Source organism: Streptomyces sp. NPDC048197 (assembly GCF_043202395.1).
In the GTDB taxonomy this organism is placed as follows: Bacteria; Actinomycetota; Actinomycetes; order Streptomycetales; family Streptomycetaceae; genus Streptomyces; species Streptomyces siderophoricus.
In genome coordinates this window covers 1-54,843 of record NZ_JBIDAJ010000038.1, presented here as the reverse complement: position 1 = coordinate 54,843, position 54,843 = coordinate 1, and the positions used below count along the sequence as shown (strand labels likewise).

At 72.2% G+C, this 54,843-nt stretch carries 57 protein-coding genes and 1 riboswitch (1 of these 58 only partly in view); of the genes, 36 read left to right on the top strand and 21 right to left on the bottom strand.

The window, feature by feature from the left end; genetic code table 11:
• The 4 genes from ACGF4C_RS33290 to ACGF4C_RS33275 all read right to left on the bottom strand — a co-directional run.
• Positions 1-529 carry the 5' portion of a GNAT family N-acetyltransferase gene (locus ACGF4C_RS33290; protein WP_393571405.1) on the bottom strand. It extends 125 nt beyond the left edge of the window, so 529 of the gene's 654 nt are visible here — the first part of the coding sequence; the start codon lies at positions 527-529; the stop codon falls past the left edge of the window.
• Between the two features lie 57 nt (positions 530-586).
• Positions 587-1,060 (bottom strand): C40 family peptidase, encoded by a 474-nt coding sequence (locus ACGF4C_RS33285; RefSeq protein WP_030414612.1) that lies wholly within the window; start codon positions 1,058-1,060, stop codon positions 587-589.
• A gap of 4 nt (positions 1,061-1,064) precedes the next feature.
• Positions 1,065-1,238: riboswitch (cyclic di-AMP (ydaO/yuaA leader) on the bottom strand.
• Between the two features lie 307 nt (positions 1,239-1,545).
• Complete coding sequence (locus ACGF4C_RS33280; RefSeq protein WP_393571402.1) at positions 1,546-1,854, bottom strand: hypothetical protein; 309 nt, start codon at positions 1,852-1,854, stop codon at positions 1,546-1,548.
• A gap of 5 nt (positions 1,855-1,859) precedes the next feature.
• A complete protein-coding gene (locus ACGF4C_RS33275) occupies positions 1,860-2,495 on the bottom strand; it encodes an ATP-dependent Clp protease proteolytic subunit (protein ID WP_393571400.1) in 636 nt (211 codons plus the stop codon).
• A gap of 59 nt (positions 2,496-2,554) precedes the next feature.
• Here ACGF4C_RS33275 and ACGF4C_RS33270 point away from each other — a divergent pair, with 59 nt between their 5' ends.
• Positions 2,555-2,869, top strand: coding sequence for a type II toxin-antitoxin system Phd/YefM family antitoxin (locus tag ACGF4C_RS33270; protein WP_393571398.1), 315 nt, complete (start codon positions 2,555-2,557; stop codon positions 2,867-2,869).
• 38 nt (positions 2,870-2,907) lie between these two features.
• On the opposite strand, the gene ACGF4C_RS33265 is transcribed toward ACGF4C_RS33270, so the two are convergent.
• Positions 2,908-3,852, bottom strand: coding sequence for a M28 family metallopeptidase (locus tag ACGF4C_RS33265; RefSeq protein WP_351539791.1), 945 nt, complete (start codon positions 3,850-3,852; stop codon positions 2,908-2,910).
• A 426-nt stretch (positions 3,853-4,278) separates the two neighbouring features.
• Here ACGF4C_RS33265 and ACGF4C_RS33260 point away from each other — a divergent pair, with 426 nt between their 5' ends.
• From ACGF4C_RS33260 to ACGF4C_RS33235, 6 genes are all read left to right on the top strand, one after another.
• On the top strand, positions 4,279-4,581 hold the full coding sequence (locus ACGF4C_RS33260) for an urease subunit gamma (protein ID WP_362145338.1): 303 nt from the start codon (positions 4,279-4,281) through the stop codon (positions 4,579-4,581).
• A gap of 17 nt (positions 4,582-4,598) precedes the next feature.
• Positions 4,599-4,910, top strand: a complete 312-nt coding sequence (locus ACGF4C_RS33255) for an urease subunit beta (RefSeq protein WP_393571395.1) — start codon at positions 4,599-4,601, stop codon at positions 4,908-4,910.
• Entirely contained in the window at positions 4,903-6,624 is a 1,722-nt protein-coding gene (locus tag ACGF4C_RS33250) for an urease subunit alpha (RefSeq protein WP_393571393.1), read from the top strand. The genes ACGF4C_RS33255 and ACGF4C_RS33250 overlap by 8 nt, the downstream gene beginning before the upstream one ends.
• Positions 6,625-6,665: 41 nt before the next feature.
• Positions 6,666-7,340 (top strand): urease accessory protein UreF, encoded by a 675-nt coding sequence (locus ACGF4C_RS33245; RefSeq protein ID WP_393571391.1) that lies wholly within the window; start codon positions 6,666-6,668, stop codon positions 7,338-7,340.
• Positions 7,341-7,406: 66 nt separating this feature from the next.
• Entirely contained in the window at positions 7,407-8,099 is a 693-nt protein-coding gene (gene ureG / locus ACGF4C_RS33240; RefSeq protein WP_393571435.1) for an urease accessory protein UreG, read from the top strand.
• Positions 8,096-8,953 (top strand): urease accessory protein UreD, encoded by an 858-nt coding sequence (locus ACGF4C_RS33235; protein ID WP_393571389.1) that lies wholly within the window; start codon positions 8,096-8,098, stop codon positions 8,951-8,953. The genes ureG and ACGF4C_RS33235 overlap by 4 nt, the downstream gene beginning before the upstream one ends.
• A gap of 3 nt (positions 8,954-8,956) precedes the next feature.
• Here the strand turns inward: ACGF4C_RS33235 and ACGF4C_RS33230 are convergent, their stop codons facing one another.
• From ACGF4C_RS33230 to ACGF4C_RS33215, 4 genes are all read right to left on the bottom strand, one after another.
• Positions 8,957-9,331, bottom strand: a complete 375-nt coding sequence (locus ACGF4C_RS33230) for a hypothetical protein (RefSeq protein ID WP_362145322.1) — start codon at positions 9,329-9,331, stop codon at positions 8,957-8,959.
• Between the two features lie 75 nt (positions 9,332-9,406).
• The gene (locus tag ACGF4C_RS33225; protein WP_393571386.1) at positions 9,407-9,787 is read right to left on the bottom strand and encodes a roadblock/LC7 domain-containing protein; all 381 of its coding nucleotides are present in this window, start codon (positions 9,785-9,787) and stop codon (positions 9,407-9,409) included.
• A 70-nt stretch (positions 9,788-9,857) separates the two neighbouring features.
• On the bottom strand, positions 9,858-10,700 hold the full coding sequence (locus ACGF4C_RS33220) for a hypothetical protein (RefSeq protein ID WP_393571384.1): 843 nt from the start codon (positions 10,698-10,700) through the stop codon (positions 9,858-9,860).
• Between the two features lie 45 nt (positions 10,701-10,745).
• Positions 10,746-11,129 (bottom strand): hypothetical protein, encoded by a 384-nt coding sequence (locus ACGF4C_RS33215; RefSeq protein WP_030414626.1) that lies wholly within the window; start codon positions 11,127-11,129, stop codon positions 10,746-10,748.
• 569 nt (positions 11,130-11,698) lie between these two features.
• Between ACGF4C_RS33215 and ACGF4C_RS33210 the strand changes: the two genes are divergently transcribed.
• A complete protein-coding gene (locus tag ACGF4C_RS33210; protein WP_393571382.1) occupies positions 11,699-13,339 on the top strand; it encodes an alpha/beta hydrolase in 1,641 nt (546 codons plus the stop codon).
• Positions 13,340-13,462: 123 nt separating this feature from the next.
• Here the strand turns inward: ACGF4C_RS33210 and ACGF4C_RS33205 are convergent, their stop codons facing one another.
• Both ACGF4C_RS33205 and ACGF4C_RS33200 read right to left on the bottom strand, forming a co-directional pair.
• Positions 13,463-14,290, bottom strand: coding sequence for a TIGR02452 family protein (locus ACGF4C_RS33205; protein ID WP_393571380.1), 828 nt, complete (start codon positions 14,288-14,290; stop codon positions 13,463-13,465).
• 93 nt (positions 14,291-14,383) lie between these two features.
• Positions 14,384-15,118, bottom strand: coding sequence for a lysophospholipid acyltransferase family protein (locus ACGF4C_RS33200; RefSeq protein ID WP_393571378.1), 735 nt, complete (start codon positions 15,116-15,118; stop codon positions 14,384-14,386).
• A 221-nt stretch (positions 15,119-15,339) separates the two neighbouring features.
• Here ACGF4C_RS33200 and ACGF4C_RS33195 point away from each other — a divergent pair, with 221 nt between their 5' ends.
• Together ACGF4C_RS33195 and ACGF4C_RS33190 are read left to right on the top strand one after the other, a co-directional pair.
• The gene (locus tag ACGF4C_RS33195) at positions 15,340-15,993 is read left to right on the top strand and encodes a hypothetical protein (RefSeq protein ID WP_393571376.1); all 654 of its coding nucleotides are present in this window, start codon (positions 15,340-15,342) and stop codon (positions 15,991-15,993) included.
• A 270-nt stretch (positions 15,994-16,263) separates the two neighbouring features.
• Complete coding sequence (locus ACGF4C_RS33190; RefSeq protein WP_393571374.1) at positions 16,264-16,698, top strand: SSI family serine proteinase inhibitor; 435 nt, start codon at positions 16,264-16,266, stop codon at positions 16,696-16,698.
• 6 nt (positions 16,699-16,704) lie between these two features.
• Here the strand turns inward: ACGF4C_RS33190 and ACGF4C_RS33185 are convergent, their stop codons facing one another.
• The 5 genes from ACGF4C_RS33185 to ACGF4C_RS33165 form a co-directional block, all read right to left on the bottom strand.
• The gene (locus tag ACGF4C_RS33185; RefSeq protein WP_030414632.1) at positions 16,705-16,863 is read right to left on the bottom strand and encodes a hypothetical protein; all 159 of its coding nucleotides are present in this window, start codon (positions 16,861-16,863) and stop codon (positions 16,705-16,707) included.
• Between the two features lie 115 nt (positions 16,864-16,978).
• Positions 16,979-17,938: a cytochrome c oxidase assembly protein gene (locus ACGF4C_RS33180; RefSeq protein ID WP_030414633.1), complete on the bottom strand. Its 960-nt coding sequence runs from the start codon at positions 17,936-17,938 to the stop codon at positions 16,979-16,981.
• Between the two features lie 138 nt (positions 17,939-18,076).
• A complete protein-coding gene (locus ACGF4C_RS33175) occupies positions 18,077-19,102 on the bottom strand; it encodes a 6-phosphofructokinase (RefSeq protein ID WP_030414634.1) in 1,026 nt (341 codons plus the stop codon).
• 162 nt (positions 19,103-19,264) lie between these two features.
• Positions 19,265-19,993, bottom strand: coding sequence for a type 1 glutamine amidotransferase (locus ACGF4C_RS33170; protein WP_030414635.1), 729 nt, complete (start codon positions 19,991-19,993; stop codon positions 19,265-19,267).
• A 37-nt stretch (positions 19,994-20,030) separates the two neighbouring features.
• Positions 20,031-21,269 carry a MurT ligase domain-containing protein gene (locus ACGF4C_RS33165; protein ID WP_030414636.1) on the bottom strand — a complete coding sequence of 413 codons (1,239 nt, stop codon included), beginning with the start codon at positions 21,267-21,269 and terminating at the stop codon, positions 20,031-20,033.
• Between the two features lie 182 nt (positions 21,270-21,451).
• On the opposite strand from ACGF4C_RS33165, the gene def reads away from it, so the two are divergent.
• Complete coding sequence (gene def, locus ACGF4C_RS33160; RefSeq protein WP_393571370.1) at positions 21,452-22,012, top strand: peptide deformylase; 561 nt, start codon at positions 21,452-21,454, stop codon at positions 22,010-22,012.
• 56 nt (positions 22,013-22,068) lie between these two features.
• On the opposite strand, the gene ACGF4C_RS33155 is transcribed toward def, so the two are convergent.
• Positions 22,069-22,716 carry a TetR family transcriptional regulator gene (locus tag ACGF4C_RS33155; protein WP_201811071.1) on the bottom strand — a complete coding sequence of 216 codons (648 nt, stop codon included), beginning with the start codon at positions 22,714-22,716 and terminating at the stop codon, positions 22,069-22,071.
• Positions 22,717-22,875: 159 nt separating this feature from the next.
• Here ACGF4C_RS33155 and ACGF4C_RS33150 point away from each other — a divergent pair, with 159 nt between their 5' ends.
• The 5 genes from ACGF4C_RS33150 to ACGF4C_RS33130 all read left to right on the top strand — a co-directional run bounded on the left by ACGF4C_RS33150 (position 22,876) and on the right by ACGF4C_RS33130 (position 28,882).
• A complete protein-coding gene (locus ACGF4C_RS33150) occupies positions 22,876-24,102 on the top strand; it encodes an acyl-CoA dehydrogenase family protein (protein ID WP_393571367.1) in 1,227 nt (408 codons plus the stop codon).
• Positions 24,103-24,250: 148 nt separating this feature from the next.
• Positions 24,251-24,859, top strand: coding sequence for a hypothetical protein (locus ACGF4C_RS33145; protein ID WP_393571365.1), 609 nt, complete (start codon positions 24,251-24,253; stop codon positions 24,857-24,859).
• Positions 24,860-25,113: 254 nt separating this feature from the next.
• The gene (gene gcl / locus ACGF4C_RS33140; protein WP_393571363.1) at positions 25,114-26,895 is read left to right on the top strand and encodes a glyoxylate carboligase; all 1,782 of its coding nucleotides are present in this window, start codon (positions 25,114-25,116) and stop codon (positions 26,893-26,895) included.
• Between the two features lie 155 nt (positions 26,896-27,050).
• On the top strand, positions 27,051-27,896 hold the full coding sequence (locus ACGF4C_RS33135) for a TIM barrel protein (protein WP_393571361.1): 846 nt from the start codon (positions 27,051-27,053) through the stop codon (positions 27,894-27,896).
• Positions 27,897-27,961: 65 nt separating this feature from the next.
• Entirely contained in the window at positions 27,962-28,882 is a 921-nt protein-coding gene (locus ACGF4C_RS33130) for a 2-hydroxy-3-oxopropionate reductase (RefSeq protein WP_393571359.1), read from the top strand.
• A 130-nt stretch (positions 28,883-29,012) separates the two neighbouring features.
• Here ACGF4C_RS33130 and ACGF4C_RS33125 read toward each other — a convergent pair whose 3' ends face one another.
• A complete protein-coding gene (locus tag ACGF4C_RS33125; RefSeq protein WP_393571357.1) occupies positions 29,013-30,212 on the bottom strand; it encodes a cytochrome P450 in 1,200 nt (399 codons plus the stop codon).
• A 154-nt stretch (positions 30,213-30,366) separates the two neighbouring features.
• On the opposite strand from ACGF4C_RS33125, the gene ACGF4C_RS33120 reads away from it, so the two are divergent.
• On the top strand, positions 30,367-30,594 hold the full coding sequence (locus ACGF4C_RS33120) for a hypothetical protein (protein WP_393571355.1): 228 nt from the start codon (positions 30,367-30,369) through the stop codon (positions 30,592-30,594).
• Positions 30,595-30,694: 100 nt separating this feature from the next.
• On the top strand, positions 30,695-31,216 hold the full coding sequence (locus ACGF4C_RS33115; protein WP_388964152.1) for a methylated-DNA--[protein]-cysteine S-methyltransferase: 522 nt from the start codon (positions 30,695-30,697) through the stop codon (positions 31,214-31,216).
• A 21-nt stretch (positions 31,217-31,237) separates the two neighbouring features.
• On the opposite strand, the gene ACGF4C_RS33110 is transcribed toward ACGF4C_RS33115, so the two are convergent.
• Together ACGF4C_RS33110 and ACGF4C_RS33105 are read right to left on the bottom strand one after the other, a co-directional pair.
• Positions 31,238-32,002: an SDR family oxidoreductase gene (locus ACGF4C_RS33110; protein WP_393571353.1), complete on the bottom strand. Its 765-nt coding sequence runs from the start codon at positions 32,000-32,002 to the stop codon at positions 31,238-31,240.
• Positions 32,003-32,121: 119 nt separating this feature from the next.
• Positions 32,122-33,105: a ScbA/BarX family gamma-butyrolactone biosynthesis protein gene (locus ACGF4C_RS33105; RefSeq protein WP_393571351.1), complete on the bottom strand. Its 984-nt coding sequence runs from the start codon at positions 33,103-33,105 to the stop codon at positions 32,122-32,124.
• Between the two features lie 174 nt (positions 33,106-33,279).
• Between ACGF4C_RS33105 and ACGF4C_RS33100 the strand changes: the two genes are divergently transcribed.
• Both ACGF4C_RS33100 and ACGF4C_RS33095 read left to right on the top strand, forming a co-directional pair.
• A complete protein-coding gene (locus tag ACGF4C_RS33100; protein WP_393571349.1) occupies positions 33,280-33,966 on the top strand; it encodes a ScbR family autoregulator-binding transcription factor in 687 nt (228 codons plus the stop codon).
• Positions 33,967-34,364: 398 nt separating this feature from the next.
• On the top strand, positions 34,365-36,914 hold the full coding sequence (locus ACGF4C_RS33095; RefSeq protein ID WP_393571347.1) for an MFS transporter: 2,550 nt from the start codon (positions 34,365-34,367) through the stop codon (positions 36,912-36,914).
• Between the two features lie 49 nt (positions 36,915-36,963).
• Here ACGF4C_RS33095 and ACGF4C_RS33090 read toward each other — a convergent pair whose 3' ends face one another.
• Positions 36,964-37,653: a FadR/GntR family transcriptional regulator gene (locus tag ACGF4C_RS33090; protein WP_393571345.1), complete on the bottom strand. Its 690-nt coding sequence runs from the start codon at positions 37,651-37,653 to the stop codon at positions 36,964-36,966.
• 427 nt (positions 37,654-38,080) lie between these two features.
• On the opposite strand from ACGF4C_RS33090, the gene ACGF4C_RS33085 reads away from it, so the two are divergent.
• The 16 genes from ACGF4C_RS33085 (at position 38,081) to hypE (ending at position 54,563) form a co-directional block, all read left to right on the top strand.
• On the top strand, positions 38,081-39,796 hold the full coding sequence (locus ACGF4C_RS33085; protein WP_393571432.1) for a 2-isopropylmalate synthase: 1,716 nt from the start codon (positions 38,081-38,083) through the stop codon (positions 39,794-39,796).
• 376 nt (positions 39,797-40,172) lie between these two features.
• Complete coding sequence (locus ACGF4C_RS33080; protein WP_393571343.1) at positions 40,173-40,901, top strand: DUF4232 domain-containing protein; 729 nt, start codon at positions 40,173-40,175, stop codon at positions 40,899-40,901.
• 181 nt (positions 40,902-41,082) lie between these two features.
• The gene (locus ACGF4C_RS33075) at positions 41,083-42,171 is read left to right on the top strand and encodes a hydrogenase expression protein HypE (protein ID WP_030416750.1); all 1,089 of its coding nucleotides are present in this window, start codon (positions 41,083-41,085) and stop codon (positions 42,169-42,171) included.
• Positions 42,172-42,279: 108 nt separating this feature from the next.
• On the top strand, positions 42,280-44,064 hold the full coding sequence (locus ACGF4C_RS33070) for a nickel-dependent hydrogenase large subunit (protein ID WP_393571341.1): 1,785 nt from the start codon (positions 42,280-42,282) through the stop codon (positions 44,062-44,064).
• Positions 44,061-44,645: a hypothetical protein gene (locus ACGF4C_RS33065; protein WP_393571339.1), complete on the top strand. Its 585-nt coding sequence runs from the start codon at positions 44,061-44,063 to the stop codon at positions 44,643-44,645. Before ACGF4C_RS33070 ends, ACGF4C_RS33065 begins: the two co-directional genes overlap by 4 nt.
• Positions 44,642-45,310 (top strand): DUF5947 family protein, encoded by a 669-nt coding sequence (locus ACGF4C_RS33060; RefSeq protein WP_393571337.1) that lies wholly within the window; start codon positions 44,642-44,644, stop codon positions 45,308-45,310. The genes ACGF4C_RS33065 and ACGF4C_RS33060 overlap by 4 nt, the downstream gene beginning before the upstream one ends.
• A complete protein-coding gene (locus tag ACGF4C_RS33055) occupies positions 45,307-46,023 on the top strand; it encodes a DUF6084 family protein (RefSeq protein WP_362148334.1) in 717 nt (238 codons plus the stop codon). The genes ACGF4C_RS33060 and ACGF4C_RS33055 overlap by 4 nt, the downstream gene beginning before the upstream one ends.
• On the top strand, positions 46,020-47,438 hold the full coding sequence (locus ACGF4C_RS33050; RefSeq protein ID WP_393571335.1) for a hypothetical protein: 1,419 nt from the start codon (positions 46,020-46,022) through the stop codon (positions 47,436-47,438). The genes ACGF4C_RS33055 and ACGF4C_RS33050 overlap by 4 nt, the downstream gene beginning before the upstream one ends.
• A complete protein-coding gene (locus ACGF4C_RS33045; protein ID WP_393571333.1) occupies positions 47,435-48,070 on the top strand; it encodes a hydrogenase maturation protease in 636 nt (211 codons plus the stop codon). Before ACGF4C_RS33050 ends, ACGF4C_RS33045 begins: the two co-directional genes overlap by 4 nt.
• Positions 48,064-48,168 (top strand): DUF6893 family small protein, encoded by a 105-nt coding sequence (locus ACGF4C_RS33040; protein ID WP_393571331.1) that lies wholly within the window; start codon positions 48,064-48,066, stop codon positions 48,166-48,168. Before ACGF4C_RS33045 ends, ACGF4C_RS33040 begins: the two co-directional genes overlap by 7 nt.
• 168 nt (positions 48,169-48,336) lie before the next feature.
• Entirely contained in the window at positions 48,337-48,717 is a 381-nt protein-coding gene (locus ACGF4C_RS33035) for a hydrogenase maturation nickel metallochaperone HypA (protein ID WP_393571329.1), read from the top strand.
• A gap of 3 nt (positions 48,718-48,720) precedes the next feature.
• The gene (gene hypB, locus ACGF4C_RS33030) at positions 48,721-49,494 is read left to right on the top strand and encodes a hydrogenase nickel incorporation protein HypB (RefSeq protein ID WP_393571327.1); all 774 of its coding nucleotides are present in this window, start codon (positions 48,721-48,723) and stop codon (positions 49,492-49,494) included.
• The gene (hypF, locus tag ACGF4C_RS33025; RefSeq protein WP_393571325.1) at positions 49,491-51,938 is read left to right on the top strand and encodes a carbamoyltransferase HypF; all 2,448 of its coding nucleotides are present in this window, start codon (positions 49,491-49,493) and stop codon (positions 51,936-51,938) included. Before hypB ends, hypF begins: the two co-directional genes overlap by 4 nt.
• Positions 51,939-51,986: 48 nt before the next feature.
• Positions 51,987-52,310 carry a HypC/HybG/HupF family hydrogenase formation chaperone gene (locus ACGF4C_RS33020; protein ID WP_201811825.1) on the top strand — a complete coding sequence of 108 codons (324 nt, stop codon included), beginning with the start codon at positions 51,987-51,989 and terminating at the stop codon, positions 52,308-52,310.
• Positions 52,307-53,431, top strand: a complete 1,125-nt coding sequence (gene hypD / locus ACGF4C_RS33015) for a hydrogenase formation protein HypD (RefSeq protein ID WP_393571322.1) — start codon at positions 52,307-52,309, stop codon at positions 53,429-53,431. Before ACGF4C_RS33020 ends, hypD begins: the two co-directional genes overlap by 4 nt.
• A gap of 142 nt (positions 53,432-53,573) precedes the next feature.
• Entirely contained in the window at positions 53,574-54,563 is a 990-nt protein-coding gene (hypE, locus tag ACGF4C_RS33010) for a hydrogenase expression/formation protein HypE (RefSeq protein WP_393571430.1), read from the top strand.
• The last annotated feature ends 280 nt before the right edge of the window (positions 54,564-54,843 follow it).

The following is a 54,843-nucleotide window of genomic DNA, read 5'->3' as shown; positions in this document are numbered from 1 at the left end:
CCGGTATGAGATGGCGGGCGGCGTGCGCCAGCCGGCGGCCGAGGCCGCGGCCCTGGCCGGCGCCCTCGACCTCCACCGCCAGCTCATGGCGGCCGGCCACGCCCCGGCCGATGACCAGCGTCCCGCCGTCCCCGGTCGTCCAGACCCGCACCTCGTCGAGGTGGCGCAGCGCCCGCACGATCCGCGGATGGCTGCGGTCCGTGGTCTCCACCAGCGCCAGCGCCAGCGGCGGCGGGCCGGGCAGTGCCTCGGCGACCGTGGCCAGGTCGATGTTGTTGGCCTCGCGGCCGGTCCGCTCACCCAGCGCGGTGAGGAACGGCGGGCTGAGCGGTCCGGCGAGGTCGCCGGGGGCTATCCGGTCGTGCACCCAGGACGGCTCCACGTCCGCGAACACCACGGCATGGCAGGTGAACGACACCACGCCCACGTCCCGCGGGGACGGCGGGGGCAGCACCGTCACCGAACCGTCCGCGGGCGGGAAGCAGCCCCGCGCCGCGGCCGAAAGCACCTTGCTCAGTTCCGAGGTCACCCCGTCAAGTTACCGGGGGCCACTGACACTTCACCGGGCGTCCGGCGTCGCCGCAGCTCAGCGCACCCTGCCGTACGAGACCGCGCGGCTCCAGATCCTCTCCAGCCGCACCACGCTGCCGGCCTTGGGCGCATGCCACATCCGGCCGTGCCCGGCGTAGATGCCGACGTGGTAGATGCCGCTGCCCGAGTGGAAGAAGACCAGGTCCCCGCGTTTCCGGGCGGCGGCCGGGATGTGCCGGGTCTGGCCGTACTGCTGCGCGGCGGTCCGCGGCAGCTCCCGGCCGGCGCGCTTGAACGAGTACACGGTCAGGCCCGAACAGTCGAAGCGGTACGGCCCCATGGCCCCGTACTGGTAGGGCGACCCCCGCTTGGAGGCCGCGATCCGCAGCGCATGTGCGGAGACGGTCGCGGCCTCGGCGTCGGCGGTGGTTCCCGGGGCGAGCGTGGTCCCGCCGAGCGTGGCCAGTGCCAGTGCGGACACGGCGCCGGCGCGGGCCAGCAGATGCGGCGTATGCGTGCGCACGGTCATGCGCAAACCCTTCGTCAGCCGCCTGCGAAGGAAGACCTGTCGGGTTCGGGCAGGCGAAGATGCCCGGCCGCTTCCACGGCTTCACCCCAAGGAGTCCGTCGGGCCGTGCGGGCCCCGGACCCCGTACTGCTCGGGTCCTCCGCTCCCGCCGATCCACACGCATCGACCGGACATCCGGCACGGCGGCGGGATTAGGCGCCCGGCCGGACCGCCCCGTCGCTGTGGCGGGGTCTTGTCGTCGAAGGGATCCTCACGCACCCGCCACCCGAATTCCGAGTTGAAAATGCCGAATGTGACATGCGCCACAGTTGCGCCGAATGGTGGGATTTGCCCCGTTACGTGCTTGAGAGTCGTCTCTGGCACCCCCCGGACCTGGGGCGAAACATCGGTAACCGCAGTAATTCCGGTGCCCCGCGCAATTCGTCGCCCCCTTACCGCACGCGCGGACGCTACGCCGTCCGGGCAGCGCGGGCGCGCGTGTCGGCTCAGGGTTCCCGGGCCGGCGGCACCGTCACGTATCCGGCCCGGCGTTCCCCGTCCAGCACCCGCAGGGCCCGGGCCAGCGTCTCGCCGTGCCGCTCGTGCTCGCCCCGGTTGTGCATCAGCGTCAGCGCGTCCCGTAGTTCGGCGGACTTGCTCACCAGTGCCTGAGCGGCGCGCAGGGCTTGGTAGGTGCCGCCGCCGCGGGCCGGGTTGATCCGGCCCAGCAGGTCGAGCGCCTCCAGGTAACAGTCGATCAGCTGCCCCTCGGCGCGGGTCAGGGCGGGCAGCGGCGGGGTCTCCGGCAGCCACATCCGGCTCACCGCCCGGCGCGCTGGTCGGCCGACTGCTTGCGGTTGCGGGTGAGCCCGTCGATCAGGCCGTACGCCTGCGCGGAGGGGGCGTCGAAGATCTTGTCGCGCTCGATGTCCGCGGCGATCCGCTCGCGGGGCTGACCGGTGTGCAGCGCCAGCATCTCCTCCAGCATGGCGCGGCTGCGCAGCAGCTCCTGCGCCTGGATGTAGAGGTCGCTGGCCTGGCCCTCGAACGGTTCGCTCACCGACGGCTGGTGGATCAGCACCCGGGCGCCCGGGAGCGCCAGCCGCTTGCCGGGGGCGCCGGCGGCCAGCAGTACCGCGGCGGAGGACGCGGCCTGCCCCAGGCAGACGGTCTCCACGTCGCACGACACGAAGCGCATCGTGTCGTAGATCGCGGTCATCGCGGTGACCGAGCCGCCGGGGGAGTTGATGTAGAGCGAGATGTCCCGCTCGGGCGCGGCGTGTTCGAGGTGGATCAGCTGCGCCATGACGTCGTTGGCGGCGGTGTCGTCGATCGGGGTCCCCAGGAAGATGATCCGCTCGCTCAGCAGCTTGGAGTACGGGTCCATCGTCACCGTCCCCTGCGTGGTGCGCTCGGTGAACTCCGGAAGGACGTAGCGGGCGGTCGGTCGCAGCATGGTCGGCCCCTTTCCTCTGTAGAAAATGTACAGGATGTACATCCCGTTAGAATGGGAGCATGGCCTACGAAATTCCGGTGACGCAAGCCCGGGCGGAGCTGGCGGATCTGATCAACCGCGTCGTCTACGGCGGTGAGCGGGTGGTCGTCACCCGCCACGGCAAGCCGCTCGTGGCCCTGGTTTCCGCCGCTGACCTGCAGCTTCTCGAAGAGCTGGGGAAGCGCGAGCAGGGCACGGAGGACGAGCAGGTGATCAGCACGGTCTCCACCGTCCGGCCCCTGTCGTCCGCTCCGGGCGAACGGCGGCGCTTCGGCATCGCCGCGGAACACCGCGACCCGGCCGCCGGGGACCGGCGACCGGGTCGCGAGAGATGACGGTCAGCGCGGGCTGACCGGGTAAGGAGGCGGAGGGCTCAGGAGCTGAGCTGCCAGATCGCGGCGGCGATGGCGTCCGTGTTGGTGTCCAGCGCCTTCTCGTCGATGTTCTTCGAGGTGTCGCAGGACTGGTGGTAGCAGGCGTCGAAGGCCTTGCCCGCCTCGCCGCCCCAGTTCTTCGCCTGCTCCTCGGTCTTCTTGTAGTCCGCGCCCGAGAAGAGCCCGCCGACCGCGACGCCGGCGTCCTTGAAGGAGGCGTGGTCCGAGCGCCCGTCGCCCTCGGTCTCCTTCTCGGTGGCGATGTTCTTCGCGGCGAACCAGTCCTTGAAGACCTTCTCCAGGCGCGCGTCGTCGTCGTAGACGAAGTAGCCCGGGTTCGGCGACCCGATCATGTCGAAGTTCAGGTACGCGTCGATCTTCTTCGTGTCGGCGCCGAGCTTCTGGACGTAGGACTGCGAGCCGACCATGCCGTCCTCCTCGTCGCCGAACCAGGCGAACCGGAGGTGCTTGGCGGGCTTGAGGCCGGACTTGGAGACCGCGAGCGCGACTTCGAGGATGCCGGCCGAGCCGGAACCGTTGTCGTTGATGCCGGGACCGGCGTCGACCGAGTCCACGTGGGCGCCGGCCATGACGGTCTTGCTCTCGTCGCCGCCCGGCCAGTCGGCGACGAGGTTGTAGCCGGTGGCGCCGTTGTTGTCGAACTCCTGGACCTGGGTCTTGAACCCGGCCTGGTCCAGCTTGCCCTTGAGGAAGTCGATGGACGCCTTGTGGCCGGGCTTGCCGTGGGCGCGGTTGCCGCCGTTGGCGTCGGCGATGGACTGCAGCTGGTCCAGGTCGGCCTTGACGGCCTTGACGTCGATGTCCGGGGCGGCGGCCGGTGCGGGGTCGGCGTGGGCGCCGGCCGCGGTGAAGAGGGTGGCGGCCAGGGCGGTGACGCATCCGGTGGCCAGCGCGGCCCGGCGTATTCGTGCAGAACGGGTCACAGTGAAGGCTCCGATACAGGTGTGGGGGGATGGTGCGGAGCGTTTTGACGCGCACATGAGAATTGCGATCACTTGAGAGATCGTCAAGAGCGCATATCGGACAGGGGTGTTCGCAGAGCGGAGCGCGCCCGGTATGCCGTGATTGCGGCGATCGGTGATCCGAGGGTTTCGTCTGTACCGGTGAGCGGTGGCCCGTCGGCGTAAGGAATGCGCCAGCTTTGTGCTGCGATACCTCCGCGTCATTCGTCGTAACGCCGACGAAATCCGGCCGAACTAGCCTGCCCCGATGGGGCTGTGGATGGCCAAGTGCTGGAAGTCGGTTTGCTCCCCCTTTAATTACTGCGTGATACATCTACCGATACGGGTGTGCCCACGCCTGTGACCTGGGCAAATGTGTCCGGGCCGGAAGACAGTGAGGTGGAAGGTATGCAACTGACCCCGCATGAACAAGAACGCTTGATGATTCATGTGGCGGCAGACGTGGCCGAAAAGCGCCGTGCCCGAGGGCTGAGGCTCAACCACCCCGAGTCGATCGCGCTGCTGACCGTGCACATCCTCGAAGGCGCCCGGGACGGCCGTACCGTCGCCGAGCTGATGTCCTCCGGCCGCAAGGTCCTCACCCGTGACGAGGTGATGGAGGGCGTGCCCGAGATGATCCACGACGTTCAGGTCGAGGCCACCTTCCCCGACGGCACCAAGCTCGTCACCGTCCACGAACCCATCAACTGACCGCGGGGGCACAGACGATGATCCCGGGACAGATCCTCCACGGCGACGAGCCGGTACGCCTCAACGAAGGCCTCCCCCGCACGCGCATGACCGTCCTCAACGCCGCCGACCGCCCCGTCCAGGTCGGCTCCCACTACCACTTCGCCGAGGCCAACCCCGGCCTCGACTTCGACCGCGCGGCCGCGCACGGCAAGCGGCTGAACGTGCCGGCCGGCTCCGCCGTGCGCTTCGAGCCCGGCATCCCCACCGAGGTCGAGCTGGTCCCCCTCGCGGGCAAGCGGATCGTCCCGGGGCTGCGCGGCGAGACCGGAGGCATTCTCGATGGCTGAGCTGACCCGTCAGGCGTACGCCGATCTCTTCGGCCCGACCGTCGGCGACCGGATCCGGCTCGCCGACACCGACCTGGTCATCGAGATCACCGAGGACCGCTCCGGCGGACCCGGCCGGGCCGGCGACGAGGCGGTCTTCGGCGGCGGCAAGGTCATCCGCGAGTCGATGGGCCAGTCCCGCACCACCCGCGCCGAGGGCGCCCCGGACACCGTGATCACCGGCGCCGTGGTCCTCGACCACTGGGGCGTCGTCAAGGCCGACGTCGGCATCCGCGACGGCCGGATCACCGCCCTCGGCAAGGCCGGCAACCCCGACACCATGGACGGCGTCCACCCCGACCTGGTCATCGGCCCCGAGACCGAGATCATCGCCGGCAACGGCAAGATCCTCACCGCCGGCGGCATCGACACCCACGTCCACTTCATCTGCCCCCAGCAGGCGGACGAGGCGCTCGCCTCCGGCGTGACCACGCTCATCGGCGGCGGCACCGGACCGGCCGAGGGCAGCAAGGCCACCACCATCACCCCCGGCGCCTGGCACATCGCCCGGCTGCTGGAGTCGATGGACTCCTTCCCGGTCAACGTCGGACTGCTCGGCAAGGGCAACACCACCTCCCTCACCTCGATGCGCGACCAGCTGCGCGCCGGCATCCTCGGCTTCAAGATCCACGAGGACTGGGGCGCCACCCCCGCCGCCATCGACGCCTGTCTGACCGTCTGCGAGGAGAGCGGCGCCCAGCTCGCGATCCACACGGACACCCTGAACGAGGCCGGCTTCCTCGGCGACACCCTCGCCGCCATCGCCGGCCGCTCCCTCCACGCGTTCCACGTCGAGGGCGCCGGCGGCGGCCACGCCCCCGACATGATCGCCATGGTCTCCGAGCCGAACGTGCTGCCCGCGTCCACCAACCCCACGCGGCCGCACACCGTCAACACCGTCGAGGAACACCTCGACATGCTGATGGTCTGCCACCACCTGAACCCGGCCGTCCCCGAGGACCTGGCGTTCGCCGAGTCCCGGATCCGGCCCTCCACCATCGCCGCCGAGGACATCCTGCACGACCTCGGCGCCATCTCGATCATGTCCTCCGACGCCCAGGCCATGGGCCGGATCGGCGAGGTCGTGATGCGCACCTGGCAGACCGCGCACGTGATGAAGCGGCGCCGCGGCGCCCTGGCCGGCGACGGCGACGCGGACAACCACCGGGCCCGCCGCTACGTCGCGAAGTACACCATCAACGCCGCCCTCGCCCAGGGCATCGACCACCTCGTCGGCTCCGTCGAGGACGGCAAGCTCGCCGACCTCGTCCTGTGGGACCCGGCGTTCTTCGGCGTCAAGCCCCAACTGGTCATCAAGGGCGGGCAGATCGCGTACGCGCAGATGGGCGACGCCAACGCCTCCATCCCCACCCCGCAGCCGGTCCTGCCCCGCCCGATGTTCGGCGCCACCGGCAAGGCCCCCGGCAGCAACTCGGTCAACTTCGTCTCCCCGCAGGCCCTGGAGGACGACCTCCCCGGGCGCCTGCCGCTGGCCAAGGCGTACCAGGCGATCCGCTCCACCCGCGGCGTCACCAAGGCGGACATGCGCAACAACGACGCCCTGCCGCGGGTCCACGTCGACCCCGACACCTTCACGGTCACCATCGACGGCGAGGTGGTCGAACCCCACCCGGCCGCCGAACTCCCCATGGCTCAGCGGTACTTCCTCTTCTGACCGGCCATGAGGAAGATCCCGATGAACACCACGGACCACCGATGAGCCGCGCCGCGCTGCTCGTCCTCGCCGACGGCCGGTTCCCCGCCGGAGGGCACGCCCACTCGGGCGGCGCCGAACCGGCCGTCGCCGCGGGGCAGATCAAGGACGCCGCCACCCTGGAGAGCTTCTGCCGGGGCCGGCTGCACACCGCTGGACTGGTCGCCGCCGCGCTCGCCGCGGCGGCCGCGGCCGGCTGCGACCCGCTGCTCCTGGACGACGCCGCCGACGCCCGCACGCCCGTACCGGCGCTCCGGCAGGTGGCCCGGCGGCTCGGCCGGCAGATGATGCGGGCCGCCCGCGCCACCTGGCCGGACCCCGCACTCGACGCGCTGGCCGCGGCCCGGCCGCGCGGCGCCCACCAGCCCGTCGTCCTGGGCCTGGCCGCCCGGTCCGCCGGACTGTCGCCGCAGGACGCCGCGTACGCCGTGGCCTACGAGAGCCTCAGCGGCCCGGCCACCGCCGCCGTCCGGCTGCTCAGCCTGGACCCGTTCGACGCCACCGCGGTGCTCGCCCGCCTGGCCGCCGACGTCGACCGGATCGCCGAGCGGGGCGCCGCGGCCGGGGAACGGGTCGCCGTCGAAGGAGCCGACGCGCTGCCCGCCGCGTCCGCGCCGCTGCTCGACATCACCGCGGAAGCGCACGCCGCCTGGCCGGTCCGCCTCTTCGCCTCCTGACCCCGTCCGGCCCCGGCCGGCACCTCCGCGCCGCCCCCGGCGGCCGTACGAACCACCGGAGTGACCATGCACCTCGACCACCACGAGACCTTCCCCGAACGCCACACCTACGGCGCCGCACCCGTACGGGCGGACGGACGCCGCCGGGCGCTGCGCATCGGGCTGGGCGGCCCGGTCGGCACCGGCAAGACCGCCACCGTCGCCGCGCTCTGCCGCGCCCTGCGCGACGAGCTGTCCCTCGCCGTGGTCACCAACGACATCTACACCCGCGAGGACGCCGAGTTCCTGCTCCGCGAGGCCGTGCTGCCGGCCGAGCGGATCTCCGCGGTGGAGACCGGCGCCTGCCCGCACACCGCGATCCGCGACGACATCTCCGCCAACCTGGAGGCCGTCGAGGACCTCGAAGACACGGTCGGCCCGCTCGACCTCATCCTGGTCGAGTCCGGCGGCGACAACCTCACCGCCACCTTCTCCAAGGGCCTGGTCGACTTCCAGATCTTCGTCATCGACGTCGCGGGCGGCGACGACATCCCGCGCAAGGGCGGCCCCGGCGTCACCACCGCCGACCTGCTCGTCATCAACAAGACCGACCTCGCCCCGTACGTCGGCGTCGACCTGGCGGGCATGGCCCGGGACGCCAAGGCCCAGCGCGGTGAACTCCCGGTCGCCTTCACGGCGTTGAAGACGGAGAACGGCGTGCGGCCGGTGTCGGACTGGGTCCGGGCCCGGCTGGCGGACTGGACCGCGGGCCCGGCATGACGCTCGCCCTCCCGCCGCGGACCGCGCCGGCGACCGCCGCACCGTCCCCGGCCGGCCTGCGCGCCACCGCCCGGATCGTCGCCCGCGCCGCTGCCGACGGCACCACCCGGCTGCCCGTCCTGGACGGCGACGGACCGTTCGCGCTGCGCCGGCTCCGCGCGCACGGCGGCCCGGCCCGGGTGTGCGTCGTCGGCGCCATGAGCGCCCCGCTCGGCGGTGACCGGCTGGCCATCGAGGTCACCGCCGAGGCCGGCAGCGCCCTGCACCTCACGGCCGCCGCGGCCACCGTCGCCCTGCCCGGCCGGACCGGTCGGCCCGCCCACTATGACGTACGCCTCACGGTGGGCGAGGGCGCCCGGCTGGACTGGCTGCCCGAGCCGCTGATCTCGGCCGCCGGCAGCGACCTGCGGATGACCACGACCGTCGAACTGGCCGCCACCGCCCGGCTCGTGCTCCGCGAGGAACAGGTCCTGGGCCGCAGCGGTGAGCCGACCGGCGCCCTGCGCAGCCGGCTCACCGTCCGGCGCGCCGGACGCACCCTGCTCGACCAGGAGACCGCCTACGGCCCAGGCGCCCCCGGCTGGGACACCTCGGCCGTCCTGGGCGGTCATCGGGCCGTCGGGCAACTCCTGGTCGTGGCACCGGAGTTCGAGGACGCACCGGCCGAGGTGCGGCTGCTCGGCGCGACCGGTGACCCGCCGCCCCGCGGCCGGCCGGCCGGTGACCAACGGCCCGACGCCCAGGGCGTCCTGGCGCCGCTGGCCGGCCCCGGCGCGCTGGCCACGGCCGTCGCCCCGGACGGGCTGCGGCTGCGCCGCCTCCTGGACGAGGCCGCGCGCGGGCTCGGCGGCTGAGGGTCACACCTCCAGTTCGGCCTCCAGACGGGCCAGGCGGTGGCGTGCCAGCGCCAGATTGGCGCGCTTGCGGTCCAGCACCAGATAGAGGAAGAGACCGCTGCCGCTCTTGCCGGTGACCGGCCGGATGATGTGGTACTGCGCGGTCAGCGTGATGAGCATGTCCTCGATGGTGCCCTGGAGTTCGAGCATCTCCATCGTGCGCATCTTGGCGCGGACGACATCGGTGTTGCCGGCCGCGGCGATGTTGAGGTCCAGGGCCTGGTGGTCGCCGAGCGTGGCCAGCGCCATGCCGCTGGTGTAGTCGACCAGCGCGACGCCTATCGCGCCTTCGATGGTCGACATCGCGTCGGAGAGGGCGGATTCCATCTGAGCCATGAGGGGTGGTGACCTTTCGAATGGGTGGAGGTGTTGCGGTGTGCGGGGGATCAGGGGGGCGGGCGGCGGGCCCGCCTACCGGCGAGGGGGCGCGTCGACGAGCGCCCCGATGCGCTCGGCCGCCCGCCTGGCCTGCAGGTGCAGCCGGCCCACATTGGTGTCCGGGCCGGTCACGGCGGTGAGCACGGCACGGCGGCCGGCCGAGTAGGCGGCGATGTAGCCGTCCGTACCGCGGGTCAGGGACTCCTCGAAAGCGCCCTGCCCGGTCGCCTCGGTGAGCCGCTTGGCGACCCCGATGGCAGCCGCGGTCAGCGCGGCCAGCCCGTCCGGTTCGATGTCCGGCAGATCGTGCGCGATGACCATGCCGTCCGCGCTCGCGACCATGCCGCCCTGGAAATGCCGCACCTGACCGCGCAGCGTCAGCAGTTCGTCCCGTATCCGGGGTTCTATCGTCATCAGTCTCCTTTTCGCGGCCCGCCTTCCGAGGGCGCGCCTCATGCCGTGCACGGTCTTCGTGGGCAAGGGGTCACAGGTTTTCCTCCAGCGCCGTACGCAGTCGGACAAGGAGGGCAACGTCCGGGTCCCGGGTGTCGAGGAGTTCCGGCACCGGTGGTTGCCAGGCGGGGGCGCGGCATCCGCCGGCGCCGGGTGGCGGATGCCCGGCCGGTGCGGCGCCCGGCCGGCGGCGGGGGAGTGCGCCGGGCGGCATCCGGACCAGCCCGGCCGCGGCCAGCCGGCGGACGTCCAGCAGCGTCAGGAACGCGGACTGGCCCAGCGCGCGGGCGAGTTCGCAGGGGGTGTGCCGGCCGTCGGCATGCGCGAGCAGCCGTCGCTGCCGCGGTGTCGTACCGGCCGGGGCGCCGGGGCCGGCCGGCACCACGGGCCGGCTGTCGACCGCCGCCCACGGGCGCAGCCGATCCAGCAGCGCCCGGCGGCGGGCCGTCGCCCGCTGGAGGTCGCCGGCGCTGATCGGGCGTACGACCCCCAGCCAGTGCCCGGTCCCGGGCGTGAAGGACGTGGTCTCCGGCGGCAGCGGCAGCGCGAAGAACGCCGCGTCGAGCAGGGCGGCGAGATGGCAGATCTCCAGCTCGCCCTGGGTCAGCCAGCCCTCGCTGACCAGGAACCGGCCGCCCTGCCGCGCCGGCCCCGCGGTCTCGACCGCGTACCGCCAGCCCTGCGGCGGAACCTTCCCCGCCGCGCTGAGCCGCACCTCGATCCCGGGCGCCGCGGCCCCCTCGACCCAGGTGACCGCACCGTCGCGCAGGTAGACGCAGCCGTGCGGGCCCCGCAGCGCGCCGGTGACGCGTTCGGCGGCACACCGGTCGAGCAGCCCGGCCGGGCCGGGCGGGGGAGACGGGGGCAGGCCCATGGCTGGTTTCCCTCACCGTTCGTGCGAACTGGCAGCGCCGGGACGTCAGGACGCGACCAGTCCCGCCGCCAGCTCGCGCAGCCGTATCCGGGCCACGGCGAGATTCGCCTGCGCGCGGTCCAGCCAGAGGTACAGATAGGTCTGGCTGTCGAAGGCGGTGTGCACGAAACGGATCAGGTGGTAGCTGCCGGCGGCGGTGATGATCAGGTCCTCCAGGGCGGGGGCGGTGGCGCCGGCGGTGTCGAAGGTGGCGTTGCGCGCCACCGCCTGGACGACCTCGGCGGTGTCCGCGGCGGCCGCGTCGTGGTCCCCGTTCGGCGCCTGGCCGGCCGTCCCGAGCGTCAGCCCGCTGGTCCAGTCGATCAGTCCGGCCCCCAGCACCCCCGGGATTCCCATCGCCTGGGCCAACACCTGATCGATACCCGGCACTTCGGATCTCCTTCGCGAGGCTTGGACGACGGCTCGGACGACGGCTGGGACGACGGGACGGCGCTCCGGACGGGGCGGAAACGCCGAAGCCCTCCCGGGTGGCGCTGCGTGGGAGAGCCTTCACGGAAGGTTACTGAAGGTGTGCGCGTGGCACATGCCTCGTGGGCAGGTTCAAGGCAATTGACGCGTTCTCGCCCCTCGAAGCCGGTGCGGCGGCCGGCACGGCGGCCGCCCGGGGCCCCTACGGCACCCTTGGCACCGGCACCTGGCGCCTCATCAAATATCCGCCCACCAGGGCGAGTTGGCGCTCGCGGGCAGACCCGCGCGCCGGAAGCAACACCGCCCGCCCAGCCCTTCCGCCTCTTGGCCGGAAAGACAGGGTTCCGTCGTGCCGTCCGGCCGGCACCACTCCCGCCGACCCCCGGTCCGCCAACGGCCGGAAACCTACAGCTTGGTAAAGAATTGCGGGGCAAACCTGTTCAGGAGGGGCACGCAGACGACAGGATCCCCCCGTAGGCCTGTGATCAACGCCGCCACAAGTGGCGCACCATGCAGGGGGAACACACCACGTGAAGAAATCAGCAGTGCTCGGCGCCGCCGGCACCCTGGTGACCGGGGCTCTCCTCGCCACCGCGATAGCCACACCCGCCAGCGCGGGAGAACACCACAAGAAGGGCTCGGCCGAAGCCCGCGGAGTCCAGATCGCCGCCGCGCGTGCGGCCAAGAAGGGCATCGACTGGCAGGACTGCCCGGCCGACTGGGGCCTGAAGTCGCCCGTCCAGTGCGGTTTCGTCACCGTCCCGGTCGACTACGCCCGGCCCGACGGCCGCACCATCAAGATCGCCGTCGACCGTGCGGTCAGCACCGGCGGCAAGGAGGAGCGCCAGGGCTCCCTCCTCTACAACCCCGGTGGACCGGGCGGTTCGGGCATGCGCTTCCCGACCCGCATCACCACCAAGAACCCGCTGTGGGCCAAGACCGCCAAGGCGTACGACTTCGTCGGCTTCGACCCGCGCGGTGTCGGCCACTCCGCCCCGATCTCCTGCATCGACCCGCAGGAGTTCGTCAAGGCCCCGAAGGCCGACCCGGTGCCGGACAACGAGGCGGACAAGCGCGCCCAGCGCAAGCTCGCCAAGGAGTACGCGGACGGCTGCAAGGAGCGCAGCGGCGCCCTGCTGCCGCACATGACCACCGCGAACACCGCCCGCGACATCGACGTGATCCGCGCCGCGCTGCACGAGAAGAAGCTCAACTACCTGGGCGTCTCGTACGGCACGTACCTCGGCGCCGTCTACGCGACGCTCTTCCCCGGCCATGTGCGCCGGATGCTCGTCGACAGCGTCGTCAACCCGTCCCGCGAGAGTGTCTGGTACCAGGCCAACCTCGACCAGGACATCGCCTTCGAGACCCGCTGGGGCGACTGGAAGAAGTGGGTCGCCAAGAACGACGCCACCTACCACATCGGCGACACCCCCGCGAAGGTCCAGGCGGCGTGGGAGCAGCTGCGCGCCACCGCCAAGAAGGACGCCATCGGCGGCGTGGTCGGCCCGGCCGAGCTCACCGGCTTCTTCCAGAACGCGCCCTACTACGACTCGATGTGGGCCACCGTCGCGCAGGTCTGGAGCGCCTACCGCGCCGGCGACCCGAAGCCCCTGATCGAGAACGCCGGTCCCGACCTCAAGGACACCGCGGGCAACATCGCCGCGGAGAACGGCAACGCCGTCTACACGGCCGTCGAGTGCACCGACACCAAGTGGCCCACCAGCTGGCGCAAGTGGGACCGCGACAACACCCGCATCCACCGGCAGGCCCCGTTCATGACCTGGGCCAACGCCTGGATGAACCTGCCCTGCGCCACCTGGCCGGTCAAGCAGCAGCGTCCGGTCGAGGTCCGCACCGGCAAGGGTCTGCCGAGCGTGCTGATCGTGCAGAGCACCCGTGACGCGGCGACGCCCTACGACGGCGCCGTCGAGCTGCACAAGCGGTTCGCGGGCTCCCGCCTGATCACCGAGCGGGACGCCGGTTCGCACGGCGTCACCGGCCAGGTCAACCCCTGCATCAACGACCGGGTCGACGCGTACTTCCTGGAGGGGAAGACCGACGCCCAGGACGTGACCTGCGCCCCGCACGCCACGCCGAAGCCGGCCGCCTCGCCGGCCAAGGCCGCCGCTGCGGCCGCGGGCAGGGCCGACCTCCCGGCAGCCCGGTGATCCGGTAACCCACCGGAACCGTCAGGAGAAGAGGGCGGCCGGGAATCCTCCCGGCCGCCCTCGCCCTGTGTCCGAGCGCGGGCTCAGCCCGCGATCGGAGGAAACTTGGTCTACGTCTCGTGCTCACGCCGCGAACGCCTCGGCGAAGGCGGCCCTGGTGGGGGAGTCCGTACGGCGGTCCAGCACCGCGAACACCACCCGGCCGAACCGGTCGGCGAACCGGCCGGCAGCCAGCAGCTGGGCGGCGAACGCCCGTGCCACATCGGCGGGTTCGTTGCGGAACACCCCGCACCCCCAGGCGCCGAGGACCAGCTGACGGTACCCACCGGCCGCCGCGACCTCCAGCACCCGCTCCGCCCGTACGGCCAGCGCCGCCGGCACCCGCCCGGCCTCGGCCGGCCGCTGCCGCGCGATCACCCCCGCGTTCGGCGCCGCCGCCGTCAAGAACCCCGCCTCGTACGGCACTTCCAGCAGCGATCCGCGATCGTCCCGGAACACCGGCACGCCCGGTGAGAGGATCACCCGGTCGCTGTAGAACGGCGTCGGCTCGCGCCGGTGCGCCGCGTAGAACTCCGGTGCCTCGCGCACGCACGCGTACAGCGCCGACCCCCGGCACAGCGCCTCCTCCTGCGCCTGCGCACCGTTGAGATACCCACCGCCGGGATTCCGCGCCGAGGCGAAGTTCAGCACCGCGACCGGCCCGCCGCCGCTGCCGGCCAGCCGCCGCCCCGCCGTCAGGCTGCCTTCCCCCGTCACCTCGAACACGGTCTCCCGGCCGCCGTCCCCGGGCTCCGGCACCGTGACCGGCTCCGGCCCGTACAAGCGGGTCCCGGCCCGGGCCCGCGCCACCTGCTCCGCGATCTCCACCGGCCGCCCGCTCGGCGCCCGGTACCTCCCCTGCGCAACGATCCGCTCGGTCTCCTGCGCCATCCCCCGCAAACGGGCGCTCATCGACGGCACCCTTCTCGCCACGTCATCATGATGATCACGGTAGGGGCCCGGGGTGGGGTGCGCGATCGAATAACGGGGCGGCCGGCCGCGACGCTAGGAGGCTTCGGGCGGGGTGCGCGGCGTCGTGCGCCGGCGGCGCAGCTGCGGGTGCGGCCGGTCTTGGGCCTTGGCCTCGGTGGCGTACAGGTCGACGTACTCCTGCCCGGAGAGGGTGAGGATCGCGTACATGATCCGGTCGGTGACGGCACGCAGCGCGGTGCGCTCGTCGGCCAGGCCGGCGTACCGGGAGAAGTCCAGCGGTGCGCCGAAGCGGATGGTGATCCGTACGGCCCGCGGCAGCCGCCGGCCGGTCGGCTGCGCCTCGAACGTGCCGATCACGGCACAGGGGATCACCGGCACCCCGGCCCGCAGGGCCATCGCGGCGACCCCGGTGCGCCCCTTGTAGAGCCGGCCGTCGTGCGAACGGGTGCCCTCCGGATAGATCCCCAGCAGCCGGCCCTTGCGCAGCACGGCCAGGCCCGACGCGATCGCCGCCCGGGAGGCGCGGCCGCCGGACCGGTCCACCGGGATCTGCCCGGCCCCGCGGAAGAACGCCGCGGTCAGCCGCCCCTTCAGTCCCGGTCCGGTGAAGTACTCGGACTTGGCGAGGAACGTCACCCGGCGCGGCACGATCACCGGCATCACGAAGTGGTCGGCGAACGAGAGGTGGTTGCCGGCGATGATCGCGGCGCCCTCCTCGGGGACGTGCTCCAGGCCCTCCACCCGCGGCCGGAACACCAGTCGCAACAGCGGTCCCAGCAGGACGTACTTGAGCACCTGGTAGAACACGGGCGGCTCCCTCCGCGGCCGAGGCGGCAGCGAGTGTACGAGCAACCGCCGCCGTGAGTAACCACCCCGGCGCGCATCGATGCTGACGACGGATCCGCCCGGCAGCGGATTTGGCATCCCCGGACAACTTTCAACTCGCCCTGAGCGCCCCGTAGTTGGGTTCCCGTACTGACCGGTGAGCGAGCCCGGACCCGCTTCCGGGCCGAGGACAGGAGCCCTGCATGTCCCGCAAGAGAAGAGTCACCCGGCGACAGAAGATCGTGGTCGCGGTGAGCGCCGCGGCGCTGGTGGGTGGTATCGCCATCGTCACGACCGGCACCAGCCAGGCGTCGGTGGCCTGCGACGGACTGGCCACCGCCCTGAGCAACAACCAGAAGTTCATCGCCGACCAACAGGCCCACCCCGACGCCCAGTCGGCGGCGCGGATCGCCAACAGACAGGCGGTGATCAAGGAGATCCAGGTCAAGCAGCAGGCCGCCGGCTGCAGTGGGGGAGGCGGCGGCGCCGAGGCGGGTGCGCCACCCCAGGGCGGTGCGCCGCCCCAGAGCAGCGCACCGCCCGCCTCCGAGGCCCCACCGGGCTCCTCGGCCGACCCGTCCGCGTCCGGTGCCCCGCCCGCGGCCGGCGGCGACGTGGTCTGCCCCGGCGCGACGGTCACCCTCTCCGGCGAGGGCGGCGCACCGGCCGCCTCCAGCGGCCAGTTCCCCGCCGGCACGAAACTGAAGGTGACCAACCTGGACAACAACAAGTCGACGACGGTGTCCGTCACCTCGACGTCGGGCAGCTGTGTGCTGCTCAACAACGCCGCGTTCGAGCAGGTACGGGAGGAGGGCAAGTTCCTGATCCGGCACGCCCGCATCGAGCGCGTGGGCTAGCACGGACGGGACGCCCCCGGCGTGAGAGCCCGGGGTGAGAGCCCGTTCGCGAAAATCCCCTCCGGTCCGGTGGCCGGTGACGGAAGCCGCCTCCTCCGTCACCGGCCACCTTGTTCCGGACCGGCCCGGCGCGGACCGCGGGGCCCGGACCGAGGGGCCCGGAACGGCTCAGGAACGGGCCCCCGTCCGGGCGACCGCGCGGCGTGGCCGCTTGCGTGTCGGGGTCCGGCGGGGTGGCCTGAAGCCCCCAGCGTTCCCCAGGAGGCACCGATGCCCGTGCACCACCGACGCCGCACCGCGCGTGCCGCCGTGCCCGTCGCCGTGGTCGCGACCCTGTCCGCCGTGCTGGCCGGTGCGTTCTGTGCCGCCCCGGCCGGCGCCACCGAACCACCACCGCCGCCCGCCGGCCAGGGGCTGCTGCTGACCATCTCCGGGGACCACGACACCTGGATCCGTGGGGTGCGGCTCTCCTGCCCGGACGTCTACGGCCGGCACCCCCACGCGGCCGCCGCCTGCGACGCGCTGACCTGGGCCCGCGGCGATTTCGACGCGCTCCCCGGCGAGCCGCACGTCTGCAACCGGCAGTACAACCCGGTCACCGTCAGCGCGACCGGCAACTGGCGCGGCGTTCCGGTGAACTGGCGCAAGGAATTCCCCAACGCGTGCACGCTGGACTCCGCCACCGGGCCGGTCTTCCGCTTCTGAGCGCGCTCAGTTCGGCCGGGCCGCCACCACCCCGACCGTCACCACGGCCAGGATCACCCAGCAGAACCAGAGCCAGCCATTGGCGCCCAGCGCCACGGTGTAGGCGGTGGCGGCCACCAGACCGGTCACCGTGCACACGGCCATCGTCCTCACAGATCCGGGCATCCCGCATCCTCCTCACGGCGGCCCGGAGCCGGCAACGCAGCGGGCCGCGGCCATGGGACCATCGTCCCCGGCCGCGGCCCGTACCGCCAGATGGTCGGCCCACCCGCTTGCCGCCCTACCGCCCCCGCGCGTTGAGCGAGGCGAGGTACGCGTTGTAGTCGGCGAGGTCCTGGTCACCGTTGCGGTCCGCGGCCCGGTCGGCGCGTTGCGACTGCCGCTCCTCGGACTTGTACCACTGGAAGACCAGCGCGATCAGCACCACGACGGACGGGATCTCGCTGAACGCCCAGGCGATGCCGCCAGCGGCCTGCTGGTCGGCCAGCGCCTCGATGCCGAGCGAGGCCGGCGGGTGCAGGAAGGTGTCGACCATCGGCTCGGAGGCCATCATCAGCGCGATGCCGAAGAAGGCGTGGAACGGCATGCCCGCGAAGAGCTCCAGCATCCGCATCACGTAACCGGGCCGGTGCGGCCCCGGGTCGACGCCCATGATCGGCCAGAAGAAGACCAGGCCGACCGCGAGGAAGTGCACCATCATCGCGATGTGCCCGGCCCGGGACTCCATCAGGAGGTCGAACAGCGGCGAGAAGTAGAGCGCGTAGAGGCTCGCGATGAACAGCGGGATGGTGAACGCGGGGTGCGTGATGATCCGCATGTAGCGGCTGTGCAGCAGCGCCACCAGCAACTCCCGCGGGCCCTTGCGGCCGCGCCCGGCGGTGGGCAGCGCCCGCAGCGCCAGCGTCACCGGCGCACCGAGCAGCAGCAGGATCGGCGAGAGCATGCTCACGATCATGTGCTGGACCATGTGCACGCTGAACATCACCATGCCGTAGTCGTTCAGCCGGGTGCACATCGACAGTGCCACGGTGAGCACGCCCAGGGCCCAGGCGACGATCCGGCCGAGCGGCCAGGCATCGCCCCGGCGCCGCAGCCGGACGACCGCCCAGCCGTACAGCCCGAGGGCCAGCAGACAGCCGATGAGGAAGACCGGATCACCACCGAACGCGAGGCCCCGCCCCAGCGTGAACGGCGGTAGATCCATCTGCATGCCGTCCATGCCGTGCCCGCTGTGATCCATCCGCTCGCTCCTGATTCGTACCAATGCTCCGGCGACAAGCGTAGAACCGCCCCCGGCCGTGATCGTGGCCGGGGGCGGGTCGTACAGCGGGGAACTACCGTGCGGAGCGGACGGCGGTGCCGTGCGCGGTGGCCGGGGTCACAGTACGCACTCGGCCTCGTCGTAGCGCGCCGCCGGCACCGTCTTCAGGGTCTCCACGGCCTCGGCCAGCGGGACCAGCGTGATGTCCGTGCCGCGCAGCGCGGTCATCATGCCGAACTCCCCGCGGTGCGCGGCCTCGACGGCGTGCCAGCCGAAGCGGGTGGCCAGCACCCGGTCGTACGCGGTCGGGGTGCCGCCGCGCTGGACGTGGCCGAGGATGACCGGCCGGGCCTCCTTGCCGAGGCGGTTCTCCAGCTCGACGGAGAGCTGCCGGGCCACGCCCGCGAACCGCTCGTGCCCGTAGATGTCCTTGCCGCCGATGTCGAACGACATGGTGCCCTCGCGCGGCTTGGCGCCCTCGGCGACCACCACGATGGCGAACTTCTTGCCGGCCTCGAAGCGGGCCGACACCCGCGCGGTGAGCTCGTCGATGTCGAAGGGGCGCTCCGGCACCACGATCGCGTGCGCCCCGGCCGCCATGCCGGAGTGCAGCGCGATCCAGCCGGTGTGCCGCCCCATCACCTCGACGATCATGACCCGCTGGTGGGACTCGGCGGTCGTCTTGAGCCGGTCCAGCGCCTCCGTGGCGACGCCCACCGCGGTGTCGAACCCGAACGTCACGTCGGTGACCGCGATGTCGTTGTCGATGGTCTTCGGCACGCCGACGATCGGCAGCCCGGCGTCCGACAGCAGCCGCGCCGCCTTCAGCGTGCCCTCGCCGCCGATCGGGATGATCGCGTCCAGGCCCAGCTCGGCGACATGGCCGCGGGCCCGCTCCACGCCGTCGCGCAGATGGGCCGGCTGCACCCGGGACGACCCGAGGATGGTGCCGCCGCGGGCCAGGATGCCGCCGACGGCGTCGAGGTCGAGCTTGCGGTAGTCGGCTTCCAGCAGGCCCTTCCAGCCGTCGCGGAAGCCGATCACCTCATCGCCGTGGTCGGCGGTGGCGCGGTGGACGACGGAGCGGATGACGGCGTTCAGACCGGGGCAGTCGCCGCCGGAGGTGAGGACACCAATACGCATTGCTCGAAAACCCTCTGCAACGTAACCGGGGGGCCCGGACCCCGTCGTCCGGTTGTATGCCGCTCACCCTACAAGCGCGGGGCCCCCGGGCACACGTACGCCCGCAGTGCGGACTGCGGGCGTACGAAATGCCGTGAAAAGCCGTGGAAAGGCAGCTGTTGCTCAGGCGGGCTGGGTCGCGGCGGCGATCCGCTCCTGGCGGAGCGCCTCGTACCAGCGGTCGTCCACCGGGGGCAGTGCGTTGACGTCCAGCGCCAGCTTGATCAGCAGGTCGGCGATGTGCGGGTTGCGGGCCATCACCGGGCCGTGCATGTACGTGCCGAAGACGGTGTCGTTGTACGCGCCCTCGTAGCCGTCGCCGACACCGTTGCCCTTGCCGAACCGGACCTTGGCGAACGGCCGGGCGGTCGCGCCCAGGTGCGTCACGCCCTGGTGGTTCTCGAAGCCGGTCAGCGGCGGCAGCCCCAACTGCGGGTCGATGTCGGCGAGTACGTCACCGACGCAGCGCTCGCCCTCACCGCGGGTGGACACCACGTCCAGCAGCCCCAGGCCCTGCTGCCGCTCACCCAGGTCGTTGATGAACTCGTGGCCCAGGATCTGGTAGCCGGCGCACACCGAGAAGACGATCGCGCCGTTGGAGACCGCACGACTCAGCCCGCCGTCGCGGATCAGCCGCTCGGAGGCCAGCCGCTGCGGCCGGTCCTCACCGCCGCCGATCAGGTAGATGTCGCCGGAGGTGGGGATCTGCTGGTCGGACCGTACGTCCACGCGCTGGACGTCCAGACCGCGCTGGCGCGCCCGCCGCTCCACCACCAGGGCGTTGCCCTGGTCGCCGTAGGTGCTCAGCAGGTCCGGGTAGATCCACACCAGGCGCAGGCTGTTGTCACTCATGCTTGCTCGTCCTTGTCGTGAAGGTGGCTGGATCACGTCAGTTGCCCACCCGGCGACGCAGGTCCTGGAAGGCCGTGTAGTTGGCGATGACCTCGATGCGGCCGGGCGGCGCCAGCTGCACCGCCTCGTCCAGGCTCTCGCACACCTGGAAGTCGAGGCCCGCGACCTCCAGCCGCACCGCCAGGTCCAGCTTGCGGTCACCGAGCACGAAGATCGGGTGCCCGGCCAGCCGGGTGTAGTCGACGTCCCACAGCCAGGAGGTGTCCGTGCCGTCCGCGCCGCGGGCGTTCACCGACATGATCACCGGGGTCGGCGGCGGGTCGATCAGCGAGAAGGTCTCCAGCCAGCCGGCCGGGTTCTTCGCCAGCAGCAGCCGCAGCTCGCGCTGCTGGAACGTGACCACGTCGTAGCGGCCGGCGACCGCCTGCACCGAGAACATCCGCTCCAGGGCCACCTGCGGCGGCACCCCGAAGGCGGCGGCGACCGCCGCGGAGGTGGTCGCGTTGGCCTTGTTGGCCCGCCCCGGAAGCTGGAGCTTGATCGGCCAGGCGCTGCCGTGCGGGTCGAGGACGTGGTCGCCGGAGAGCGCCCAGCTGGGCGTGGGGCGGCGGAAACCGCACTCGGCGCAGAACCAGTCGTCGCCCGGCCGCTGCATCACACCACCGCAGGAGGGGCAGGACCAGGCGTCGTCCTTCCACTCCTGGCCGGCCGCGACCCACACCACGTTCGCGGACGACGAGGCCGCCCACACGATCAGCGGGTCGTCGGCGTTGGCCACGATCAGGGCCTTGGAGCCGGCCAGGCCCTCGCGCCACTTCTCCGCCAGCATCCGGGTCTCGGCGGCCCGGTCGAGCTGGTCGCGCGAGAGGTTCAACAGCGCTATGGCCTTCGGCGTGACGTCCCGCGCCACCCCGGCGAGGTACTTCTCGTCGACCTCGATGACGCCGTACTTGGCGTCCGAGCCGCCGGCCAGGGCGGAGGTGATGCCGGCCGGCATGTTGGCGCCGAGCGCGTTGGAGACCACCGGGCCGCTGGCCCGCAGCGCCTCCGCGATCAGCCGCGTCGTCGTGGTCTTGCCGTTGGTCGCCGACACCAGGACGACGTCCAGATGCCCGGCGAGCCGTGCCAGCAGGTCGGGGTCGAGCTTCAGCGCCACCCGGCCACCGATCACCGATCCGCTGCCGCGGCCCGCCGCGCGCGACACCGCCGCCGCGGCCTTGCCCGCCGTCACGGCCAGCTTGGCCCGCGGCGACAGCGGCTCCGTGTTGCCTGCCATCGTCCTAGATCCTCCTTGCATCCGGCGCCCGGCGTGCGGCTGCCGGTGGAACGCCTCCTCCGCTGCCGACGACCGGCCGGAGGCTTCGGTCGGGGATCAGCCTATCGAGATCCGGCGGCGGGCCCGAACCCCGCCACCCGTCCGGCGACATCCGGCGGTGCCCAGGACCGTACGCTTGTCCCATGCGCCTCCGCACCATCCCCGGCAGTTCCGGCCGGCCCCGCCCGCTGCGTCTGCTCGGCGATCCGGCCCTGACCGGGCCCTGTCAGGAGGTCACCGCGTTCGACGATGAGCTGGCCGCACTCATCGAGGACATGTTCGCGACGATGTACGCCGCGCACGGCGTCGGGCTCGCCGCCAACCAGATCGGCGTCCCGCTGCGGGTCTTCGTCTACGACTGCCCCGACGACGAGGACCGCCGCCACCTGGGGCACCTGGTCAACCCCCGGCTCGTCGAGACCGACGGACCGGTGATCCGCGGGCCCGAGGGGTGCCTCTCGCTCCCCGGCATCGAGGCCGGCACCCCGCGCCACGACCGGGCCGTGGTGACCGGTTTCAGCGCGTCCGGCGAACCGCGCACGGTGACCGGCACCGGCTTCTTCGCCCGCTGTCTGCAGCACGAGTGCGACCATCTCGACGGCGGTCTGTACGTCGACCACCTCACCGGGCTGCGCCGCCGCCGGGTGCTGCGCGCCGCGGCCCGGTCGCCGTGGGCCGCGGACCCGGAGACGTCCGGCCGCTGACCGGCCGGCTCCCCCTCCGGCCCGCTGCTCCCCTGCCCCTCTGCTGTCGTACGTCCTCAGAACCCGGGGCTGTCCTCGCGGTCCTTGAGGGCGGCCAGCTGACCCCACAGCAGATCGGTCAGGTGCTGGACCAACTGCTCGCGGGAGCAGGGGCGTTCGCGCAGCCACCAGTCGCCGGCGCCGTGCATCATGCCGACGATGCCGTGGCCCCAGACCCGGGCCCGCTCCTCGCCGCCGGGGCCGAGGTCGAGCCGTTCGATGATCACGGTGGCCAGCTCCTCGCCGAGCCGGCGCAGCAGCGGAGCGGCGTGCCGCCCCACGTCGAAACCGGACTCCGACGGGGTGTTCTCCTCCGCCGGGTGCATCAGGAAGCGGTACACCTGCGGACGGGCCTCGATCGCGAGCAGATAGGCGTCGAGAGTGGCCTCGACCCGGTCGCGGCGCAGGACCGACGCGTCGAGCGCGGTGCGCAGGTTGAGCAGCAGGGCGTCGGTGTGCCGGACGGCCAGCGCGCGGTACAGACCGCCCTTGTCGCCGAAGTGCCGGTAGAGGATCGGCTTGGTGATGCCCGCCTCCGCGGCGATGGCGTTCATCGAGGCGTCCGGGCCGTCGCGCAGCACGATGCGCTCGGCGGCCTCCAGCAGCTCCCGCCGTCTGCGCTCGGTCGCCGAGTGCCGGCGGCCGTTGTTGTCTGTGCTCTCCATGGTCGTGCTCCCCACCCTCGTGACTCCGTGGCGCTCGCGCAACGTAACACCCGATCTTCGCCGGTAATCCGGCACAGGGGGAGTTGACATCGCTTACTGACGAGTAACACACTTCGCGTTACCGCTAGTAACATGAGAAATGCCTGCACTGGAGGGGACATGGCCGAGTTCACCATGGAGCTCAACGACGAGCAGAAGGAAGTCCGTGACTGGATTCACGGCTTCGCCGCGGACGTCGTGCGCCCCGCCGCCGCCGAATGGGACGAGCGCGAGGAGACCCCCTGGCCCGTCATCCAGGAGGCCGCGAAGATCGGCCTGTACTCGCTGGACTTCTACGCCCAGCAGTTCTTCGACCCCACCGGCCTCGGCATTCCCATGACCATGGAGGAGCTCTTCTGGGGCGACGCGGGCATCGCGCTGTCCATCGTCGGCACCGGTCTGGCCGCCGTCGGCGTCCTCGCCAACGGCACCGAGGAGCAGATCGGCACCTGGGTCCCGCAGATGTACGGCGACGCCGACGACGTCAAGGTGGCCGCCTTCTGCTCCTCCGAGCCCGACGCCGGCTCGGACGTCGCCTCGATGCGCACCCGCGCCGTCTACGACGAGGCCAAGGACGAGTGGGTCCTCAACGGCACCAAGACCTGGGCGACCAACGGCGGCATCGCAGGCGTCCACGTCGTCGTCGCGGTCGTCGACCCCGAGCTGGGCTCCAAGGGCCACGCCTCCTTCATCGTCCCGCCGGGCACCCCCGGCCTGTCCCAGGGCCAGAAGTTCAAGAAGCACGGCATCCGCGCCTCGCACACCGCCGAGGTCGTCCTGGAGGACGTCCGCGTGCCCGGCCACTGCCTGCTCGGCGGCAAGGACAAGCTCGACGAGCGCCTCGCCCGGGCCCGCGAGAAGGCCAAGGCGGGCGGAGAGAGGGTGAAGAACGCCGCGATGGCGACGTTCGAGGCGTCCCGCCCGGCCGTCGGCGCCATGGCCGTCGGCACCGCCCGCGCCGCCTACGAGGAGGCGCTGGAGTACGCCACCACCCGCGAGCAGTTCGGCCGCCCGATCATCGACAACCAGGGCGTCGCCTTCCAACTCGCCGACATGCGCACCCAGATCGACGCGGCCCGCCTCCTCGTCTGGCGCGCCTCCTGGATGGCCACCACGGGCAAGCCCTTCACTTCAGCCGAGGGCTCGATGTCCAAGCTGTTCGCGAGTGAGACCGCCAAGAAGGTCACGGCCCAGGCCATCCAGATCCTCGGCGGCAACGGCTTCACCCGCGAGTACCCGGTGGAGCGCATGCACCGCGACGCCGCGATCTACACCATCTTCGAGGGCACCAGCGAGATCCAGCGCCTGGTCATCGCCCGGACGCTGTCGGGGATGCCGATCCGGTAGCGGCGGACGTCCGTAGGCGCGGCGCGGCCGACCCGGTAACGGGTGGGCCGCGCCGTCTTCACGGGAATGTCACAAGTTCTTCACTTCATCTATTTCTGGATTCAACCAGCCGCTACTCTCGCCCTCCCGGAACAACCTTGGGGGGATCGTGACGTATCAGCAGCATCCGGCTCAGCCCGGACATCAGCCGCCACCGCCGCCCGGCATGTACGCCCCGCCGCCGAAGAAGATGAGCACCGGAGCGAAGATCGGTCTCGGCTGCGGAGGTGCGGTGGGCGTGTTCGTCGTCCTCGCCGTCATCGGCGCGGCCCTCAGCGGGGGTGACGCCCCATCCCGAACGGGTAAGCCGGACCAGGTCGCCGCGGCTCCGAAGCGGGAGCGGCAGGCGAAGGACGACGCCAAGTCCGCTACGGCGAAGGGGAGTTCGGCCCGGGAGAAGCCCGGTGTGGCTCCGGAGGTGAAGCCCAAGGTGCCCGCGTCGCAGGCCGACCGGTTCAAGGCGTTCGTGAACAAGAACGGGACCGCCGACGAAAAGGCGGCCCTCGCGCACGTCACCAAGGTCCAGGGCGCCGACGAGCGGAACGACATCCTCGACTCGGTCGACGTCTACACGGACTTCACCGGCGGGCTGATGGGGCCGCACCAGGGCGAGGGGAAGCTCATCGCCAGCGCCTTCGCCGACTGGAAGGACTCCAAGAACGGTCTGGTCACCGTCTACGACGCCAAGGGGGAGCTCCTCTCCAACGGCAACTTCTAGTCCGGTCCTGATCCGGACACCCCGACGCCCCGCCGCGAGTAATCGCGGCGGGGTGTCGTCGTTTCGGTGCCTGCGCCGCTTCGGCGCCCCTTGCTGCAGGTCTTCCGGTCGGGCCGGCAGGGCTGCCCCTTGACGGCCGGTGCGTCGCGCTTTAACTTCCTTCCATAAAGCAAAACATTAATTCCACGATACGGAATCAGATGTCCCGGCTCTTGCCGGGGTCCGCTCGTGACAGGTCGACGCAGGAGTACGCGATGCCTCGAATGACAGCCGCCCGCGCCGCGGTGGAGATCCTCAAGCGCGAGGGCGTGACCAACGCCTTCGGAGTCCCGGGCGCCGCGATCAACCCCTTCTACGCCGCGCTCAAGGGCGCCGGCGGGATCGACCACACGCTGGCCCGTCACGTCGAGGGCGCCTCGCACATGGCCGAGGGCTACACCCGGACCCACCCGGGCAACATCGGCGTCTGCATCGGCACCTCCGGCCCGGCCGGCACGGACATGATCACCGGCCTCTACTCCGCGATCGGTGACTCCATCCCGATCCTCTGCATCACCGGCCAGGCGCCGACCGCGGTGATCCAGAAGGAGGACTTCCAGGCCGTCGACATCGCCTCGATCGCCAAGCCCGTCACCAAGGCCGCGACCACCGTCATGGAGGCCGCCCAGGTCCCCGGCGTCTTCCAGCAGGCCTTCCACCTGATGCGTTCCGGCCGTCCCGGCCCGGTCCTGATCGACCTGCCGATCGACGTCCAGCTCACCGAGATCGACTTCGACCCGGAGACCTACGAGCCGCTGCCGGCCTTCAAGCCGACCGCGACCCGCGCGCAGGCCGAGAAGGCCCTCGCGCTGCTCAACGAGTCGGAGCGCCCGCTGATCGTCGCCGGTGGCGGCATCATCAACGCCGACGCCGCCGACCTGCTGGTCGAGTTCGCCGAGCTGACCGGCACCCCCGTCGTCCCGACCCTGATGGGCTGGGGCATCCTCGCCGACGACCACGAGCTGAACGCCGGCATGGTCGGTCTGCAGACCTCGCACCGCTACGGCAACGCCAACTTCCTGGAGTCGGACTTCGTCCTGGGCATCGGCAACCGCTGGGCCAACCGCCACACCGGCAAGCTGGACGTCTACACCCAGGGCCGCAAGTTCGTCCACGTCGACATCGAGCCCACCCAGATCGGCAAGATCTTCGCCCCGGACTACGGCATCGCCTCGGACGCCAAGGCCGCGCTGGAGCTGTTCGTCGAGGTGGCCAAGGAGCTCAAGGCCGCGGGCAAGCTGCCCGACCGCGGCGAGTGGGCCGCCTCCACCCAGGAACGCAAGGCCCAGCTGCAGCGCCGTACGCACTTCGACAACATCCCGATGAAGCCGCAGCGCGTCTACGAGGAGATGAACAAGGCCTTCGGCCCGGAGACCCGCTACGTCACCACCATCGGCCTGTCCCAGATCGCCGGCGCGCAGATGCTGCACGTCTACAAGCCGCGCCACTGGATCAACTGCGGCCAGGCCGGCCCGCTCGGCTGGACCATCCCGGCCGCGCTGGGCGTCGCCACCGCCGACCCCGAGACGCCGGTGGTCGCCCTCTCCGGTGACTACGACTTCCAGTTCATGATCGAGGAGCTGGCGGTCGGCGCCCAGCACAAGATCCCCTACGTCCACGTCCTGGTGAACAACGCGTACCTGGGCCTGATCCGGCAGGCGCAGCGCAACCTGGACATCAACTTCCAGGTCAACCTGGAATTCGAGAACATCAACTCGCCGGAGATCGGTGTCTACGGCGTGGACCACGTCAAGGTCGCCGAGGGGCTGGGCTGCAAGGCCATCCGGGTCACCGACCCGAACGAGCTCGGCGCCGCCTTCGAGGAGGCCAAGAAGCTGGCCGCCGAGTACCGCGTCCCGGTCGTCGTCGAGGCAATCCTGGAGCGGATCACCAACATCTCGATGAGCGGCAGCGACATCGCCAGCGTCAACGAGTGGGAAGAGATCGCGACCGAGCCGGGGCACGCCCCCACCGCGATCAAGCCGCTCAAGTCCTGACGCCGGACCGGCCCGGCGTTCCGCCGCCGGGCCGGATCCGGAGGCGAACCGGGCGCGCTCTTGACCGGCGCGCCCGGCCTCGCCACCATCCCGTAGCACGGGCATACCGTAACGCAGAAAAACAGTTCCACTATCCGGAAGGAGCGCCGGCCCTCATGGGTTTCACGGACACGCGCTTCAACGTCAATCTGTCGATCCTGTTCACCGAGCTTCCGTTGCTGGAGCGGCCGGCGGCCGCGCGGGCGGCGGGTTTCACGGCGGTGGAGCTGTGGTGGCCGTGGGTGGACGCCCCGGTTCCGGACGAGGCGGAGCTGGCCGCGCTGCGGGATGCGCTGAGCGAGGCCGGTACGCAGCTGGTGGGGCTGAACTTCTACGCCGGCCAGCTGCCCGGCCCCGATCGTGGTGCGCTGTCGGTTCCGGGGGAGGAGTCGGAGAAGTTCCGGGCGAACGTGCCGGTGGCGATCGAGTTCGCCCGCTCGCTGGGCTGCACGACCTTCAACGCCCTGTACGGCAACCGCGTCGAGGGCGTGGAGGCGGCCGAGCAGGATGCGCTGGCGCTTGCGAATCTGGTGTTCGCGGCGCGGGCGGTCGGTGAGGTGGGTGGGACGCTGCTGATCGAGGCGCTCAATGCGCCCGAGTCGCCGAAGTGCCCGATCGTCTCGGCGCCCAAGGCCATCGAGATCGTCGACGCGGTCAACGCCGCGACCGGGTTGGACAATGCCCGGTTCCTGATGGACCTGTACCACCTGTCGATGAACGGCGAGGACCTCGACGAGGTCATCGACCGCTACGCGGCCAAGACCGCGCATGTGCAGATCGCCGACAACCCCGGCCGCGGCGCCCCCGGCACCGGCGAACTGGACTTCCCCGACCTGCTCGACCGGCTCAAGAAGGCCGGCTACGACGGCTGGATCGGCCTGGAGTACAAGCCCGGCGACGGCCCCAGCGCCGGCGCCTTCGAATGGCTCCCGGCCCCGCTGCGCGCGGCCACCACCTCCTGACCGCGCCGCTTCTGAGTGCGGCCCTCCCCTCGTCTGACGTTTTCGTTTTCTTGAAAGGCACCCTTGTGAGCAACCTCGCCGATCCTTCCCTCCCGACCCGCCCTGCGATCGCGTGGATCGGTCTGGGCATCATGGGCTCGCCCATGGCCGAGAACCTGATCAAGGCCGGCTACACCGTCACCGGCTACACCCTGGAGGCCGACAAGCTCGACCGGCTGGCCAAGGCCGGCGGCAGTGCGGCCGGCTCCATCGCCGAGGCCGTCGCCGACGCGGACGTGGTCATCACCATGGTCCCGGCCTCCCCCCAGGTCGAAGCCATTGCCTACGGACCCGACGGCATCCTGGAAAACGCCCAGCGCGGCGCACTGCTGATCGACATGTCCTCGATCACCCCGCAGACCTCCATCGACCTGGCCCGCGCCGCCGGCGAGAAGGGCATCCGGGTCCTGGACGCCCCCGTCTCCGGCGGCGAGGCCGGCGCCATCGAAGCCGTCCTGTCCATCATGGTCGGCGGCGAACAGGCCGACTTCGACGCCGCCCGCCCGATCCTCGAAGCCCTGGGCAAGACCATCGTGCGGTGCGGACCGCACGGCTCCGGCCAGACCGTCAAGGCCGCCAACCAGCTCATCGTCGCCGTCAACATCCAAGCCTGCGCCGAAGCCGTGGTCTTCCTGGAGAAGTCCGGCGTCGACCTCGGTGCCGCCCTGGACGTCCTGGGCGGCGGACTGGCCGGCTCCACCGTCCTGGCCCGCAAGAAGGACAACTTCAAAACCCGCGACTTCACCCCCGGCTTCCGCATCGACCTGCACCACAAGGACATGGGCATCGTCACCGACGCCGCCCGCACCGTCGGCGCCGCCCTGCCCGTCGGCTCCGTCGTCGCCCAACTCGTCGCCTCCCTGCGCGCCCAGGGCGACGGCGGCCTGGATCACTCCGCCCTCCTCCGCGGCGTCGAACGCCTCTCCGGATACCCGACCGAAGGCTGAGCCGGTCCGCGGGTACGTCCCGCGACGGTCCCGGAACGGCCGGTGCCGCGACCGCCGCACTGCGGTCGCGGCGCCGGTATGCCCATTTCCCACGTCGTCGTGCAGTCCCTGCTCCCGACTCCCCGTCGAGTCAGCGGACGAATGTCACCGGCAGACGCGCCGGTCCGCGCATCAGACGCGTGCGCCGCCATTCCACCGCGTCCGGGCCGTGGGCCGCGGGCCGGATGTCGGTCCAGCGCGTCAGCAGCACCTCGAACGCGATCCGGGCCTCGACGCGGGCCAGTGCCGCGCCGAGGCAGTGGTGCGGGCCGTGCCCGAAGGAGAGGTGCCCGCCCGCGCGGCCGAGTCGTACGGAGTCCGGTGCGTCGAACCGTGCCGGATCGCGGTTGGCGGCGCCGGGCGCGACCTGGACGACATCGCCCGCGGCGATCGTGGCGCCGCCGAGGACCAGCGGTTCGGTGGCGTAGCGGAAGGTCGCGACGGTCAGCGGGCCGTCATGGCGCAGGAATTCCTCGACCGCGGCGGGCAGCAGTGCGGGGTCGGCCCGGAGCCGGGCGCGCAGGGCGTCGTCACGGAGCAGGGTCACCATGCCGTTGCCGATGAGGTTGGCCGTCGTCTCGTGCCCGGCGACCACCAACAGGGCGGCCAGTGAGACCAGTTCGGGCTCGGAGAGCCGATCGCCGTCGTCCCGGGCGGCGATCAGCCCGCTGAGGACGTCGTCCCCGGGGGCCGCGCGCCGTTCCGCGATCAGCCGGGTCAAATAGCCGCTCAGGGCGTGCGACGCACGGTCCACGGTGTCCGGGGCGGCCGCGGCGAACAGCTCGTCGGACCAGCGCCGGACCGCCGCGCGGTCCGGATCGGGGATCCCCAGCAACTCGCTGATCACGGCGATCGGCAGCGGCACCGCGAAGCCCTCGACCAGATCCGCCTCGTCCCGTTGCGCCAGGGCGTCGGCCAGTTCTCCGGCCAGCACCCGGATGCGCGGTTCCAGGCGTGCGACGGCCGCCGGGGTGAACGCCGTCATCGCCAGTTTCCGCAGCCGGCCGTGGTCCGGCGGGTCGGTCGCGAGCAAGGTGCGGCTGACCGCCGGGGCCAGGTTGCGGTTGCTCGGCCGATCGGCGAAGTAGCGGGCGGTGTCCTTCGACAGCCGGGCGTCGGCCAGCGCCGCCCGCGCCTCCGCCCAGCCGGTCACCAGCCACGTCGTCCGGCCGTTCCCGGTCCTGATCCGCTGTACGGGACCACCCGACCGCACGGCGGCGAGCAGCGGATACGGGTCCCGGAAGTACTCCGGCGAGGCCAGGGGATCCGCTCCCGAGCCGTTTCTCTGCACGGCAACACCATTCCTTCTGGGGCTTCTCTGCCGGGAAGTCCCGGTACGCAGCCCCCGCAACGCAACCATTCCTGCATTCCTTGCGCGGGCAACGATTGCTGCCCCTGGGGGCGGCCGACGTGCGGGAGTGCGCCGCGCGTCGCACGCTGGAGGCATGACCGAGCACCCGCCAGTCATCGTGCACCCGCCGACGCCGTCCGGTGGACGACGGGTGACCGTGCGTGGGCAGATCGTCGGCCTGGCCCACGGCCGCGGCGACGTCGCCGAATTCCTCCGCCGGGCGGGGGTCGCCGGCCCGGCGGAGGACATCCGGCTCGACGACCCGGGGCTGGTCGAATGGCGGGGTGGTTCGCTGGACGACTGGCCGATGCCGTCCGCCTGAGCGACCGGCCGGGCACGAGACCGTGTCCCTTGGCAGCACGACGTCCGATTTCCGCCGGTGCACGCCTGCGACCTGCGGCACAGTGGTTTGCGTGACACTCATGACGCTCTACACCCACCTCGACAGCCCGCTGGGCGAACTCCTGCTGGTCGGGGAGGAGTCGGCCACCGCACCGGGCGGTACCGCGCTCGTCTCGCTGTCCCTGCCCGGGCAGAAGGGCGGTGCGGCCGTGCAGGACGGCTGGGTCCGCGACCCCGCCGCGTTCGACGGGATCGCGCGGCAGCTGCGGGCCTACTTCGACGGGACGCTGACCCGCTTCGACATCGAGTACGCCGACACCGCGGCCACCCGCGGCACCGCCTTCCAGCGGCGCGTCTGGCAGGCCCTGGAGGCCGTTCCGTACGGCACCACGACCACGTACGGGCGGGTCGCCGAGGCGATCGGGGCGGCGCCGGCGGCGGTCCGTGCGGTGGGGACCGCGATCGGCCGCAACCCGCTGCTGATCGTCCGGCCCTGCCACCGCGTGATCGCCGCGAACGGCGCGCTCTCGGGCTACGCGGCCGGCCCGGAGAGCAAGCGGCGGCTGCTCGGCCTGGAGGGCGCCGCACCGCGCCCGCTCTGACCCCGCCGGCGGGCGGCGCGCTCAGAGCATGGAGCCGCCGGTGACGTCGATGCGCTGCCCGGTGATCCAGCGGGAGTCGTCGGAGGCGAGGAACGCGGCGACGTCGGCGATGTCGGCGGGGCGGCCGAGCCGGTTGAACACCGAGATGGCCGCCAGTGCGGCATGGGCCTCGGGCGTCGCCCGCATCGCGGCGTTCATGTCCGTCTCGATGAAGCCGGGGGCGATGGTGTTCACCGTGATCCCGCGCTCGCCGAGGTCCTTGGCGAGGGTGAGGGTGAGGGTCTCCACCGCGCCCTTGGAGACGCCGTAGGCGATGGTCGACGGGAACGCCGTAGTGGTCACCGCCGACGAGATGTTGATGACGCGTCCGCCGTCGCGCATCCGGCGCAGCCCGTGCTGGGTGACGAAGAACGGCGCCTTGGTGTTGACCGCGAGGATGCGGTCGAACTCCTCGGGGGTCACCTCGTCGATGTGCCCCGGCAGGCTGATCGCGGCGTTGTTGACGAGGATGTCCAGGCCTGCCCGTGCGCCGTGCGCCGCCAGTCCGTCGTCGAAGGCGGAGAAGAGAGCCTCGGCGTCGCCCGGCACTCCCAGTTCCGCGCCGATTATGAAGGCTTGGCCGCCGGCGCCTCTGATGTGTTCGACGGTCTCCTTGGCCGCGATGTCGTTGCTGCCGTAGTGGACGGCGACCAGCGCGCCGTCCTGGGCCAGGCGCTGGGCGATGCCCCGGCCGATGCCCCGGCTGGCGCCGGTCACCAGCGCGGTCTTCCCGTTGAGGTCACCCATGAGTGTTGGCCTTCCATGTAGGTGAGGCGGGCATGCGGCCGCCTATGACTGTGGCATGCGGGGGAATGCTGCGCTGCCGGCCGGGCCGCGCGAGGCGTGTGGCGGGTGAGCCGCGTCGCTCAGTCGCGGGCGTCCAGCGCCGTCAGGGTGGTCACGAAGACCGGCTCGTCGTGCTGCATGCCGGTGACCTGGACGGTGGTGCTGCAGGGAAGTGCCGAGGGGACGTGCCGGGCCTCGAGCACGCAGGGCACGCCGTGCTCGGCGTAACGGCGGAATTCGGTGCCGACGGCGTACGGGACGAAACCGCCGGGCGCGGTGCGGGCGCGGGCGGCCTGTTGTGCGGCGTCGAGCAGCACCATTCCGGGGATATGGTCGTTCGCCGGGTTGACGACCGCGGCATGACCGGGGGCGACGCGCAGCACCCAGCGGTCCGGCCGGCCGGTGGGGGAGAGCAGGACGTCGTGCTCGGTGGCGCTGCCGGTGAGGTGCGGCGCGACGGCGGGCGGCAGCGGGCGGAGGTCGCACCGGGCGGTGAGGCGGTCGCCGCGGATCCGGCCGTAGACACCGGGCGAGGTAACGGTCACATTGGAGTGGCCCGTCGCGACGATCCGGCCCGCCTTACGGATGGTCATGTCGAACCGGCCGCTCACCAGAGTGCCGGTCCGCATCCGCAGTTTGCTGCAGGTGACGTCGATCGTCAGGGACGTGGGCCGGTCGCCCACGGCGAGGTGTTCGGGATCCATGGTGTAGACGAGGTCGCCGAGGATGAAGTGGTGTCCGACCGGAACGCCGAGTTCTGTATGGCAGAGCAACAGCCCGGCCTGGCGGATGGTCTCCCCCGTGAGAATGGGATGATGCCGGCCGTGAGGGGTGGTGAAGTACCCGTGTTCGTGGGGCCACTCGGCGGTCAGCGAGAAGTGCGCGTCGTCCACCCGCCGCCAAGAGGTGACCAGCACGTCGTCGAGGAGGGGGCGATGGACCCATTCCCGGGGGACGCGGGTGCGGGAGGTGGGCGGAACGGAGTCGCCGGGGTTGCGGGGGTGGTGCAGCTGTTGCGGGGTCGTGGGCTGAGCGGTGCCGCTGACGTGCATCGTGTCGCTCATGGCTGCCCCCAGGCGTCTCCACGGGATGAGGTCCATCGCTGTTAAGATACGTACCATCCGGTTTTATTTTCAATGCCGGGCTGAGGGAAGGGGGAAATACGCTGGTGGCGGGGCGACTTGCAGTGGTGGCCACACCGGCGGCAACGGAAGATTTCGAGAGACAGGAGGCGTCCTGTGGCACAACAGGACCGCGCGATCAGGACCCGGCGAGTGATCTTGGAGTCGGCCGCCGCAGTGTTCGACGAGCAGGGTTATGACCGTGCGACGATCGCCGAAGTCCTCGAACGCGCCGGGGTGACGAAGGGCGCCTTGTATTTCCACTTCGCTTCCAAGGAACAGCTCGCGCTCGCCATTCTCCAGGAGCAGGTGGTCGACATCGACGTCGCGCCGCAGCCGATCAAACTGCAGGAATTCGTCGACGCCGGGCACGTGCTGGCCTTCCGGCTGCGCACCGACCCGATTCAGCGCGGGGCCGCGCGGCTGGCCGTCGAGCAGAGCTCCAACCATCTGGACCGCAGGCAGTCGATGCTCGCCTGGGGCCAGTTCGTCGAGGGGTTGTTCAGCGAGGCCAAGGGGCGCGGCGAGGTGCTGGAGAGCGTTGACGTGCGGGACACCGCCGAGCTTTTCGTCGGCGCCTTCGCCGGATTGCAGATGATGTCGCAGGCGTTTTCCAACCGGGCCGACCTCTCCCACCGGCTGACCGTTTTCTTCCAGCACACGCTGCCCAGCATTGCCGTGCCCGCCATCCTCGCCAAGCTCTACCTCGAAGCCGATCGCGGGGAGAAACTGAATGCCGCACTGCAGCGGAAGGCGCAGCCCGCGGCGGGGGACGGCGCCGGACTGGATGTCGTCGCGAGCTGAGAAGCGCCCTGCTGGACGATTGGCGTAAAGCGCAGAATTCGGGCGGGAAAACATACCGCGCACGCGGTGTTGATCGGCCGTGGTCCGGAGGCATTGCGAAGACCTCGGGAAGGTGTCGCGGAAACGCCGCGGCGCCTTCTTCGTGCGTCGGATTGTCAGTGGTGTGCGCTTCACTGGTTCTCGGCGGTCCGGTGGGCGGCGTGAGGCAGATCACCGTGCGGTGCTGCGGATGCCTCCCGACGTGCGGAATAGGCCGCCGAGTGGAAACGTTCGTCATGCACGTATCAAGGGCTCGCCGTGTCGACGCCCTGCCCCGTTCCCTGACGACTTCTCACGACTTCGCACGCTTCTCACGACGTCTGAGACGACACTCCTTCCGCCGCCTGGAGGCCACACGTATGACGCAGACGACGACGGATCAGCTCCCCGGAAGGGGCGTGGGTACCGTGGGCGCCACCGAGGCCCCCGCGGTGTCCGGACCGGCCGCGGACGGACAGCGCAGAGCCGGCGGTGCCCTCGTCCCGATCCTCGCCTTCGCCGGCATCGTCGTCGCGGTGATGCAGACGCTGCTCGTACCGGTCATCAAGGACCTGCCGGTGCTTCTCGGTACCGCACCGAGCAACGCCACCTGGGTCATGACGGCCACCCTCCTCGCCGGTGCCGTCGCCACCCCCATCATGGGACGGCTCGGCGACCTCTACGGCAAGCGGCGGATGCTGCTGACCAGCCTCGCGGTCATGGTCGTCGGCTCGCTGGTCTGCGGGTTCACCAGCGACCTGGTCACGATGATCGTCGGGCGGGCGCTGCAGGGCTTCGCCATGGGCGCGATACCGCTCGGCATCGGCATCATGCGGGACGCGCTGCCGCGCGAACGGCTCGGCTCGGCCATGGGCCTGATGAGCTCGTCCATAGGCGTCGGCGGCGGACTCGCGCTGCCCGTCGCCGCCCTCGTCGCCCAACACGCCGACTGGCACAGCCTGTTCTTCGGTGCCGCCGGACTCGGCGTGCTCTCCATCCTGCTCACCCTGCTCCTCGTGCCCGAGACGCCGGTCCGCGCCCCGGGCCGCTTCGACGTGGCGGGCGCCGTCGGGCTCTCCGCGGGGCTGGTGGCCCTGCTGCTGCCGATCACCAAGGGCAGTGACTGGGGCTGGAGTTCACCCACCACCCTCGGGCTGTTCGGGATCGCGGTGCTGGTCCTGGTGCTGTGGGGCGTGATGGAACTGCGCATCGCCGACCCGCTGGTGGACCTGCGCACCACCGCCCGCCGCGAGGTGCTGCTGACCAACCTCGCCTCGATCACGGTCGGGGTGGCCTTCTACGCGATCTCGCTGGTGCTGCCGCAGCTGCTGCAGCTGCCCGAGTCGACCGGCTACGGCCTGGGCGAGTCCATGGTGGTGGCCGGCCTGTGCATGGCGCCCCTCGGGCTGACCATGATGCTGGTCGCGCCGGTGTACGCCCGGATCGCGGCCCGCCGCGGCCCGAAGGCGACGTTGCTGCTGGGCATGCTGGTCATCGCCGTCGGATACGGCGCGGGCATCGGCCTGATGAACGCTGCCTGGCAGACCGTCATCATCGCCGTGGTCGTCGGCGCCGGCATCGGGCTGGCGTACTCCTCGCTGCCCGCGCTGATCATCGGCGCCGTCGACGCCTCCGAGACCGGCGCGGCCAACGGCCTGAACACCCTGATGCGTTCGATCGGTACCTCGGTGTCGAGCGCGGTGATCGGCATGGTGCTGGCCCATATGTCCCAGCGGATGGGGCCGGTCACGGTGCCCACCATGGCCGGCTTCCGGGTCTCCTTCCTGATCGCCACGGCCGCGGTCGTCCTCGGCGTGGCGCTGGCCTCCTTCCTGCCGTCACAGCGCAAGCCGTCCCGGCCGACCCTGGTGGCCCGGAGCACGGACGATGCCGAGCACGGGCCAGGTGAGGTCGGCGAGGACGGCCTCGACCACGGGACCGGCCGGGGCAGCGACATCGACATCGACATTCCGACCGATACCGACCGCGGGACGGACCAGGGCGACGGCGCGGACACCGACCGGCGGACCGGCCGGGACAGCAAGGAAAGCGGGGCCGCGTCCGGCCCCCGGCCCGGATTCCGGGGACGGGTCCTCGGGTCCCACGGCGGGCCGGTCCCCGGTGCGAGCGTCACGCTGATCGACCACCAGGGGCGGCAGGCCGGCGTCACCACCGCCGCGTCCGACGGGCGGTACGCGCTCGCCGCCCCGGCGGCCGGTACGTACGTCCTGACCGGCGCCGCGCCCGGACACGCCCCGTACGCCGCCTCCGCGACCTACCGCGGGGCAGGTATGACCGTCGAGACCGATCTGCTGCTCACCGTGAGCGGCCGGCTCCACGGCACGCTGCGCGGCGGCCCCGGGGGCACTCCGCTCGCCGGCGGCGGCATCGTCGTCACCGATACGGCGGGCGAGGTGGTGGCCCGGACGGCCGCCGGGGCCGAGGGGCGGTGGGAGGTCACCGAACTCCCGCCCGGCAGCTACACGCTGGTCCTCAGTGCCCTCGGCCACCAGCCGCAGGCCCGTGCCGTGGACGTGTCCGGTGACGCCGGCCAGGAACGGCAGGACGTCCGGCTGCGGCCGGCCGCCACCGTCCGCGGCACGGTACGCGGGCCGGGCGGCCGCCCGCTGGCCGACGCCGCGGTGACCCTCCTCGCAGACGCAGACGCAGACGCAGACGCAGACGCAGACGCAGACGCGGACGGCATGGTCATCGGGCACACCGTCACGGGACCGGATGGCGCATTCGCCTTCGCCGGCCTGAGCGGAAGCCGGTACACCCTCACCGCGGCCGGCTATCCGCCGCACGCCACCCCGATATCCCTCCCCGGCGGCGCCGAGCAGACCCACGATCTGACCCTCACCCAGCCGGCAGCGACCAGCCCCCAGCTGTCCGCCCCCGACCTCCAGCCGTCCGCCACAGACGGCTGAGCGAGGGGGCGCACCGGCCCGGCCCGTACGCTCGCCCTCACCGCCCCACTCACCGCCCCGCCAACTGCCCCAGGGTCTCGTCGAATTCCTCCCGCAGGATCCGGCTCGCCGTCGTGCCGTCGCCGTCCGCGAGGGCGTCGACCAGCGCCGCGTGCCGGGCGTCGCCGGGCTGCGGGTCCCGGCCGCGCAGGTCCAGCAGCTCGACGAGGTCGATCAGACCCTGGCGCAGGGCGGGCACGAACTCCGTGAAGAGATCGGTCAGTACGGGGTTGTGCGCGGCCGCGACGACGGCCGCGTGCAGGGCGATGTCCGCGTCCACGAACGCCGCGGTGCCGGATCCGGCGGCGGTACGGCGGCCCTCCAGGGCGGCGCGCAAGGCGGCGACATCGTCGTCGGTGCGCCGGACGGCGGCCAGTTGGGCGGCCTGTACCTCCACCATGGCGCGGACCTCGTAGACGTCCCCGACGGCTGCGCGGCGCAGCCGGGTGGGCCAGTCCTCGGTGGGCTCGGCCGCGATCACGAACACGCCGGCGCCCTGGCGCGGCTGGACCAGCCCCGCACCGGCCAGCGCCCGTAGCGCCTCGCGCACCGTGGAGCGGCCGACGCCGAGGGTCTTGGCCAGGGTGGTCTCACCGGGGAGCCGGGTGCCCACCGGCCAGTCGCCCCCCGTGATCTGGTCCCGCAGCCGCTGGACGGCCTGTTCGACCAGGGGGCTGGGGCGGAGCGCTTCGAGCGGCATGCCGTGGTACCTCGCACCTTCCGAACACTTGGTTCCGAACACTCGGTTCCGAACACTCGGTTCTGGACGTCTCCATTCCGAACCCCTCAGGTTGTCTGAGGAGTTGATGTGTGGTTACTGTACCCGGCATGACGCTGCGTGGTCTCCTTCTCGGCCGCCGTGGCGGGGCCTGACGCGACCGGCACCCCGCCGCGGGGTTCGGTGCTGCCGGTCTCCCTCCGGCTCCTGTGAAGGAAACGCGATGTCCCACGAGATCTCCCACGAGATGCCCAGCCCCCACCGCGGCACCTCCAACACACGTACCGCCACCGGCTCTTCCCCCGCCGGCGGCCCATCGCCCGCCCCCGCCCCCGCCCCCGCCCTCCGTACACCCGCCGGCCCCGTCCCCGCCGACGCGCCGGTGTGGAACCCGCAGCGCCACAGCGCGATGCCGTCCCACCGCTACCGGCCCGCGCACCAACGCGTCGAGGTGCCGCGCATCACCCGGGCCTGGCCCGCCGCCCGGATCGAGCGGGCCCCGCTGTGGGTGCCGGTCGATCTGCGCGACGGCAACCAGGCGCTCGCCGAACCGATGGACATCCCGCGCAAGCGCCGGATGTTCGATCTGCTCGTCGCCATGGGCTTCAAGGAGATCGAGGTCGCCTACCCCTCCGCCAGCCGCACCGACTTCGACTTCGTCCGCCATCTGGCCGAGAGCGGCGCGGTGCCGGACGACGTCACCGTGGTCGTCTTCACCCCGGCCCGACGCGAGCTGATCGAGCGGACCTTCGCCGCCATCGACGGCCTGCCGCGCACCGTCGTGCACCTCTACACGGCCACCGCGCCCACCTGGCGCGAGGTGGTCCTCGGCCGCAGCCGGACCGAGGTGCGTGACCTGGTGCGGGACGCGGCCATCCAGATGGCGCGGCTGGCCGCGGCCCGCCCGCAGGCCGACATCCGGTTCCAGTTCTCGCCCGAGGTCTTCAACCTCACCGAGCCCGATCTCGTCCTGGAGATCTGCAACGGTCTGACCGAGCTCTGGGACGCCTCCCCGGAGCGCCCGGTGACCCACAACCTCCCGGCCACGGTGGAGGTCGCCACGCCCAATGTGTACGCGGACCAGATCGAGTACATGCACCGCCATCTGGAGCGACGGGACGCGGTCGTGCTCTCCGTGCATCCGCACAACGACCGCGGCACCGGCGTGGCGTGCGCGGAACTCGCCGTTCTGGCCGGGGCGCAGCGCGTGGAGGGGTGCCTGTTCGGGAACGGCGAGCGGACCGGGAACGTCGACCTGGTCACCCTCGCGCTGAATCTGCACACCCAGGGCGTCGACCCGATGATCGACTTCTCGGACCTCGCGACCGTGCGCCGCACCGTGGAGGACTGCATCCGGCTGCCCGTCCACCCGCGGCACCCCTATGCCGGCACCCTGGTGCACACCGCCTTCTCCGGCACCCACCAGGACGCCATCAGCAAGGGCCTGGCCCACCACGCCCGGCGCGCCGCCGAACTCGGCGTACCCGAGTCCGAAGCGCCGTGGGCGGTGCCGTACCTGCCGGTCGACCCGGCGGATCTGGGGTGCAGTTACGAGGCGGTCATCCGGGTCAACAGCCAGTCGGGCAAAGGGGGGATCGCACATCTGCTGCGGCTCCACCACGGCCTGGACCTGCCGCAGGGGATGCGGCCGGACTTCTCCCGCGTGGTCCAGCGGGCGACCGACGACAGCGGGCAGGAGGCGACCCCCAAGGAGCTGTGGGAACTGTTCCGCGGCAGCTATCTGGACCCGGGGGAGGAAGGGCCGCTGACCCTGGACTCCTGGACCGCGACCGAACCCGTACCGGGCGAGCACCGGATCCGCTGCACACTGGGCCGCGCCGGGCGTCCCGGGGACGCACGGCAGACCGAGGGCACCGGCAACGGTCCGCTCGCCGCCTTCACCGCCGCGCTGGCGGCCACCGGCCACCCCGCCGAGCTCCTCGACTACGCCGAACACGCCCTCACCTCCGGGCCGGACAGCGCCGCCGTCGCCTACGTCCGGTGCCGCATCGGCGGCGTCCCGTACTGGGGCGCGGGCCAGGACACCTCCGTCCTGACCGCCTCCCTGCGGGCCGTGCTCGCGGCCGCCAACCGGGCGGAGCGGGACCGGGGGGAACGGAAGTAGCGCCCGGCCGCGGGCCGGCTCCCCGGCGCCGGGGCGGGCGTAACGGTGCCGAACGGGGGTAACCGGGATTTCTACGGCAACCCGGTTGCCGATCCGCCGACCACCGGAGCCGACCAGGGAGCCGGGAAGTGGCCGAACCTGGTGGTGCCGCGTCCGCAACTCGGGGATTTTCTGCGAGCCTGAGCGGCGCCCCGGAATCCCGGCTGGTCGAAGACGTGCCGGAGGTATCGGCGCGCCGCCCGGGCCGGCTCGTTAGTGGTGTGTTAGTGCCTCGTTAGCGGACCGGCAGCGCCCGGGGCCACGCTGGAAGAGCAACGGACGGACCGTACGCAACCAAACGACGAGCTCGCACCTACCAGACGAGGGGGAGACACTCATGTCGCTCACCACCAAGACACTCGGCCGTGGCCGCCGTGTCGCCGCCGGATCGCTGATCGCCGTCGCGGCGCTCACGCTCACCGCCTGCCAGGACGGGACCGGCGCCGCCTCCCGCCCCTCGTCGGCCGCCGCACCCGCCACCTCCCAGGAGGCGGGCAGCGGTGCCGAGCCGTCGGGCAGCACGACCGGCGGTACCCAGCAGTCGGCCGGTGGTGAGCGGCCCTCGGCGAATGCGGCGAATTCTGCGTCCGCCGGCAGCAAGGCGAAGGGCAACGTGCCGGGCACCACGGAGTCGCGCGCCTCGGTCATGACGGCGTCGGACCGCTGCACCGCCGCCAACATGTCGCTGCGGCTGGGCGCCTCCGACATCGGCGCGGGCAACATCCGCTACCCCCTGGTCTTCACGAACAAGGGCAAGAAGGCCTGTACGCTGCGCGGCTTCCCCGGGGTCTCGCTGATCCAGCGGGACGGCTCGCCGGTCGGCAAGCCCGCCACCCGGGAGGGCGGCCCGGGCGGTGCGGTCCGTCTCCAGCCGGGCCAGAGTGCGCACGCCGTGCTGCACACCGTCAACGAGGGCGTGTCGGACACCCCCTGCTGGAGCCGTTCGCAGCTCGTCTTCGTCTACCCGCCCGGCTCCAAGGAGTCGATGACCACCGGCAGCCGCGGCCTGCGGGTGTGCGGCGGCCGGTTCGACGTGACCGCGGTGCAGGCCGGTTCGCTGGGCTGACGGACGGCACGGCTTTCGGCACGGCTTTGCGAGGGCGCCCGGTACTCCGGGTGCCCTCGAGCCATTTCCGGGCCTTCACCGCAACGGCCCAGGACAACCGGCCGCGCACCGCGTGGGGTGTTACCAAGGTGAACGGAAGTCCCGTACGGGGCTTTCGTTACGGATTCGCCGAGGAGACCCCATGTCCGCAGCATCGAGCGTGGCCCCCCAGTCCGCCGCGGACGGAAAGCCGTCCACCGAGGACCAGCCGCCGATCCACATCCTCTGGATCAACGCCGGCCTGAGCTGCGACGGTGACTCGGTGTCGCTCACGAACGCGACCCAGCCCAGCATCGAGGAGATCGCGCTCAGCGTGCTGCCCGGCCTGCCCAAGGTCGCCGTCCACTGGCCGCTGATCGATTTCGAATGCGGGCCGGTCGGCGGCGCGGACACCTTCATCGAGTGGTTCTTCAAGGGCGAGCGCGGCGAGATCGACCCGTTCGTGCTGGTCATCGAGGGGTCCATCCCCAATGAGGCCATCAAGCCGGAGGGCTACTGGTGCGGTTTCGGCGACGACCCGGAGACCGGCCAGCCGATCACCACCAGTGAGTGGATCGACCGGCTCGCCCCCAAGGCCCTCGCCGTCGTCGCCATCGGCACCTGCGCCACGTACGGCGGGATCCACGCGATGTCCGGCAACCCGACCGGCGCCATGGGCGTGCCCGACTACCTGGGCTGGGACTGGAAGTCCAAGGCCGGCATCCCGATCGTCTGCGTGCCCGGCTGCCCGATCCAGCCGGACAACTTCGCCGAGACCCTGGTCTACCTGCTCTACCAGGCCGTGGGCGCGGCCCCGATGATTCCGCTCGACGACCAGCTGCGGCCCACCTGGCTCTTCGGCGCCACCGTCCACGAGGGCTGCGACCGCGCCGGCTACTACGAGCAGGGCCAGTTCGCCACCGCCTACGACTCGCCGAAGTGCCTGGTGAAGATCGGCTGCTGGGGTCCCGTGGTCAAATGCAACGTGCCCAAGCGGGGCTGGATGGACGGCATCGGAGGCTGCCCCAACGTCGGCGGCATCTGCATCGCCTGCACCATGCCCGGCTTCCCCGACAAGTTCATGCCGTTCATGGACGAGCCGCCCGGCAGCAAGCTCTCCAGCACCGCCAGCGCCGCGTACGGCGGGGTCGTCCGCCGCCTGCGCGACATCACGGCCAAGACCGTCGACCAGGAACCCAAGTGGCGGCACCGCGGCGACCAGCTGACCACCGGATTCCGCCGGCCGTGGTGACCGTACGGACCGTGCAGCGGCCGACCCGGCCCCGCTCGCCGTCCGGCACCCCCGCCGCCCCGTGCGACCCCACCTCCCGCGTACAGAAGAAGGGCAACGGCACACACGATGGCACCGACGACTAAGGCGGCCGGTGACGGCAGCGGTCTGACGGAGATGTCCTGGGACCCGATCACCCGGATCGTGGGCAGCCTGGGCATCCACACCAAGATCGACTTCAAGCAGAAGCGGGTCGCGGAGTGCTACAGCACCTCGTCGGTCTTCCGCGGCTACAGCGTCTTCATGCGCGGCAAGGACCCGCGCGACGCGCACTTCATCACCAGCCGGATCTGCGGCATCTGCGGTGACAACCACGCCACCTGCTCGGTCTACACCCAGAACATGGCCTACGGGGTCAAGCCGCCCCACCTGGGGGAGTGGATCATCAACCTCGGCGAGTCCGCGGAGTTCATGTTCGACCACAACATCTTCCAGGAGAACCTGGTCGGCGTCGACTACTGCGAGAAGATGGTCCGCGAGACCAACCCGGGCGTCTGGGAACTCGCCCGGCGCACCGAGGCCCCGCACGCCGGCGAACACGGCTACCGCACCATCGCCGACATCATGAGCTCCCTCAACCCCATCGAGGGCGAGTTCTACCGCGAGGCGCTCCAGGTCAGCCGCTACACCCGGGAGATGTTCTGCCTCATGGAGGGCCGCCATGTGCACCCCTCCACGCTCTACCCGGGCGGCGTCGGCACCATCGCCAGCGTCCAGCTCTTCACCGACTACCTCAGCCGGCTGATGCGCTACGTCGAGTTCATGAAGCGGGTCGTCCCGCTCCACGACGACCTCTTCGACTTCTTCTACGAGGCGCTGCCCGGCTACGAGGAGGTCGGCCGGCGGCGCGTGATGCTCGGCTGCTGGGGCGCCTTCAACGACCCCGACCACTGCGACTTCACCTACCGCAACATGACGGACTGGGGCCGCAAGATGTTCGTCACCCCGGGCATCATCGTCGACGGCAAGCTCGTCACCAACGACCTCACCGAGATCAACCTCGGCATCCGCATCCTGCTGGGCAGCTCCTACTACCAGGACTGGGCGGACCAGGAGAAGTTCGTCACCCACGACCCGCTGGGCAACCCGATCGACGCCCGCCACCCGTGGAACCAGCACACCATCCCCGCCCCGCAGAAGCGCGACTTCGCCGACAAGTACAGCTGGGTGATGTCCCCGCGCTGGTTCGACGGCAAGGAGCACCTCGCGCTGGACACCGGCGGCGGACCGATCGCCCGCCTGTGGTCCACCGCGCTCTCCGGACTCGTCGACACCCCCTACGTCAAGGCCACCGGCCACAGCGTCGTCATCGACCTGCCGCGCAGCCTGACCCGCCCCGAGGCCCGCTTCGAGTGGCAGATCCCCAAGTGGAGCAACGCGCTGGAACGCAACCGCGCCCGCACCTACTTCCAGGCGTACACCGCCGCCATGGCGCTGCACTTCGCCGAACAGGCCCTGGAGGAGGTCCGCGCCGGACGCACCCGGACCTGGGAGAAGTTCGAGGTCCCCGACGAGTCCATCGGCGTCGGCTTCACCGAGGCGGTCCGCGGCGTCCTCTCCCACCACATGGTCATCCGGGACGGGAAGATCGCCAACTACCACCCGTACCCGCCGACACCGTGGAACGCCAGCACCCGCGACACCTACGGCACCCCCGGCCCTTACGAGGACGCGGTGCAGAACACCCCCATCTTCGAGGAGAACCCCCCGGAGAACTTCAAGGGCATCGACATCATGCGCACGGTGCGCAGCTTCGACCCCTGTCTGCCCTGCGGCGTCCACATGTACGTCGGCGACGGCAAGACCGTCCGGGCCGAGCACGTCCCCACCGGGCTGAGCGGACTGGCCGGATGAGCGCCCCCACCGACCGCCAGGCACCGCCCGCCGCACCCAGCGCCGAAGAGGCCGGCCGCCGCATCGAGGAGGTGCTCGACCGGCTCACGCAGAACGGCGACCCCGCCACCGGCGCCGCCGCCGAGGAACTGGTCCGCGTCCTGATGGACTTCTACGGCGCCGGGCTCGCCCGCATCATGCACCACCTGGAGCGCACCCCGGACGGCACCGGGCCGCACCCCGCCCAGCGCACCGCGCTGCTCGGCGACCCCCTGGTCACCAGCCTGCTCGCGCTGCACGATCTGCACCCCGAGGACACCGAGGCCCGCATCGGACGGGCCCTGGAGAGCGTCCGCGGCCGGCACCCCGCCGAGACCGCCGGCTTCGACCCGGACACCGGCACCCTGCGGCTGCGGGCGGCCGACGCCGGCGGCTGCGGCTGTTCCGGCGCCGACGGCACCGGCCGGCAGACCGTGGAAGCAGCGGTCAGCAGCTTCGCCCCCGAGGTCAGCACCGTCGAGTGGGAGGCGGCACCGGCCGCCGACGAACCGGTCCTGCTGCAGATCTCCAGCCGCCCGCCGGCCCCTGCCACCGCCTCATGACCGGCAGTCAGCCGGTGGCCACGCGCCTGGGACCGCACACCGCCCACCGCGGGCTGCGCCGCTTCCGCGCCCCGACCCCGGCCACCCCCGAACGCTGCGAACTGTGCGGCGTGGTGCTCGCCGACCACAACCACCGCCACCTCGTCGACACCGAACGCCGGGCCCTGGCCTGCGCCTGCACGCCCTGCGCCCTGCTCTTCGAACAGCCCGGCGCCGGCCGCGGACGGTTTCGCACCGTCCCCGACCGCTATCTCACCGACCCCGGCCACACCCTCGACGAGGCGGCCTGGGACCTGCTGCGGATCCCGGTCGGCGTCGCCTTCTTCCTCCGCCACTCCGACCTGGACCGGCTGGTCGCGCTCTACCCCAGCCCGGCCGGCGCCACCGAGAGCGAACTCGACCCCGCCGCCTGGGAAACCGTACTCGCCGGCAGCCGCCTCGCCCCGCTCCTCCGGCCCGACGTCGAGGCCCTGCTGCTGCGCCGCACCGACGACCGCACCGACTGCTACCTGGTACCGATCGACATCTGTTACGAACTCGTCGGCCGGATGCGGCTGTTGTGGCACGGCTTCGACGGCGGCGCCGAAGCCCGCGCCGCGCTCACCGACTTCTTCACCACGGTCGCCCGCCGGGCCCGCGAGCCGAGGGAGGACGACCGGCCGTGACCGAGCTGACCTTCGACTGCACCGGCGTCCGCGCCGACCGCCGCGCCGCCGCACCCACCCTCCTCTTCCGGCTGCGCCTGTCCACCGCCGACCCCGCCGACCGGGTGCACGCCGTCGCGCTGCGCTGCCAGATCCGGATCGAACCCGCCCGCCGCGACTACCGGCCCGACGAGGCCGAGGCGCTCACCGACCTCTTCGGCGACCGCTCCCGCTGGAGCAGCACCCTGCACCCCCTGCAGTTCGCCCAGGTCTCCCACGTCGTCCCCGGCTTCACCGGCACCACCGAGATCGAGCTGCCCGTCCCCTGCAGCTACGACCTCGACGTCGCGGCCGGCCGCTACTTCCACGCACTCGCCGACGGCGAGGTCCCGTTGCTGCTGCTGTTCTCCGGCACCGTCTTCGCCGGTGCCGGCGGCTTCCGGGTCCACCCCGTCCCCTGGCACAAAGAAGCGCAGGTGCGGATGCCGGTGACGGTCTGGCAGGAAATGATCGAGACCCACTTCCCGGGCTGCGGCTGGCTGCGGCTGCCCCGCACCACCCTCGACGCGCTGCTCGCCTACCGCTCCCGGCACGCCCTGCCCTCCTGGCAGCAGGCCGTCGAGGCGCTGCTCGCCGCGGCCGGCGACGACCCGCCGCCCCCGCCGCCCGCCCGGCACGCACGGCCCTTCCCCGGCACCGCCGCCCGCCCGCTCGCCGAGAGGACCGCCCCATGACGACCGGCATCCGGCCCGACGGGATGACGGACCGCTTCGCCGCCGCCCGCCAGGTGGCGGACGCCGTGCTGTTCGAGGGCTATGTGCTCTACCCGTACCGCGCCTCCGCCGCCAAGAACCGGCTGCGCTGGCAGTTCGGCGTCCTCGTCCCGCCCGGCTGGACCGCCGCCGGCGCCGAGCACGCCCACCAGCGCACCGAATGCCTGATGGAACCGAAGTCCGGCGCCCGGCTCTCGGCCGAACTGCGGTTCCTGCACGCCCAGCGCCGCACCGTCCAACGCCTGCGCCCCGACGGCGACTTCGAGACCGTCGACGAACTGGAACTGCCCGACCGGGTGCTGGTCCCCTGGGACGAGGCCACAGAGGAACGCCTCACCCTCGACGCCGCCGTCACCGAACTGACCGGCACCGGCCGCACCCTGCCGTTCACCCGGCCGGCGAGCGAGGAGACCGAGCCGGTGCACGACGCCGACGGACGCCTCATCGGCCGGCTGGTGCGCCGCCGCGCCCGGATCGACGGGCGGATCCGGCTGACCGCGAGCCCGCTCGACGGACCGTACGCCGCACTGCGGCTGACCGCGACCGTCGAGAACACCGGCGACTGGGCCCCCTCCGGCAGCACGGACCGGACCGACGCACTGCCGCACGCACTGATCGGCGCCCACCTCTTCCTCGGCCTGAGCGCCGGCCGCTTCCTGTCCCAGACCGACCCGCCCGAATGGGCCCGGGCCGCCGTCGCGACCTGCCGCAACGAACACACCTGGCCGGTGCTGGCCGGCGAACCGGGCCGCGCCGACGTGGTCCTGTCCTCGCCGATCATCCTGGAGGACCACCCGGCCGTCGCCCCCGAAAGCCCCGGCGCGCTCTACGACGCCCTGGAGATCGACGAGATCCTCGCCCTGCGCACCGCGGCCCTCACCGACCAGGAGAAGCGCGAGGCGCGCGGCACCGACCCGCGCGCCGCCGACGTCATCGCACTCGCCGACACCATGCCCCCCGAGGTCCTCGACCGGCTGCACGGCGCCGTACGCGCACTGCGCGAGGTCACCGGCCCCGGCCCGGAGGCACCCGGCGACCAGGCCCCCGACGTGCCCGGCACCCGCCCCGGCACGCCTTGGTGGGACCCGGGCGGCGACCGCGACGTCGACCCCGCCACCGACCGGATCAGCATCGACGGACGGCCGGTCGGCGCCGGCAGCCGGGTGCTGCTGAAGCCCGGCCGGCGCCGTACCGACGCCCAGGACCTCTTCCTGCACGGCCGCACCGCCCTCGTCGAGGCCGTACTGCACGACGTGGACGGCGGGGTGCACCTCGCGGTGACGCTGGAGGACGACCCGGGCGCCGACATCCGGCGCGAACAAGGCCGCTTCCTCTACTTCCAGCCCGACGAACTCGCTCCCCTGGAGGCCCTGTGAGCGCCCCCGCCGCCGGCGCCGCCCGGCCGCCCGAGAAGACGCTGATCGCCGGCGTCGGCAACATCTTCCTCGGCGACGACGGCTTCGGCGTCGAGGCCGTCCGCCGGCTCGGCGCACACCCCCTCCCGGACGGCGTCGAGATCGTCGACACCGGCGTACGGGGCGTCCACCTCGCCTACCAGATGCTGGACGGCTACGACATGGTGCTGCTCGTCGACGCCACCGCCCGCGGCGCCGAACCCGGCACCGTCCACCTCCTCGACGCCACCGAACCGGCCACCCCGCGCCCGCGGGCCGCCGCCCTCGACGCCCACCACATGACCCCCGACGCGGTGCTCGCACTGCTCGACACCCTCAGCGCCGGCACCGGTGGCCGCCCGCCCCGGCGCGTCCTCGTCGTCGGCTGCGAACCGGCCGACACCGCCGAGGGGATCGGCCTGAGCGACCCGGTCGAGGCCGCCGTCGACGAGGCCGTGGAACTCATCCTGCGCCTGGTCGGGGCCGACGCGCCCGCAGAAGCAGAAGCAGAAGCAGACGCGTACACAGACGTGGCCGGGGAGACGGACGCGGACGCAGACACCGACGCAGACACCGACGCGGACACCACCGAGAGGAGCACCACCCCATGCTGAAACTGATCCTCGGCACGGCGGCCGCCGCCGTGCTCGCCCTCGCCCTGAAGAGCAACCTGCCCGACATCAAGCGCTATCTGCGCATCCGCGCGATGTGACCGCGGCGGCGCTGCACCGAACGAAGGACGCCGCAGCGCCGCCCCGGCGAGGCACCCCGGCCCGCCCGCGCCCGCGCCGTCTAATGATCCCAAGGGCCCGGGGCGGCCCCGCGCGGATCCGCGGACCGGCCCGGCGGCACCCATTAGTCCCGCAGCAGAGAGGGACCGATGCACGAGATGTCCATCGCGCTCGCGGTCGTCGACCAGGTCGACGGCGCGACCCGGCCCGCCGGGGCCACCGCGGTGCGCAGCGTCCGCCTCCAGGTCGGCGAACTCGCCGGAGTGGTCCCCGACGCACTGACCTTCTCCTTCCAGCTCGCCTGCGCGGGCACGGCGCTGGAGGGCGCGGAACTCGCCATCGAACCGGTACCGGCCCGCGCCCGCTGCGGCGCCTGCGCCCGGACCTGGCCGCCCGGCATGCCCCCGCAGCTCGCCTGTCCGGGCTGCGGCGGGACGGACACCGAGCTGCTGTCCGGCCGTGAACTGCAGATCGTCCGGGTGTGCTGGCACGACACCGTGCCGCACCCACCGATTTCCCAGGAGCGCTGAACCATGTGCCGTGTCGTCGACCTGCAACAGGCGGTTCTCGCCAAGAACGACGCCTGCGCCCACACCCTGCGCGAGGACCTCGCGGCCCGCGGCACCGCGCTGGTCAACCTGCTCTCCAGCCCCGGCAGCGGCAAGACCGCCCTCCTGGAGCGCGAACTCACCCTCGCCCGCGAGCGCGGCATCCCGGTGGCCGCGCTCACCGCCGACCTGGCCACCGAGAACGACGCGGTCCGCCTCGCCCGCTCCGACGTACCCGTCAAACAGATCCTCACCGACGGGCTGTGCCACCTGGAGGCCGAGATGCTCGGCGGGCACCTGCACGACTGGCTCCCCGCCGACACCCGGCTGCTGTTCATCGAGAACGTCGGCAACCTGGTCTGCCCGGCCTCCTACGACCTCGGTGAGACCCTGCGGGTGGTGCTGGCCTCGGTGACCGAGGGCGAGGACAAGCCGCTGAAATACCCCACCGCCTTCGGCCTCGCCCACCTGGTCGTGGTCACCAAGACCGACATCGCCGAGGCGGTCTCCTTCGACGAGAAGGAGTTCCGCGCCAACGTCGAACGGGTCAACCCCGGCGTCGAGGTGCACCTCACCTCGGTGCGCCAGGGCGTCGGCGAGGGAGTGCTGCTGGACCGGGCGCTGGCGGCCCGCGACGGCGCGCCGGTCCACATCCCCGTGATGACCCGCACCTCCCACCACGTCCACGACGACGGCGAACCTCAGCCGTGCGACGAGCACTCCGCCGACCCCGGCACCGTGGCGTCGAGCCGCTCATGACCACCGGGCAGGTCGACCGGGCCCCCGCGGGCGCCCCCGCCCCGGTCACCGCACGCCGCAGGATCACCGTGCGCGGCGTCGTCCAGGGCGTCGGCTTCCGCCCGTTCGTCCACGGCCTCGCCACCGAACTGGGCCTGGCCGGTCATGTGACCAACACCGGCGAGGGCGTGCTCGCCGAGGTCGAGGGCCCGCCCGCCGCGCTCGCCGCCTTCGGCGCCCGGATCGCCGGCGAAGCGCCGCCACTGGCCGTCGTCGACGCCGTGGAGGGCGAGGACCTCACCGCCACCGGCGACACCGGCTTTCGCATCCTGCCCTCCCACGGCCAGGGCCCCTCCCGCACCCTGGTCGCACCCGACGCCGCCACCTGCGACGCCTGCCTGGCCGAACTGGCCGACCCGGCCGACCGCCGCCACCGCCACCCCTTCATCACCTGCACACACTGCGGTCCGCGCTTCACCATCGTCACCGCGCTGCCCTACGACCGGGCCCGCACGACCATGGACCGCTTCCCGATGTGCCCGCGCTGCGCACGGGAGTACGCCGACCCGGCCGACCGGCGGTTCCACGCCCAGCCGATCGCCTGCCACGACTGCGGCCCCCGGCTGCGGCTGCTGCTCGCCGAGCCCTCCGAACTCTCCGCCCCCACCGCTGCGCCGCGGCCCGCACCGGACCCCGACCCGGTCGCCGCCACCCGGCAGCTGCTCGCCGCCGGCGCGATCGTCGCCGTCAAGGGCCTCGGCGGCTACCACCTGGTCTGCGACGCCACCGACGACACCGCCGTCGCCCTGCTGCGCCGCCGCAAGGCCCGCGGCGACAAACCCTTCGCCCTGATGGCCCGTCAGATCGACGACCTCGCCCACCTGGTACGCATCCGGTCCGCGGAACGCGCACTGCTCACCGGCCCCCAGCGCCCCATCGTCCTGCTCCGCCGCAGCCCGCACCCCGCACCCGCCCCTCACGCACCGGTGCCGTCCCCCGCCGTCGCCCCCGGCAGCCCCGACCTGGGCGTCATGCTGCCGTACACCCCGCTGCACCACCTGCTGCTCGGCCTGCCCGACGACCCCCATGGCCCCCGGCTGCTCGTGATGACCAGCGGCAACCTCGCCGGCGAGCCGATCGTCACCGACGACGAGGACGCCGTGCGGCGGCTCGCCGGACTGGCCGACGCCTGGCTCACCCACGACCGTCAGATCCGCGTCCCCTGCGACGACTCGGTGGTCCGGGTCACCGACGACGGCGAGCCGCTGTTCGTCCGCCGCTCCCGCGGCTACGCCCCGTTCCCGGTCCCGCTCCCGGTGCCGGTCCGCCCCGCGCTCGCCGCAGGCGGCGACCTGAAGAACGTGCTCTGCCTGGCCGAGGGCCGCCGCGCCTGGCTGTCCGCGCACATCGGCGACATGGACGACCTCGCCACCCAGCTCGCCTTCGAAAGGGCCGAGGCGCACCTGGAGACGGTCACCGGGGTCCGCCCCCAACTCCTCGCCGCCGACCGGCACCCCGGCTACCGCTCCGGCCAGTGGGCCCAGCGGCACACCGACGGCCGTCCGCTGGTCCGCGTCCAGCACCACCACGCCCACATCGCCGCGGCCATGGCCGAACACGGCCTCGACGGCAGCCGCCCGGTCATCGGCGTCGCCTTCGACGGCACCGGCTACGGCGACGACCAGGCCGTCTGGGGCGGCGAGATCCTGCTCGCCGACTACGACGGCTACCGCCGCTTCGGCCGCCTCGCCTACGTACCGCTGCCCGGCGGCGACACCGCCGTACGCCGCCCCTACCGGATGGCCCTGGCCCACCTGCGCGCGGCCGGCATCGACTGGGCCGCGGACCTCCCGCCGGTCGCCGCCTGCCCGCCCGACGAACGGCGGCTGCTCGCCCGGCAGCTCGAACGCGACCTCAACTGCGTACCCACCTCCAGCATGGGCCGCCTCTTCGACGCGGTGTCGTCCCTGGCCGGGATCTGCCACCGCGCCGGATACGAGGCACAGGCCGCACTCGCCCTCGAAGCCGCGGCCCTGACCGCCGGCGAGGACCCCGCACCCGGTTACGCCTTCGCCCTGCGCACCGGCCCCGACGCTCCGGCGGACCGCGCGGCCGCCGACACCGTCGCCGACCCGGCGCCGCTGCTCACGGCCGTCGTCGCGGACCTCCGGGCCGGCACCGCACCGGCACTGATCGCCGCCCGCTTCCACACCGCGGTCGCCGGACTCGTACGGCGCTGCTGCGCGCTCGCCCGGGAACGCGCCGGCCTGACGACGGTCGTCCTCACCGGCGGGGTGTTCGCCAACACCCTGCTCGCCGAGGCCGCCGCCCGGCTGCTGCGCCAGGACGGCTTCACCGTGCTGCGACACCGCCGGGTCCCGCCCAACGACGGGGGCCTGGCGCTCGGCCAGATCGTCGTGGCGGCGCGCACCGCACCCGTGCACGGCGGGGTCGGCGTGCCCTGAACGGCGCCGCGGCCGCGGCGGACGACGCTTGATGACGAGGAGAGGCCCATGTGCCTGGCGGTACCCGGCAAAGTACTGGACATCGAGGAACGGGACGGCACCCGGATGGCCACCGTCGACTTCGGCGGGGTGGTCAAGGAGGTGTGCCTGGAGTACGTCCCCGACCTCCAGGTCGGCGAGTACGCGATCGTCCACGTCGGCTTCGCGCTGCAGCGCCTGGACGAGGACTCGGCCCGCCAGACCCTGGCCCTCTTCGAAGAACTGGGGCTGCTCCAGGAGGAGTTCGGCGACCCGTGGGAGGCGGCGGCCGCGGAGGCGGGCGCCGCACCCGCGGCCGTCGGCGGCGACACGGCGCGGGAGGCGCGGAAGTGAAGTACATCGACGAATTCCAGGACCCCGAGCTGGCCCGCCGGCTGCTGGACGACATCCGGGCCACGGCTACCCGGCCGTGGGCCCTGATGGAGGTCTGCGGCGGCCAGACGCACACCATCATCCGGCACGGCATCGACCAACTCCTCCCGGAACAGGTTGAGTTGATCCACGGGCCAGGCTGCCCGGTGTGCGTCACACCGCTGGAGGTGATCGACAAGGCACTGGAGATCGCCTCCCGACCGGGCGTGATCTTCTGCTCCTTCGGCGACATGCTCCGGGTCCCCGGCAGCGACCGCGACCTGTTCCAGGTGCGCGGCGAGGGCGGCGACGTACGGGTGGTGTACTCCCCGCTCGACGCGCTGAAGACCGCCCAGCAGAACCCCGAACGCGAGGTGGTGTTCTTCGGCGTCGGCTTCGAGACGACCGCCCCGCCCAACGCCATGACGGTCCATCAGGCCCGCAAGCTCGGCATCCGCAACTTCAGCATGCTGGTCTCGCACGTCCGGGTCCCGCCCGCCATCGAGGCGATCATGAACTCACCCAGCTGCCGGGTCCAGGCGTTCCTCGCCGCCGGCCATGTGTGCAGCGTGATGGGCATGGCGGAGTACCCCGCACTGGCCGAACGCTTCCGGGTCCCGATCGTCGTCACCGGCTTCGAACCGCTGGACATCCTGGAAGGCATCCGCCGCACCGTGCGCCAACTGGAGCGCGGCGAACACACCGTGGACAACGCCTATCCGCGTGCCGTCCGCAGCGAGGGCAACCCCGCCGCGCAGGCCATGCTCGAGGACGTCTTCGAGGTCACCGACCGCACCTGGCGCGGCATCGGCACCATCCCCGCCAGCGGCTGGCGGCTCTCAGAGCGCTACCGCGACCACGACGCCGAACACCGCTTCTCCGTCGAGGGCATCACCACCCGCGAACCGGCCGCCTGCCGCAGCGGCGAGGTCCTCCAGGGGCTCATCAAGCCGAACCAGTGCGAGGCGTTCGGCACCACCTGCACCCCGCGCACCCCGCTGGGCGCCACCATGGTCTCCAGCGAGGGCGCGTGCGCCGCCTACTACCTGTACCGCCGACTCAGCACCCCGCCCACCCCGCTGGAGGCGAGCCCCGTTGCCTGACACCCCGCACACCCCGCTGACGACGTCGCACGCGTCCCACGCCCCCGCCGACGCCCCCACCCCGGCCGACCGCGGACTGCCCACCGTCGACATCTCCGGCTGGACCTGCCCCACCCCGCTGCGCGACCAGCCACGGGTCGTCATGGGACACGGCGGGGGCGGCGCGCTCTCCGCAGAGCTCGTCCAGCAGATCTTCGTGCCCGCCTTCGGCGGCGAGGTCCTCGCCCAGCTCGGCGACTCCGCCGCGGTCTCACTGGGCGGCGCCCGCCTGGCGTTCTCCACCGACTCCTTCGTCGTCCGTCCGCTGTTCTTCCCCGGCGGCAGCATCGGCGACCTCGCCGTCAACGGCACCGTCAACGACCTCGCCATGAGCGGCGCCCGGGCCGCCTACCTCTCCTGCGGCTTCATCCTGGAGGAGGGCGTGGAGATGCCGGTGGTCGCCGGTGTCGCCGATGCGATGGGCGCGGCCGCCCGGGTCGCCGGCGTCGAGGTGGCCACCGGGGACACCAAGGTCGTCGAGGCGGGCCACGGCGACGGCGTCTACATCAACACCGCCGGCATCGGTCTGATCCCGGAAGGCGTCGACCTCCGCCCGCAGCGCGTCGTCCCCGGTGACGTGGTGATCGTCAGCGGCGACATCGGCGTGCACGGCGTGGCCATCATGAGCGTCCGCGAGGGCCTGGAGTTCGGCGTGGAGATCGAGAGCGACTGCGCGGCGCTCGGCGGGCTCGTCGAGACCATGCTGGCGGTCACCCCCGACCTGCACGTCCTGCGCGACCCCACCCGCGGCGGCCTGGCCGCGGCGCTGTGCGAGATCGCCTCCGCGTCCTGCACCGGCATCGTCATCCAGGAACGCGCCGTCCCGGTACCCCCCGCGGTCGCCAACGCCTGCGCCATCCTCGGGCTGGACCCGATGTACGTCGCCAACGAGGGCAAGCTCGTGGCCTTCGTCCCACGCGAACACGCCGACGCGGTACTGGACGCGATGCGGAGGCACCCGTTGGGTGCGAACGCGGCGATCATCGGCGAGACCGTCGCAACCCACCCCGGCATGGTCGTGGCCCGCACACCCCTGGGGGGCACCCGTGTGGTGGACCTGCCGCTGGGCGAGCAGTTGCCGCGCATCTGCTGACTTCCCACGTACCTGGCCGTCCCGCCGCGGGGCTCGCCGTTGTGCGCTTTGGGGCGCCTCCCACGTAGTTGGCCGTCCCGCCGCGGGGGTTGCTCGCCGTTGCGCTTTGCGGCGCCGCGCACGTAGCCGTCTGCGGCGCCGCGGGGCTTCTCGCCGTTGCGCCTGCGGCGGGCTGGGTGGGTGTCGGGTGCGGTGACGGACCTCCGGGGCCGGTGTTTGGGACTGCTGACGCTTTACGTCCCAAACACCGGCCCCTCCGGCCCGTCCCCTCCCGTTGGGG

What these genes read in the sequence shown, in the direction of transcription:
- ACGF4C_RS33120 (WP_393571355.1), top strand. Translation starts at nt 30,367, where the DNA reads ATGACCGAGCACCCGCCAGTCATCGTGCACCCGCCGACGCCGTCCGGT.
- ACGF4C_RS33190 (WP_393571374.1), top strand. Translation starts at nt 16,264, where the DNA reads ATGCCCGTGCACCACCGACGCCGCACCGCGCGTGCCGCCGTGCCCGTC.
- ACGF4C_RS33260 (WP_362145338.1), top strand. Translation starts at nt 4,279, where the DNA reads ATGCAACTGACCCCGCATGAACAAGAACGCTTGATGATTCATGTGGCG.
- ACGF4C_RS33110 (WP_393571353.1), bottom strand. Translation starts at nt 32,002, where the DNA reads ATGGGTGACCTCAACGGGAAGACCGCGCTGGTGACCGGCGCCAGCCGG.
- ACGF4C_RS33165 (WP_030414636.1), bottom strand. Translation starts at nt 21,269, where the DNA reads ATGGCAGGCAACACGGAGCCGCTGTCGCCGCGGGCCAAGCTGGCCGTG.
- ACGF4C_RS33135 (WP_393571361.1), top strand. Translation starts at nt 27,051, where the DNA reads ATGGGTTTCACGGACACGCGCTTCAACGTCAATCTGTCGATCCTGTTC.
- ACGF4C_RS33065 (WP_393571339.1), top strand. Translation starts at nt 44,061, where the DNA reads ATGAGCGCCCCCACCGACCGCCAGGCACCGCCCGCCGCACCCAGCGCC.
- ACGF4C_RS33115 (WP_388964152.1), top strand. Translation starts at nt 30,695, where the DNA reads ATGACGCTCTACACCCACCTCGACAGCCCGCTGGGCGAACTCCTGCTG.
- ACGF4C_RS33090 (WP_393571345.1), bottom strand. Translation starts at nt 37,653, where the DNA reads ATGCCGCTCGAAGCGCTCCGCCCCAGCCCCCTGGTCGAACAGGCCGTC.
- ACGF4C_RS33180 (WP_030414633.1), bottom strand. Translation starts at nt 17,938, where the DNA reads ATGGATCACAGCGGGCACGGCATGGACGGCATGCAGATGGATCTACCG.
- ACGF4C_RS33285 (WP_030414612.1), bottom strand. Translation starts at nt 1,060, where the DNA reads ATGACCGTGCGCACGCATACGCCGCATCTGCTGGCCCGCGCCGGCGCC.
- ACGF4C_RS33020 (WP_201811825.1), top strand. Translation starts at nt 51,987, where the DNA reads ATGTGCCTGGCGGTACCCGGCAAAGTACTGGACATCGAGGAACGGGAC.
- ACGF4C_RS33050 (WP_393571335.1), top strand. Translation starts at nt 46,020, where the DNA reads ATGACGACCGGCATCCGGCCCGACGGGATGACGGACCGCTTCGCCGCC.
- ACGF4C_RS33040 (WP_393571331.1), top strand. Translation starts at nt 48,064, where the DNA reads ATGCTGAAACTGATCCTCGGCACGGCGGCCGCCGCCGTGCTCGCCCTC.
- ACGF4C_RS33080 (WP_393571343.1), top strand. Translation starts at nt 40,173, where the DNA reads ATGTCGCTCACCACCAAGACACTCGGCCGTGGCCGCCGTGTCGCCGCC.
- ACGF4C_RS33175 (WP_030414634.1), bottom strand. Translation starts at nt 19,102, where the DNA reads ATGCGTATTGGTGTCCTCACCTCCGGCGGCGACTGCCCCGGTCTGAAC.
- ureG (WP_393571435.1), top strand. Translation starts at nt 7,407, where the DNA reads ATGCACCTCGACCACCACGAGACCTTCCCCGAACGCCACACCTACGGC.
- ACGF4C_RS33230 (WP_362145322.1), bottom strand. Translation starts at nt 9,331, where the DNA reads ATGGCTCAGATGGAATCCGCCCTCTCCGACGCGATGTCGACCATCGAA.
- hypE (WP_393571430.1), top strand. Translation starts at nt 53,574, where the DNA reads ATGGGACACGGCGGGGGCGGCGCGCTCTCCGCAGAGCTCGTCCAGCAG.
- ACGF4C_RS33245 (WP_393571391.1), top strand. Translation starts at nt 6,666, where the DNA reads ATGAGCCGCGCCGCGCTGCTCGTCCTCGCCGACGGCCGGTTCCCCGCC.
- ACGF4C_RS33095 (WP_393571347.1), top strand. Translation starts at nt 34,365, where the DNA reads ATGACGCAGACGACGACGGATCAGCTCCCCGGAAGGGGCGTGGGTACC.
- ACGF4C_RS33085 (WP_393571432.1), top strand. Translation starts at nt 38,081, where the DNA reads ATGCCGTCCCACCGCTACCGGCCCGCGCACCAACGCGTCGAGGTGCCG.
- ACGF4C_RS33035 (WP_393571329.1), top strand. Translation starts at nt 48,337, where the DNA reads ATGCACGAGATGTCCATCGCGCTCGCGGTCGTCGACCAGGTCGACGGC.
- ACGF4C_RS33255 (WP_393571395.1), top strand. Translation starts at nt 4,599, where the DNA reads ATGATCCCGGGACAGATCCTCCACGGCGACGAGCCGGTACGCCTCAAC.
- def (WP_393571370.1), top strand. Translation starts at nt 21,452, where the DNA reads ATGCGCCTCCGCACCATCCCCGGCAGTTCCGGCCGGCCCCGCCCGCTG.
- gcl (WP_393571363.1), top strand. Translation starts at nt 25,114, where the DNA reads ATGCCTCGAATGACAGCCGCCCGCGCCGCGGTGGAGATCCTCAAGCGC.
- ACGF4C_RS33075 (WP_030416750.1), top strand. Translation starts at nt 41,083, where the DNA reads ATGTCCGCAGCATCGAGCGTGGCCCCCCAGTCCGCCGCGGACGGAAAG.
- ACGF4C_RS33060 (WP_393571337.1), top strand. Translation starts at nt 44,642, where the DNA reads ATGACCGGCAGTCAGCCGGTGGCCACGCGCCTGGGACCGCACACCGCC.
- ACGF4C_RS33275 (WP_393571400.1), bottom strand. Translation starts at nt 2,495, where the DNA reads ATGCTGCGACCGACCGCCCGCTACGTCCTTCCGGAGTTCACCGAGCGC.
- ACGF4C_RS33205 (WP_393571380.1), bottom strand. Translation starts at nt 14,290, where the DNA reads ATGAGCGCCCGTTTGCGGGGGATGGCGCAGGAGACCGAGCGGATCGTT.
- ACGF4C_RS33250 (WP_393571393.1), top strand. Translation starts at nt 4,903, where the DNA reads ATGGCTGAGCTGACCCGTCAGGCGTACGCCGATCTCTTCGGCCCGACC.
- ACGF4C_RS33280 (WP_393571402.1), bottom strand. Translation starts at nt 1,854, where the DNA reads ATGTGGCTGCCGGAGACCCCGCCGCTGCCCGCCCTGACCCGCGCCGAG.
- ACGF4C_RS33105 (WP_393571351.1), bottom strand. Translation starts at nt 33,105, where the DNA reads ATGAGCGACACGATGCACGTCAGCGGCACCGCTCAGCCCACGACCCCG.
- ACGF4C_RS33270 (WP_393571398.1), top strand. Translation starts at nt 2,555, where the DNA reads ATGGCCTACGAAATTCCGGTGACGCAAGCCCGGGCGGAGCTGGCGGAT.
- hypF (WP_393571325.1), top strand. Translation starts at nt 49,491, where the DNA reads ATGACCACCGGGCAGGTCGACCGGGCCCCCGCGGGCGCCCCCGCCCCG.
- ACGF4C_RS33220 (WP_393571384.1), bottom strand. Translation starts at nt 10,700, where the DNA reads ATGGGCCTGCCCCCGTCTCCCCCGCCCGGCCCGGCCGGGCTGCTCGAC.
- ACGF4C_RS33155 (WP_201811071.1), bottom strand. Translation starts at nt 22,716, where the DNA reads ATGGAGAGCACAGACAACAACGGCCGCCGGCACTCGGCGACCGAGCGC.
- ACGF4C_RS33070 (WP_393571341.1), top strand. Translation starts at nt 42,280, where the DNA reads ATGGCACCGACGACTAAGGCGGCCGGTGACGGCAGCGGTCTGACGGAG.
- hypB (WP_393571327.1), top strand. Translation starts at nt 48,721, where the DNA reads ATGTGCCGTGTCGTCGACCTGCAACAGGCGGTTCTCGCCAAGAACGAC.
- ACGF4C_RS33185 (WP_030414632.1), bottom strand. Translation starts at nt 16,863, where the DNA reads ATGCCCGGATCTGTGAGGACGATGGCCGTGTGCACGGTGACCGGTCTG.
- ACGF4C_RS33170 (WP_030414635.1), bottom strand. Translation starts at nt 19,993, where the DNA reads ATGAGTGACAACAGCCTGCGCCTGGTGTGGATCTACCCGGACCTGCTG.
- ACGF4C_RS33150 (WP_393571367.1), top strand. Translation starts at nt 22,876, where the DNA reads ATGGCCGAGTTCACCATGGAGCTCAACGACGAGCAGAAGGAAGTCCGT.
- ACGF4C_RS33195 (WP_393571376.1), top strand. Translation starts at nt 15,340, where the DNA reads ATGTCCCGCAAGAGAAGAGTCACCCGGCGACAGAAGATCGTGGTCGCG.
- ACGF4C_RS33235 (WP_393571389.1), top strand. Translation starts at nt 8,096, where the DNA reads ATGACGCTCGCCCTCCCGCCGCGGACCGCGCCGGCGACCGCCGCACCG.
- ACGF4C_RS33225 (WP_393571386.1), bottom strand. Translation starts at nt 9,787, where the DNA reads ATGACGATAGAACCCCGGATACGGGACGAACTGCTGACGCTGCGCGGT.